33 protein-coding genes are annotated in these 40936 nt (G+C 49.9%); 11 read left to right on the top strand and 22 right to left on the bottom strand.

The window, feature by feature from the left end:
- Positions 1-55: 55 nt before the first annotated feature.
- Together Q0418_RS06695 and Q0418_RS06690 are read right to left on the bottom strand one after the other, a co-directional pair.
- Positions 56-1798 (bottom strand): ABC transporter ATP-binding protein, encoded by a 1743-nt coding sequence (locus tag Q0418_RS06695; RefSeq protein WP_298483375.1) that lies wholly within the window; start codon positions 1796-1798, stop codon positions 56-58.
- 13 nt (positions 1799-1811) lie between these two features.
- Positions 1812-3524, bottom strand: coding sequence for an ABC transporter ATP-binding protein (locus Q0418_RS06690; protein WP_298483374.1), 1713 nt, complete (start codon positions 3522-3524; stop codon positions 1812-1814).
- 130 nt (positions 3525-3654) lie between these two features.
- On the opposite strand from Q0418_RS06690, the gene Q0418_RS06685 reads away from it, so the two are divergent.
- On the top strand, positions 3655-4389 hold the full coding sequence (locus Q0418_RS06685; RefSeq protein ID WP_298483373.1) for a M23 family metallopeptidase: 735 nt from the start codon (positions 3655-3657) through the stop codon (positions 4387-4389).
- A gap of 101 nt (positions 4390-4490) precedes the next feature.
- Here the strand turns inward: Q0418_RS06685 and Q0418_RS06680 are convergent, their stop codons facing one another.
- From Q0418_RS06680 to Q0418_RS06670, 3 genes are read right to left on the bottom strand one after another with little or no spacing between them, the layout of a single operon-like run.
- A complete protein-coding gene (locus tag Q0418_RS06680; protein WP_298483372.1) occupies positions 4491-4703 on the bottom strand; it encodes a hypothetical protein in 213 nt (70 codons plus the stop codon).
- Entirely contained in the window at positions 4703-5299 is a 597-nt protein-coding gene (locus tag Q0418_RS06675) for a DUF3267 domain-containing protein (protein ID WP_298483371.1), read from the bottom strand. Before Q0418_RS06675 ends, Q0418_RS06680 begins: the two co-directional genes overlap by 1 nt.
- Positions 5300-5314: 15 nt before the next feature.
- Positions 5315-6610, bottom strand: coding sequence for a CapA family protein (locus Q0418_RS06670; protein ID WP_298483370.1), 1296 nt, complete (start codon positions 6608-6610; stop codon positions 5315-5317).
- A gap of 233 nt (positions 6611-6843) precedes the next feature.
- Between Q0418_RS06670 and Q0418_RS06665 the strand changes: the two genes are divergently transcribed.
- From Q0418_RS06665 to Q0418_RS06655, 3 genes are read left to right on the top strand one after another with little or no spacing between them, the layout of a single operon-like run.
- A complete protein-coding gene (locus tag Q0418_RS06665) occupies positions 6844-8313 on the top strand; it encodes a spore germination protein (protein WP_298483369.1) in 1470 nt (489 codons plus the stop codon).
- Positions 8306-9307 carry a hypothetical protein gene (locus Q0418_RS06660; protein ID WP_298483368.1) on the top strand — a complete coding sequence of 334 codons (1002 nt, stop codon included), beginning with the start codon at positions 8306-8308 and terminating at the stop codon, positions 9305-9307. The genes Q0418_RS06665 and Q0418_RS06660 overlap by 8 nt, the downstream gene beginning before the upstream one ends.
- Positions 9304-10224, top strand: a complete 921-nt coding sequence (locus tag Q0418_RS06655) for a Ger(x)C family spore germination C-terminal domain-containing protein (protein WP_298483367.1) — start codon at positions 9304-9306, stop codon at positions 10222-10224. The genes Q0418_RS06660 and Q0418_RS06655 overlap by 4 nt, the downstream gene beginning before the upstream one ends.
- Before the next feature lie 88 nt (positions 10225-10312).
- On the opposite strand, the gene Q0418_RS06650 is transcribed toward Q0418_RS06655, so the two are convergent.
- The 5 genes from Q0418_RS06650 to polA all read right to left on the bottom strand — a co-directional run bounded on the left by Q0418_RS06650 (position 10313) and on the right by polA (position 16965).
- Positions 10313-12145, bottom strand: coding sequence for a phosphoenolpyruvate carboxykinase (GTP) (locus tag Q0418_RS06650; RefSeq protein ID WP_298483366.1), 1833 nt, complete (start codon positions 12143-12145; stop codon positions 10313-10315).
- Between the two features lie 244 nt (positions 12146-12389).
- On the bottom strand, positions 12390-13403 hold the full coding sequence (gene tsaD, locus Q0418_RS06645) for a tRNA (adenosine(37)-N6)-threonylcarbamoyltransferase complex transferase subunit TsaD (RefSeq protein ID WP_298483365.1): 1014 nt from the start codon (positions 13401-13403) through the stop codon (positions 12390-12392).
- Position 13404: 1 nt separating this feature from the next.
- Positions 13405-13950 (bottom strand): hypothetical protein, encoded by a 546-nt coding sequence (locus Q0418_RS06640; RefSeq protein ID WP_298483364.1) that lies wholly within the window; start codon positions 13948-13950, stop codon positions 13405-13407.
- Positions 13947-14393 carry a ribosomal protein S18-alanine N-acetyltransferase gene (gene rimI, locus Q0418_RS06635; protein ID WP_298483363.1) on the bottom strand — a complete coding sequence of 149 codons (447 nt, stop codon included), beginning with the start codon at positions 14391-14393 and terminating at the stop codon, positions 13947-13949. The genes Q0418_RS06640 and rimI overlap by 4 nt, the downstream gene beginning before the upstream one ends.
- Positions 14377-16965 carry a DNA polymerase I gene (polA, locus tag Q0418_RS06630; RefSeq protein WP_298483362.1) on the bottom strand — a complete coding sequence of 863 codons (2589 nt, stop codon included), beginning with the start codon at positions 16963-16965 and terminating at the stop codon, positions 14377-14379. Before polA ends, rimI begins: the two co-directional genes overlap by 17 nt.
- Positions 16966-17202: 237 nt before the next feature.
- Between polA and dusB the strand changes: the two genes are divergently transcribed.
- From dusB to Q0418_RS06615, 3 genes are all read left to right on the top strand, one after another.
- Complete coding sequence (dusB, locus tag Q0418_RS06625; protein ID WP_298483361.1) at positions 17203-18210, top strand: tRNA dihydrouridine synthase DusB; 1008 nt, start codon at positions 17203-17205, stop codon at positions 18208-18210.
- A gap of 107 nt (positions 18211-18317) precedes the next feature.
- Positions 18318-18626: a metal-sensing transcriptional repressor gene (locus tag Q0418_RS06620; protein WP_298483360.1), complete on the top strand. Its 309-nt coding sequence runs from the start codon at positions 18318-18320 to the stop codon at positions 18624-18626.
- A 226-nt stretch (positions 18627-18852) separates the two neighbouring features.
- On the top strand, positions 18853-21369 hold the full coding sequence (locus Q0418_RS06615; RefSeq protein WP_298483359.1) for a heavy metal translocating P-type ATPase: 2517 nt from the start codon (positions 18853-18855) through the stop codon (positions 21367-21369).
- Between the two features lie 71 nt (positions 21370-21440).
- Here the strand turns inward: Q0418_RS06615 and Q0418_RS06610 are convergent, their stop codons facing one another.
- The 5 genes from Q0418_RS06610 to cysK all read right to left on the bottom strand — a co-directional run bounded on the left by Q0418_RS06610 (position 21441) and on the right by cysK (position 29837).
- Positions 21441-23087 (bottom strand): CHAP domain-containing protein, encoded by a 1647-nt coding sequence (locus tag Q0418_RS06610; RefSeq protein WP_298483358.1) that lies wholly within the window; start codon positions 23085-23087, stop codon positions 21441-21443.
- A 255-nt stretch (positions 23088-23342) separates the two neighbouring features.
- Entirely contained in the window at positions 23343-24608 is a 1266-nt protein-coding gene (locus Q0418_RS06605) for an ABC transporter substrate-binding protein (protein ID WP_298483357.1), read from the bottom strand.
- Complete coding sequence (locus Q0418_RS06600) at positions 24605-26116, bottom strand: GGDEF domain-containing protein (protein WP_298483356.1); 1512 nt, start codon at positions 26114-26116, stop codon at positions 24605-24607. The genes Q0418_RS06605 and Q0418_RS06600 overlap by 4 nt, the downstream gene beginning before the upstream one ends.
- Positions 26117-26155: 39 nt before the next feature.
- Positions 26156-28660, bottom strand: a complete 2505-nt coding sequence (locus tag Q0418_RS06595) for an EAL domain-containing protein (protein WP_298483355.1) — start codon at positions 28658-28660, stop codon at positions 26156-26158.
- 250 nt (positions 28661-28910) lie between these two features.
- Positions 28911-29837 (bottom strand): cysteine synthase A, encoded by a 927-nt coding sequence (gene cysK / locus Q0418_RS06590; RefSeq protein ID WP_298483354.1) that lies wholly within the window; start codon positions 29835-29837, stop codon positions 28911-28913.
- Between the two features lie 267 nt (positions 29838-30104).
- On the opposite strand from cysK, the gene Q0418_RS06585 reads away from it, so the two are divergent.
- Positions 30105-30806: an AzlC family ABC transporter permease gene (locus Q0418_RS06585; protein ID WP_298483353.1), complete on the top strand. Its 702-nt coding sequence runs from the start codon at positions 30105-30107 to the stop codon at positions 30804-30806.
- Complete coding sequence (locus Q0418_RS06580) at positions 30803-31102, top strand: AzlD domain-containing protein (protein ID WP_298483352.1); 300 nt, start codon at positions 30803-30805, stop codon at positions 31100-31102. The genes Q0418_RS06585 and Q0418_RS06580 overlap by 4 nt, the downstream gene beginning before the upstream one ends.
- Here Q0418_RS06580 and Q0418_RS06575 read toward each other — a convergent pair.
- From Q0418_RS06575 to Q0418_RS06555, 5 genes are all read right to left on the bottom strand, one after another.
- A complete protein-coding gene (locus tag Q0418_RS06575; RefSeq protein ID WP_298483351.1) occupies positions 31083-32135 on the bottom strand; it encodes a sensor histidine kinase KdpD in 1053 nt (350 codons plus the stop codon). The genes Q0418_RS06580 and Q0418_RS06575 overlap by 20 nt on opposite strands.
- Positions 32135-32812 carry a response regulator transcription factor gene (locus Q0418_RS06570; protein WP_298483350.1) on the bottom strand — a complete coding sequence of 226 codons (678 nt, stop codon included), beginning with the start codon at positions 32810-32812 and terminating at the stop codon, positions 32135-32137. Before Q0418_RS06570 ends, Q0418_RS06575 begins: the two co-directional genes overlap by 1 nt.
- Positions 32813-32884: 72 nt before the next feature.
- A complete protein-coding gene (locus Q0418_RS06565; RefSeq protein ID WP_298483349.1) occupies positions 32885-35395 on the bottom strand; it encodes an ABC transporter permease in 2511 nt (836 codons plus the stop codon).
- A gap of 3 nt (positions 35396-35398) precedes the next feature.
- On the bottom strand, positions 35399-36061 hold the full coding sequence (locus tag Q0418_RS06560; RefSeq protein WP_298483348.1) for an ABC transporter ATP-binding protein: 663 nt from the start codon (positions 36059-36061) through the stop codon (positions 35399-35401).
- Between the two features lie 102 nt (positions 36062-36163).
- Positions 36164-36310: a hypothetical protein gene (locus Q0418_RS06555; protein ID WP_298483347.1), complete on the bottom strand. Its 147-nt coding sequence runs from the start codon at positions 36308-36310 to the stop codon at positions 36164-36166.
- 287 nt (positions 36311-36597) lie between these two features.
- On the opposite strand from Q0418_RS06555, the gene Q0418_RS06550 reads away from it, so the two are divergent.
- Complete coding sequence (locus Q0418_RS06550) at positions 36598-37149, top strand: sigma-70 family RNA polymerase sigma factor (protein WP_298483346.1); 552 nt, start codon at positions 36598-36600, stop codon at positions 37147-37149.
- Positions 37124-38506: a hypothetical protein gene (locus Q0418_RS06545; protein ID WP_298483345.1), complete on the top strand. Its 1383-nt coding sequence runs from the start codon at positions 37124-37126 to the stop codon at positions 38504-38506. Before Q0418_RS06550 ends, Q0418_RS06545 begins: the two co-directional genes overlap by 26 nt.
- A gap of 132 nt (positions 38507-38638) precedes the next feature.
- Here Q0418_RS06545 and Q0418_RS06540 read toward each other — a convergent pair whose 3' ends face one another.
- Positions 38639-40273, bottom strand: a complete 1635-nt coding sequence (locus Q0418_RS06540; RefSeq protein ID WP_298483344.1) for an FAD-dependent oxidoreductase — start codon at positions 40271-40273, stop codon at positions 38639-38641.
- A 62-nt stretch (positions 40274-40335) separates the two neighbouring features.
- Positions 40336-40773 carry a CBS domain-containing protein gene (locus Q0418_RS06535; RefSeq protein ID WP_298483343.1) on the bottom strand — a complete coding sequence of 146 codons (438 nt, stop codon included), beginning with the start codon at positions 40771-40773 and terminating at the stop codon, positions 40336-40338.
- Between the last annotated feature and the right edge of the window lie 163 nt (positions 40774-40936).

Below are 40936 nucleotides of genomic sequence, written 5' to 3'. Positions count from 1 at the left end.
ATATGCAAGCATATGATGTGCAAAGCCGTCAGGCGCTCTTTGTGCGGTGTTGCCTTTACTGCGCAAACTGGCTCTGATACAGCTTCGCATAAAATCCATCCTGTGCCATAAGCGTTTCATGCGTCCCCTGCTCCAGTACATTACCCTGATTCATCACCAGAATCCAATCCGCACGCTTAATGGTGGACAGCCGGTGAGCAATAATAAAGCTGGTCTTCCCTGCCATAAGCTTCTCAAATGCCTTCTGAATCCGCTGCTCTGTACGCAGGTCAATGCTGCTGGTTGCTTCGTCCAGAATGAGAAAGGGCGGATCTGTCAGCATGATTCTGGCGATACAAAGGAGCTGCTTCTGCCCCTGAGACAAGCCGCCGCCATCCTCGGTGAGGACTGTGTCATAGCCATCGGGCAGACGCCGGATGAAACCGTCCGCATATGCTGCCTTTGCCGCCGCTTCGATTTCTTCCCGTGTGGCATCGGGACGGCTGTAGGCGATATTTTCCGCCACTGTTCCCGTAAACAGCCACGTCTCCTGCAATACCATTCCATAACACGCCCGGAGGCTATCCCTTGTCACTTCGTTGATATTCTGCCCGGCAATGGAAATGGAACCGCCGTCGACATCATAGAATCGCAGCAGCAGATTGATAAGCGTTGTCTTGCCGCATCCCGTAGGGCCAACAATGGCAATACGCTGCCCCTTATGCACATCCAGATTGAAGTCCGTAATCAGCGGACGCTCCGGCAAATAGGAAAACTTCACGTGAGACAGATTCATGCTGCCGTCGCAGTCTTTCAGTTCTGGGAGATGGCTGTCATCCGACTCTGCCGGTTCGTCAATGACCGCAAAGACACGCTTTGCAGATGCCACTGCATTTTGCAATTCTGCCACAACGCCGCTGATCTCGTTAAAGGGCTTGGTGTACTGATTTGCAAAGGTGAGAAAGCTTGCCAGCTGTCCTACTGTGATAACACCGATGAGCGGTACACTTCCCGTTGCTGCCAACGCACCGCAGACGCCAACTGCCGCATAGATCAGGGAATTGACAAACCGTGTGGCTGGATTGGTGATAGAACCGATGAAAGTCGCTTTCATACCAGTACGCTGTAATTCCTTGTTATATTCCTCAAAGCGTTCTTCCGCCCGTTTTTCGTAGGTGAAGGCTTTTACGACCTTCTGCGAACCGATCATTTCCTCTGTCAGACCGCCCAGCGCACCGCGTGCCTCTGAGGATTTCAGATAAGAGGAACGGGACATCTGGGTAATTTTTGCCGCTACAATCAAAGAAACCGGCGTGAGGATCACCACCAGAATGGTGATTGGCACATTGATGGTCAGCATGAGAACCAGCGTGCCTATGATAGTAAATATACCAGTGACAAACTGGGTGAACGCTTGCAAAAAGCCGTCAGAGATAATTTCCATGTCGGAGACAGCACGTCCGATGAGGTCACCTCTGGATTTGCTGTCGATATACCGCAGGGGTACATGCTGCAAGTGGGAAAACAAATCGCACCGCAGATCCCGGATGGTATTTGCCGCAAGACGGTTGGTACACAGGGACATGAGCCATTGAAAAACAGCGCTGATGATAATCGTCGCAAGCAGTACGATAATCACTTTCCAGAGTGCCGGAAAATCCACCTCGCCGGTGCCTACCACACAGTCTACCGCATCACCAATGAGGATGGGTACAAACAGGGACAGCCCCGTACCAATGAGCGCAAAGAGAAGCATTCCCGCCAGTTCCTTGCGGCAGGGCTTTGTATATGACAAAATACGTTTGATCACTGAAACCATTTTGCATCCCTCCTTACTGCATCTGAGTGTGGTAGATCTCAGCATAGACCGGGCACTGTTCCAGCAGTTCCTCATGCTTGCCATAGCCCACACATCTGCCGTCATCCACAACCAGAATATGGTCTGCATGCTGAATGGAAGTGGCACGCTGGGAAATCACGATCTTTGTGACATCGCTCATTTCTGAAGCAAGTTCCCGGCGCAGTGCCAGGTCGGTGGCATAATCCAACGCACTCATACTGTCATCCAGAATCAGCACCTGCGGATGTCCCACCAGAGCACGGGCAATGGTCAGACGCTGTTTCTGACCGCCGGAAAGACTTCGCCCTCCCTGGGTGACCTGTGTCTCCAGACCCTTTGGCGTCTGGCTGACAAATTCCCATGCCTGTGCAATACGGCATGCGTTTTCCAGTTCCGTATCCGATGCCGAAGCATTGCCCCATCGGAGATTTTCCCCAATGGTACCGCTGACAAGAGAAGCCTTCTGCGGTACAACGCCGATGATCTTCCGAAGTGAATCCAGCGTATAGCTGCGGACATCTTCCCCATAGAGCCGCACAGTTCCCTCAGTGGCATCGTAAAACCGGGGAATCAGTCCGGCAATGGTACTCTTACCGCTGCCGGTACCGCCGATAATGCCCAGGGTCTCCCCTGCTTGCAGGGTGAAGCTGATGTCGTGGAGTGCCGGCTCACCGCCGCCGGGATAGGCAAAAGTCACATGGTCAAAGGCAATCACCGGAACATCCGATTTAACAGTCAGTTCCTGATTGCCGCCAACAATATCCGGTTCTTCCGCCAGAATATCCGAGACACGCTTTGCCGATGCTGCCGCTTTGTTAAAGGATACCAGCAGTTCCGCCATACGCACCATGGACAAAGAGATCTGCGTCATGTAGTTCACAAAGGCAGTCAGTTCTCCCTGGGTCAGATGCCCGGTATCCACACGGACACCGCCAAACCACAGTACCGCAACAATACCCAGGTTCATAATCAGAAACGAAGCCGGGTTCAGGATCGCACCAACACGTCCCACGGCGACGGAACGTTTCGCAAAGACATTGCAATCCTCCCGATAGGAGGCGATTTCCTCCTCCTGACGGGAAAAGGCACGAATGACACGAACACCGTCCAGATTTTCCCGGGTATGACGGGCGATATTGTCCAGCTTTCCCTGATTTTCGCCGTAACGTGGAATCGTCCAGCGAGTGACACTGTACAAAAGTACGCCGATCACGGGAATGGCAATGAGAAAGACAATGGACAACTTCAGATCAATTCGCATTGCCATAACCGCTGCACCGATGATCAGAAAGGGACAGCGTGTGGCAAGGCGAATCATCATATTTAGTCCGCTTTGAACCGTATTGGTATCACTGGTAATCCGGGTGATCAGGGACGCCGTTCCGATGCGGTCTACTGTACTGTGGGACAGGGTATTCACATGACGATACAATGCACTGCGCAACGCCGTCCCGAAGCCATAGGCACATTTGGATGCAAAATACTGACAGGTCAGGGCGAATCCCAACCCGCATGCCGCCAACAGGATCATCACACCGCCCATACGCCAGATATACCCGGCATCGTGGTTGGCAATACCCACATCGATCATCTTCGCCGTGACCAGAGGCACGATCAATTCAAAAATTGCCTCCAGTAGTTTAAACACCGGCCCGAGAATACATTCTTTCCAGTACCCTTTCATATAGGGCAGCAATCGTTTCATACAATTCCTCCTACATACAATTCCTTTTCATTATCTCCAGCAGATATATTATACCTCTTTTTCCCCGAAATTGCAAGATGGATGTATAAATATTTGCCTGCGGTGCAAACTAGCAGCGGAGGTGGTTTCTTTGAAAAACGAAACAGGACACAGCAGTGCAGGAAAATCCCGGTTCCGCGGCTTTTATACGGCATTGGGCATCAGTCTGGTAATGATTGGTGCGGCGTGTGTATTTGCGTATCAGCAGACCAGTAAGACGCTGGAAAATAATCTGGATTCCATTACCGAACAGATTGCTGTACAGACGCCAACAACAGATGCCGCAGAAGCGCCAGTCATCGGTGTGCAGACCAACGTGGAAAAGGAAACTGCGCCAGCCACAGAAGCAGTGACCGAAGCACCCACTGAGCCGGCAACAGAAGCTGAAACAGAGGCAGTCACAGAGGAAACGCCGGTGCATCAGCTTGTGCCGCCGCTGTCGGATTTTTCCATTCTGAATCCTTTCAGCAACGGCGAACTGGTGAAATCGGAGACGACCGGTACATGGCAGACCCACAACGGCGTGGATCTTGCCTGTGAGACCGGCGCAGATGTATTCGCCATCGACACCGGCACAGTCAGCGAAGTCTGCAACGATGCCCTCTGGGGGTATACTATCACCATCGACCACGACAATGGCGTCGTGAGCCGCTACTGCGGTCTGGATGGCTCAGTAGAGGTACGTGAGGGAGATACGGTACAGAGCGGTCAGAAAATCGGCGTCATCGGTAATACACCGGATATCGAAAGTGCACTGGAGACCCATCTGCATCTGGAAGTGCGCAAAAGCGGCGAGTATGTTGACCCTACGGCTTATTTTAGCTGATTGGCTGATAGGAAAAAAAATCCGAACCCGTTTCCAGGTTCGGATACATAGTTATAACAATACCTTGCAAAGCCGGCAGGCAGTCTTTGTACGGTGCTGCCTTATGCAAATTCCAGATAGACAAGCCAAATGGACAGCGGTCCAATCAGCAAGAAAACGCCAAAGCAGACCAGTGAGAACACTTTCTTCCTGCGTTCCTTTCTGCGAGTTCCTTGTATCAAAAAAACAATACCTGTAATCAGTACAGCAAGAATAGAATACAACCACACCAATACAGAAACAATGAACACAACAAACAAAATGATGATATCCATTATGTTTTGTTCCTCTGATCTTCCGGCAGATACCACCAGGAATTGAACCCATACAAATAGGTTCTGGCACCTTTCGGCATCTGGGTCAGAGCGTGAAAGACGTTATAATAATCACCGATTCCCATGCCAATGGACAAGGCACCCAGAGCACCCAGCACTGTCAGAGACGGAAAAATCATACACAGCAAAAAGGGCAGAAATCCGAACACCAGATTCGGGAGCATAGACATAAAAATAAATCTGCTTTTGCTCATGTCCTCTGTCCCCACCACAAAGAGCATTCCGTTTTTGAAATTGGTATAGATCTGTGCTTCTTCTCTGAAACAAATGGCATGGAGAAACTCGTGGGGCACAAGGGATACCAAAGAAAGCACACAGCCCGCGAGAAAGCCCATTTGCCCCATACTCTCGATGCCAGTGCGAAACAGCAGCATTGCAAATATGATCACAAATACCGGAATACACGCCAGATTCAAAAACAGCCCCAGCTTTTTCGGGTCGTCAATTTCCTTGAATTTCACTGCCCCCGGCTTGTGTTCTCCGTGAGGCAGATTTTCAACATTCCCATCGAATTTGCCTTTCCATACGATTTTCATATATTGTCTCCCTCATCAATTCCACTTCCGGAACTCCTCCGGCACAGAAGTCTCAAACATCTCCCGGATCTTGTCCATACTCCATACCTGATAGGACGGTCCTGTGCTGGACGTGCAGTATGGCAAACCATGCTGCGCTGCCAGCTCGTCCGAGTACATGCTGTAGGGATACAGCCGCAGATTGGACAGCCGTCCGTCCTCATAGTGGGTGATTACCGGCGACACCTGTACATTTTCAATGGTCACAGAGCCGTCTGCCTTTGCCACAATATCAAAGTCCGCCAGTTCGCCCACCAGATTCATGTTATCCGTCTGTGCGGAGATAAAATTCCCCAGCGAATAGAACACAAAGCCTTGCGTACCGTCGGGACGGGTCAGATATTCCATGGACTGTGCCACGTGAGAATGGGTACCGATGATCACATCGCCGCCCCAGTCGATGATCTTCTGCGCCAGCGCACGCACACCGTCTGTGACATTAAAGGTATCCTCTGCGCCCCAGTGGCATGTCACCACTACTACATCTGCGATTTGCTTTGCCGCTGCGATCTGCTGCTGGATCAGATCTTCCTGAGAAGTATAGATAATCTCCAGTTCCGAATTGTCGGGCAGGGAGTAACCATTGGTGTTCTCCGTATAGCTGAGGAACGCCACGGTTTTGCCGTTGACCTCCTTAGTGCGGATATTCTGCATGTCCACATAATCCCGGTACACGCCGCAAGTAAGCAGATCCGGGTTTTCTGCCATTTTCGTATCCCAGTAGTTCAGGCAGCCGTGGAGTCCGGCTTCCCCCTTGTCCAACAGGTGGTTGTTGCACATGGTCACCACATTGAAGCCCATATTCAGTACAGCATTTCCCAGTTCCACCGGAGAATTAAAGTTATAGTTAGAACCGCTGATTTCGAAGCCCTCACCGCAGATCAAGGTCTCCTGATTGATGATATTCAGGTCGCCGTTGATCAAGGGCTTAATATTTTCATAGCAATAGTCGAAGTTATAGCTTACACCATCGCCGGAATGCGCCTGAGCACTCTGATATACGCACTGCTGTACCAGATCATCTCCCACAGCCACTACATTGATGACAGTATCTCCCCCGTTTTCGGGCTGTTCGGCTTCGCTTTCTGTATTATCCGCCGGTACTGCTGCATCGTCAACTTCTGATTCCGATACTGGTGCATTTGCCGGAATTGCTGCATCTTCGTCGATCTGATTGGTAGCACTGCATCCGAACACCGGCAAAAGCAGCGAAGTGCTCAGTACAAGCAGTGCCAATCTTTTTGCCGTCATCTGATATTTTTTCTGTTTCATGGGAACATCCTTTCCGTCAAGCTGCATTTTTCGACATACATGTACTCTCAGTATATCATATTGCGCAAAAAAATGCAATGATTTTTGCATCTTTTTTTCCGGAAGTGGGATAATAAGCAGTGAAAAACCATGTTTATCCCTGTAAGGACGCGGCGTGTCGTGTCCTCATATTACAAAACGGGCGGATAATATCCGCCCCTACAAATTCAACAAAAACAGAAAGGGTGAAGCACATGTCACAAAATGAAACGGAACGACTTCTGAACCAGTTCATCCTGCCGGATCTGTCCCAAAATCTCCGCCAGATCCGCACCATTGCAGAGGGTTCTTCTGACCTGCTGGTAAATGAATTTGTCCTGAGCGGCATGCCAGCAGCGCTGCTCTGCTGCGAGGGAATGCTCTCCACGGCAACCATTACGGAACTGATCCTGCATCCCATCACCCACGTGACAGTAGACGAACCAACGGCAGCCAATGTATTCGCCTACATCCGGAATCACCAGCTCTATTCCACTGACCGTGCCGAAGCCAAAACCTATCGCGATCTCTTCCGCTTTCTCAATTCCGGTTTCGCCGTGCTGGTACTGGAAGGGGCAGACAGTGCTCTGGTGTTCGGCGTCCAGGGATATGACAAGCGCTCTGTCAGCGAACCCTCCGGCGAGGACAATGTCATGGGTGCAAAGGACGGCTTCATTGAAGTTGTCCGTGTCAATATGTCCCTCCTGCGACGCCGGATGAAATCGCCGCAGCTGAAACTGGAACTGTTCGTGAAAGGGTCAAAAAGCCAGACAGACCTATGCCTGTGCTATATGGCAGACCGTGTGCCGAAAGCCCTCATTGCCCAGATCAAGGCACGGCTGGACGAAATGGAACTGGAATCCATTCTCTCCTCCGGCTATCTCCAGCCCTTTCTGGAAAACCGCCGGGGCTGTCTCTTTGACACCATAGGCACGACCCAGCGGCCAGATGTGCTCTGCGCCAAACTATTGGAGGGCAGAGTGGGGCTGCTCATTGACGGCACACCCTTTGCCCTGGTGATACCGAAGCTATTCTGCGAAAGCTTCCAGACGATGGACGACTATTGCTACCGCCCATCCTATGCGACCCTTGTACGCTGGATCAAATACGCTGCATTTCTGGTGGCAGTACTGCTGCCGTCCCTGTATCTCGCCATTGCACTGCACCACCCCGAGTTGCTCAACCGGACGCTGCTCCTGATCCTTGCCGATGCAGAACAAAATGCACCCATTTCCTTGACTGCCGAGGCAATCGGCGTGCTCGTGATCTATGAGATCATCCGAGAAGCCGGGCTGCGCCTGCCAAAAGCTGTGGGCGGTGCTGTGAGTATCGTTGCCGGACTCATCATCGGAGATGCCGCTGTCTCCTCCGGTCTCATCAGCACACCCATGCTCACCGTCACGGCAATCGCAGTCATAGCCGGATTTGTGGTGCCGGATCTGGCGCAGAGTGTCACACTTCTGCGGCTGGCATTCATTCTCGCAGGCGGTTTCCTGGGGCTGTTCGGAATCAGTCTACTGGGTGCGGCAGTGCTGTTCAATCTGTGTGCCGGAGAGAGCTTTGGATTTCCCATTATGGCACCCCTTGCACCACTCTATCCCGCCGGTCTCCGGGATACGGCGACACGTGTGGGATTCCGCAAAATGCAATCCGGCAATTTCACTGTGGAGGATTATCATGAATAAACTGCGTTCCGGTCAGCTGTTTGCCATGCTCCTGGTCAGTGCTGCCTTTTCCATTCTGTGCCAGACATCCGCCTATACCATCGAAGGTATCCTGGGTGCCGCCATAGCCGCAGCTGTTCAGATTTTACTCTGTCTGCCTATGCTGCTCCTGTATCGCCGCAGTTTTTCCTTTTCTGCCTATACCAGAAAGCACTGGATCCTACCCCTTTGCTTCGTGGCATATGCACTGATCCGGGGCGGCATTTCCTTTGTCCAGTTACAGGGAACTGCATCCGAACTTTCCCTGCCCATTTCGGGTAAATTTGTGGCAGCAGCACTCATTGCCCTGGTTTGTCTGTACACGGCTTCTCTGGGAATCCACACCCTGGCACGGAGCAGTACCTTGATTTTTGGCATATTGCTGGCAACTCTGGCAGTTATGCTGCTAGGGGCTATTCCAAAGGCAGAACCGCAGAATCTGTCCCTTTCTCCGGAGGATACCATCTGGAACGGCTTTCTGCGGAGTATACGCAATGCCGATGAACTGCCTCTGCTCTTCCTGCTGCTGGATTTCACAAAATCAAAGCAGACACGCAGTATCTTCCAGATTTTTGCCGGAAAATTCCTGCTGGTGACCTATCTTTCTCTTTTGGGTATGGCAGTACTGGGAAATCGCATGGCACAGGCAGAGCATCCTTTTTTTGCTGTGATTTCTGTATCTCAGCCATTGAGCACTCAGCGTGCTGATGCGCTGTACCTGTTGGTTTTTGTCATGCTATGCGTTCTGCGTATCACCTTGTTCACCGTACTGGCAGCCCATTTGTTGAAATTGACTTTCCCGAAACTGCGCTACGCCAGCAGCATCTGCCTGGGACTCATGCTCTGCATTTCCTGGGCTGCGTCCAGACTATCTGTTTCCGGCATCTGGCATATCATCGTCTTATGTATCCTGGTATTGCTCATCCCCATGGGATTTCTGCTGGCGCAAAAACGGCGAGGAGGTGCTGCTGCATGAGAGGAATTCCCCTGCTGCTCAGTTGTACACTGCTGTTCCTGTGCACCGGATGTGCCGCTGTGCAGGTACGTGACCGTGCCTATTTACAGGCATTGGAACTGATCGATCCGACGCAGCCTACCGTACAGCTTCACGATTTTGAAACTGCCGGCACCCTTGCCGAGGGAACAGGCAGTACCTTTGAACAGGCAATCGAAAATGCTGCTGTTCCCATGGGCAAGGAATTATTCCTGGGACATCTGGAGATGATCGCCTATTCTGAGCCGGAATTCGGATCACAGCTGAATCAGCTCATGGAAAAATACCGCCTTTCGCCGTCTTGCAAGGTGCTGGGATTATATGAGGGAATGACGCTGGCGGATACAGATACGGCGCACCTGACAGAACAGCTGGGGCGTGCGGAAAAAATCGGATTCTTGCCCGAAACCGATCTATTCACCATTTTGCGTGAATTTTCCGGTTCTGCAGGAACGGCACTCTTGCCTGTTGTCACGGAAAATAGCTTTTCCGCAGCAGTTATCACAGAAACCGAATCCTACGGTATGCTCTCGCCCGAAGCAGTTGCCGGATTGTGCTGGCTGCGTGGTGATAATCACCCGGAGACACTTTCTCTGCCGGGTGGTGAAACTTATACAGTCGATTCCGCCGCTGTCCGGCTGACCGGAACCATGACCGGCAGCAAGGCAGTGATCACTGTTTCCATTCGCATCAGCGGCGAGGGTAATTTTGCAAAAGCTGCTGCACAGATTCAGAGCCAATGCGAGGCCGCCATCCAGGAAACGGTTGTACAATGCCATGCAGATGTATTCGACTGGGAAGCATGTCTGCAAAGCCAGTGCTATGACGAATTTACCAGCGCAGACTGGACAGATGTTGTATCTCAGGCTGAATATCAGGTGCAAATTTATTCCACATAAATAATCAGAGACACAAAAAAGGACGCTGCCCCATCCGGGGAAACGTCCTTTTTGTCATTCATATCATAGAAAAGTGAAGCAATATTGCTTACTTCGCAGCCTTGATACGAGCCTCCAGAGCATCCAGCTGATCGTACAGCGCCTGCGGAATCTTACCGCCCTTATCAGCGATATCTTCCTTATAGTATCTGCGCATCTCAGCGATTTCCTTCTCCCAGAGATCCATATCCAGCTTCAGCAGGTCAGCAATATCTTCTGTGGTGAACTGCTTGCCCTCATAAACCAGGCCGTCAACATTGATGTCCTCCGGCTTCGGCTCATAGCCGATGGGAGTCTCAACTGCGTCAACAGTGCCTTCGCAGCGCTTGATGATCCAGTCCAGAACACGCATGTTATCGCCAAAGCCCGGCCACAGGAAGTTGCCTTCCTCGTCGGTCTTGAACCAGTTTACGTTGAAGATCTTCGGAGCCTTGTCGCCCAGCTTTTCGCCCATTTCCAGCCAGTGTGCCCAGTAGTCGCCTACATTGTAGCCAATGAACGGCTTCATAGCCATCGGGTCGTGACGGAGAACGCCGACTGCGCCAGCTGCAGCAGCAGTTGTCTCAGAGGAAACAGCAGAACCCATATAGGTGCCGTGTGTCCAATCGAAGCTCTGATATACCAGCGGCGTGGTAGATGCACGACGGCCGCCGAAAATGATTGCAGAGATCGGAACACCCTCCGGATTATTGAATTCCGGAGACAGGCACGGGCAGTTCTTTGCCGGTGCTGTGAATCTGGAGTTCGGGTGAGCCAGCTTGTTGCCCTCAGCGATATACTCCGGACCATTTACCTTAGCGCCCTTCCACTCAGTTGCGTCAACCGGCGGATTCTTATCCAGCTTCTCCCACCAAACGGTGTTATCTGCATTGTTCAGAGCAACGTTAGTGAAGATGGTGTCAGACTTTGTGCAAGCCAGAGCGTTGTAGTTGGAATTCTCGTTGGTACCCGGTGCTACGCCGAAGAAACCGTTCTCCGGGTTGATGGCATACAGTCTGCCGTCCTTGCCCGGCTTCATCCAAGCAATGTCGTCGCCGACAGTGAATACCTTGTAGCCGTCCTTCTGATAGCCCTCCGGCGGAATGAGCATTGCCAGGTTGGTCTTACCGCAAGCAGACGGGAACGCAGCAGTGATATACTTTGTCTCGCCGTCCGGCTTCTGTACGCCCAGGATCAGCATGTGCTCAGCCATCCAGCCTTCGTTCTTACCCTGGAAGGAAGCAATACGCAGAGCGAAGCACTTCTTGCCCAGCAGAACGTTGCCGCCATAAGCGGAGTTGATGGACCAGATGGTGTTCTCCTCCGGGAACTGTACGATATAACGGTTCTCCGGATCAACATCAGCCTTGGAGTGCAGACCGCGAACGAAGTCGTCCGAAGTATCGCCCAGGTTCTTGAAAGCATCTACGCCCATACGAGTCATGATGTTCATGTTCAGAACAACATAGATGGAGTCAGTCAGCTCTACGCCAACCTTTGCCAGCGGAGAACCGATGGGGCCCATGGAGTACGGGATCACGTACATGGTTCTGCCCTTCATCACGCCGTCATACAAGGGAGTCAGCTTTGCCTTCATCTCTTCCGGATCCATCCAGTTATTGGTGGGGCCGGCATCTTCTTTATTCTTAGTGCAAATGAACGTACGATCCTCAACACGAGCCACGTCATTGGGCAGGGTGCGGTGATACAGACAGCCCGGCAGCTTGTCCTCGTTCAGATGATACATCTTGTCACGATCGCCTTCCGGCAGAGAAGTAACCTCCTCTGTCAGAGCGTCCAGCTGTTCCTTAGAGCCGTCGATCCATACAACCTTGTCCGGCTTGGTCAGAGCGACCATTTCGTCCACCCATTGCAGCACATTTTTATTGTTTGTCAATGCCATTGGTACTACCTCCTAAATATTTCGCAGTTTTCCATACACCTGCATTTTCTGGATCGAATTTACAACTGACCCATTACAATTTATTATACCCAAATTCGAGAAGAATGTCAAGGGCTTTCGAAGAAATCCTCACTAATATTCAGACTGTGTTCATGTTTCAGATTCATATGTACGTCAGAAAAAGACACTTCCAGTAAATGTGTTGTGCGGTGTTGCCCATAGTGCTATGTGTGAGCAGAAATTCTCATTTCCAGTCCGTCAGTTCCATCGTTGCACTGGCATTGAGACTGGAATCCCCACGAATCCCGGCATCGAAGGCATAGGAACCAGCGCAGGCAATCATGGCGCCATTGTCACCGCAGAGGGACAGAGGCGGCATATATAAGGTATACCCATACTTGTCACAGGCTTTCTGCAAGGAATCCCGCACGCCGCTGTTGGCGGAAACACCGCCAGCAACGGCAATTTTTGTGTAACCATGTTCCCGGGCAGCCCGGATGGTATGGTCTGTGAGCACCTCCGCAATGGTCGCCTGGACAGATGCCGCCAGATCTTCCCGACAGACCGTTTCTCCCTTTTGCTGGGCATTGTGCAGGAGATTGACTACGGCGGTTTTCAGCCCGGAAAAGCTGAAATCATAGGCATTTTCTGCAATTTTCGGTTTTGGCAGAGAAAACGATTTCGGATCACCCAGTCTGGATGCCTTATCCAGATGTACGCCGCCGGGGTAAGGATAGCCCATGGCACGGGCGCATTTGTCGAAGCACTCCCCTGCAGCATCATCCCGGGTACGTCCCAGAATCCGGAATTCTGTATAGGACAGTACCTCCACAATATGGCTGTGTCCGCCGCTGACTACCAGACAGAGGTAAGGCGGTTTCAGATCGGGATGGGCAATGTAGTTGGATGCGATATGTCCGGCGAGATGATGTACCGGCACAAGGGGCTTTCCGGTGGCAAGTGCCAGTCCTTTGGCGAAGTTCACGCCCACCAGCAGTGCGCCGATGAGTCCGGGATAAGCTGTCACGGCAATACCGTCCAGCTCGTCCAGGGTAACGCCTGCATCCTCCAGGGTTTTCTGCACGACCCATAGAATATTTTCACAGTGCCGCCGGGATGCGATCTCCGGCACAACGCCGCCGTATTGTTTGTGCTCCTCCACCTGTGAAGCGACCACATTGGAGAGTATCTCCGTGTGATCTCTGGCAACGCTCGCTGCGGTTTCGTCGCAGGAGCTTTCGATTCCTAAAATCAGCATGTCATTTCTCCTCTTTCTCTTTATTTCCAGCACCTTTCCGTCTCGGCTCATACCACGCCAGACCGCAGTACCCATCCCATTCCATGACAATTCCAGTGCAGGAGATCTCCAGACAGGCAAAAGCTGTGCCAATGCGTTTCAGACAGGTCTGCAAATCGATATCCAGAAAAAATGTAGTCCGTTCTTTGTCCGCATCAACATAGCCGCCGTGAGAGATCCAGAAATCGTGTTCGGTATGCAAGTGTTCCAGAACCTCTTGCAAATCTTCCTGCGTGAAGCGATATTCCTTCTGTTTCCATTCTTCTGTACCATCCGGCTTTCTCGTCACACTGTCATAGAATTTTCCGCCATTCAGTCTGCCGTTCTGAAACCGCATCCGGAGAAAGTCTGTCTGCATTGCCATCAGATAGGTATTCTGGGAATTGGATGGTTCCACGCAGACGCCCTCCAGCTCCATGATCCAATCGGTTCCCTCCCGATATGTCCGTTTCAGGCAAGCATCATGATAATTAAAGTGTTCCGCCTCATCGACTGATCGGTATTTCATATATGGTCACCCACTCTCGTCATAAGCACAGCACCTTCCTCCGGATTCTGATAATATCGTTTCCGGAATCCCACCTGCGTATATCCCAGGGACTGATACAGCGCCATCGCAGCTGCATTGGACTCCCGTACTTCCAGCCAGAAGTCACACGCTGGATATTGTCCATGTGTCCACTCCAGCAGCAGTTTCCCCACACCCTGCCGCCGGAATGCCGGATGTACGGCAATATCATCCACGCTCATTTCCGTTCCGGCACGGGACAATACCAGATAGCCGCACACCGTCTCACCGGAAACAGCGCACCAGATCTGGTGATTCTCACTTTCCAGTGTCTGCCGGAACAACGTCTCCGACCAGGGATCGGGAAAGGACAGCCCTGCGATCTCTGCAATGACAGGCAGATGCACACTTTCTGCCCCTATCACCTTAACCCTTTGCATCATACCAGCTCTCTCCCATGCTGACATCTGCCGTCAGAGGCACCGGAAATTGCGCCTGTTTTTCCTCTGGCAGCGAGTTCCGGATCACGTTCTGCATCTCTTCTCCCAGTACCTTCGCAGCCGACATCGCATACATCTGCGGCACTTCCACGATCAGTTCATCGTGCACCTGCAAGATCAGTCTGGCACTGGGCACAGTCTTCTGCAGCCGCAGGTACACATGGATCATAGCAAGCTTGATAATATCCGCCGCCGTCCCCTGAATGGGCGTATTCATGGCAATACGCTTACCGCTTGCCTGCACCATTTTGTTGGACGCCAGCAGCTCCGGCACCGGTCTGCGGCGGTTGAAATAGGTGGTCACATAGCCGTTGATCTTCGCCTGTTCCACTGTCTTTTCCATAAATGCCCCAACGCTCGGAAACTGCGCCATATAATTCCGGATATATCGGTTTGCCTCCTGGACGCTGACATGAATATCCTGAGACAGCGAAAATGCTCCCATACCATAGAGGATCCCGAAGTTGACCGCCTTTGCGGCACTTCGCATGGACGGCGTTACCATTTCCGGCGGCATCCCAAATACCTGCGCCGCTGTTGCCGCATGAATATCCGCACCGCTGAGAAATGCCTCCTGCATCTGCTTGTCACCACTGAGATTTGCCAGAAGCCGCAGTTCGATCTGGCTGTAGTCCGCATCCAGCAGGACACAGCCATCCCGTGCCACAAAGAATTTCCGCATGTTCCGTCCCAGTTCTGTCCGCACGGGAATATTCTGTAAATTCGGCTCTGTGGACGAGATACGTCCTGTTCTTGTCTCCGTCTGCTTGAATACTGTGTGGATTCTGCCGTCCTCGCCAACCGTTTTCAGCAGTCCGTCTACATAGGTAGATTTCAGCTTGGAATACTGCCGCCATTTCAGCACATAGTCCACAATGGCATACTCTCCCCGCAGCTTTTCCAGAATATCTGCATTGGTGGAATAACCAGTCTTGGTTTTCTTTCCATGGGGCAGCTGCATCTCTCCAAAGAGTACATCTCCCAGCTGCTTCGGCGAACCGATATTGAATTCGTGCCCTGCCGCATCGTAGACCATCTGCTGCATTTCCTCGATCTGTTCCGACAGATACACCCCGAATTCCCTGACGCCTTTCTGGTCAATGGCTACGCCCGTATGCTCCATTGCCGCCAGCACCACCGTCAGCTGATGCTCATACTCCAGAAGTTCCTTCATGCCCTGTTCATCCACCATACGTCCCATTGCAAGGTACAGTTCCAGCAGCGCCGCCAGATCTGCATTTTCTCCCAAGCTTTTCTGATAGGGCACATGATATGTCACACAGAGCCGTTCGATCTCATAGGACGTCGTGGTGGGATTCAAAAGATATGCTGCAATTTCCCCATCCACCGCTGTAGGCAGTTCACCGTCCGGTACAATGCCCTTTGACAGCAGATAACGATACTGGAGCTTTGCCCCAAAGGTAAGGCGGTTCCTCTGGAACATCCGTTTCAAAAGTGCCTCATCTTCCGTCAGATAGACCACACCTGGCGTATCCGGATGAATCACACGCAGTAATTTTCCATCAAACAGACAGGAAGGAAGCGTGCCCAACATCGCACGATCCCACTGCCCCATGATCTCTTCTGTCAAAGGCTGTTCTTCCAGCGGCTGCACTGGATGCACATCGGATGTTTCAGCTGGTATTTCTTCTCCATCCCCGGACAGATTCAGCTTGTCCAGCAGCTTGACCATTTCCAATTCCAGCAGCAGCTTCCGCACTTCCTCATTCTGTACTGGCTGGGGCTGATATTGCGTCACATCCGTTTCAATGGGTACATCTGTCACAATCGTCGCCAGCCACTTGCTCTGCTTAGCGGCATCCACGCCCTTTTCCAGCTTACCATACACGGATTTCGTCAGCCCTGCCTCATCCAGATGGGCATAGAGGTTCTCCACCGTAGCCCACTCCTGGATCAGCTTGGACGCTGTTTTCTGCCCGATACCTGCAACGCCGGAAATATTATCGGAGCTGTCCCCCATGAGGGCTTTCAGATCAATGAGGGACAAAGGCGCAAAGCCATATTCCTCCCGGAAACGCTGGGGCGTATAGGGAATGGTCTCCTTATTGGTGGCAAGGCGCACGGTGACATGGTCATTCACCAGCTGCAGGCTGTCCCGGTCACCAGTGAGGATGACGCATTCCGCATTCTGCGCCGTACATGCTGCCGCAAGAGTCCCCAGAATATCGTCCGCCTCGTAGCCCTCGCAGGTCACTACACGGATTCCCAGCAGCGTCAGCAGCTGTTTCACATAAGGCAGCTGCATAGCAAGCTCCTCCGGCATTCCCTTGCGGTTTGCCTTATAGGTATCCACCGCCTTGTGCCGGAATGTGGGCTGGCGCAGGTCAAAGGCAACTGCCACAGCGTCAGGCTGCACCTCCGCAATGTTCTTCAGGTAGATATTCATAAATCCAAAAATGGCGTGGGTAAACACACCCTTGGTATTGCTCAAGGGACGAATGCCATAAAACGCCCGGTTCAAGATACTGTTTCCATCAATGGCAAGTAATTTCATGTGTGCCTCCTGTTTTAATATGATTCTGTTTATAGTATAGCACACTTTGTGCAAGAATGCTAGTAGGTTTTTTCGATTTTTTGGTCTGTACATTTTTTCGATTTTATGGTATAATGGATTTCAGCGGTAAACTCCCCTTCCACCATTGCTGCGCAAGGGAAACCGCCGATAGGCGGTGGAGGGGTATTATACCGACATACATAATTTTAAGAAATGAAACAACAAGGAGAAAATTCCATGAATCATACCTTCCGCCTCGGCAAACTGGAACTGCCGAAAACTGCGATGCTGGCACCTATGGCAGGTGTTGCTGACCGTGCCTATCGTATTCTCTGCATGTCCTATGGTGCAGCAGCCTGCGTCAGCGAAATGGTCTCTGTCAAGGGGCTTTGCTACGGAGACAAGGCTTCGGCAGAGCTTTGTACGATCACACCCCAGGAACGCCCCATGGGCTTGCAGCTGTTCGGCAATGACCCGGATTTTGTAGGACGTGCCGTTTCCATGGTACAGCAGTACCAGCCCGATTGGATCGATCTGAACATGGGCTGTCCTGTACATAAAGTTGTAGCCACCGGTGCCGGAAGCGCCCTGATGCGAAGTATTCCTCTGGCGCAGGAAATCGTCCGTGCCGCTGTCCGGGAAAGCAGTGTGCCTGTTACCGTCAAATTCCGTCTTGGCTGGGATGAATCATCCCGGAACGCCGTACCCTTTGCCCAGGCAATGGAGGATGCCGGTGCGGCGGTAATTGCTGTCCACGGCAGAACAAAGGAACAGCTCTACAGCGGCAAGGCAGACTGGAATGCCATTCGTGAAGTAAAGCAGGCTGTGTCCATTCCAGTGATCGGGAACGGCGATGTGTCCACCGCCGCCGACTGTCTCGCCATGTACGAGCAGACTGGCTGTGATATGGTCATGGTGGGACGGGGCAGCTATGGCAATCCCTTTGTATTCCGGGAAATCGCTGCGGCAATGCAGGGACAGCCTGTCATACTGCCCACCCTGGAAGAACGCATGGAGACCATGCTCCGCCATGTCCGGCTCATTCTGGAATGCAATCCCCAGAAGCCGCCGGAGATCGCCATCCGTGATGCACGCAAGCACGCCGCATGGTACATGACGGGAATGTATGGTGCAGCGAAATTCCGGGCACGCTGCTATCAGCTGGATTCCTACGAAGCGGCAGAACAATTGGCGGCAGATTTCCTGGCGTTACAGCAGGAACACGAAAAGAATACAACGCAATAATAATTTTTCATGACGGGATGGCAATTCCGTCATTTTATTTTTACAATTTTCTCTTGATTATATACCCCCAAGGGGTATATAATGTTGACAGGAGAAAGGAGGTACCTATGGAACACGAAAAAGAATGTCCTTGCTGCCATAAGACAAAGGAACGCTCCGAAGAAGAATACACCAGTCTGATCCACCGGCTGAACCGCATTGAGGGACAGATCCGGGGAATCCGGGGTATGGTGGAGAAAAACGCCTACTGCACAGATATTCTGGTGCAGGTTGCTGCTGCAAATGCGGCGCTGAACGCCTTTAACAAGGAGCTTCTCGCCAATCACATCCGCACCTGTGTTGCCGATGATATCCGTGCCGGCAAAGACGAGGTCATTGACGAGTTGGTCGCCACTTTGCAGAAGCTGATGAAATAATCCCGGCATTTCTGCACATATTATAAGGCAATACCGCACAAAGATTGTGCGTCAGATGCGCCGTCAGATTTTTCGTCAGATGAAACAAAAAGCGCAGTGAATACTTTGTGTATTCACGAGCATTTTTGTGAAATATGACGCAAAATATGCAAGCATATGACGTGCAAAGCCGACAGGCGCTCTTTGTGCGGTGTTGCCTTAAGAATGAGAAATGAGGAGGATGTGTATGGAGCAATATCATGTCACCGGCATGAGCTGTGCCGCTTGCAGTGCCCGGGTGGAAAAAGCCGTATCCAAAGTTCCCGGTGTCACCGCCTGCTCTGTCAGTCTCCTGACCAATTCCATGGGCGTAGAGGGAACAGCTTCTGCCGAGGATATTATCCACGCCGTGGAACAGGCTGGCTATGGCGCTTCGCCAAAGCAGGATTCCCGGTCAGCTTCTTCAGCGGACAGCGATCCCCTGGCTGACCACGAGACACCTGCCCTGAAACGAAGGCTCATTGCCTCGGTGGGATTTCTGGTGATTCTCATGTACTTCTCCATGGGGCATATGATGTGGGGCTGGCCGCTGCCGCCGTTCTTTACGGACAACCATGTTGCAATGGGACTGGTACAGCTTTTGCTGACGATCATCATTATGGTCATTAACCGGAAATTCTTCGTCAGCGGCTTTTCCAGCCTATTGCACCGGGCACCCAATATGGATACGCTGGTAGCACTGGGATCCGGTGCGGCTTTTGTCTATAGTACCTATGCCCTGTTTGCCATGACAGATGCGCAAGTCAAGGGAAATATGGATGCAGTTATGGCATATATGCATGAATTTTACTTCGAATCTGCCGCCATGATCCTGACACTGATCACCGTTGGAAAGATGCTGGAGGCACGTTCCAAGGGCAAGACCACAGATGCCCTGAAAGGTCTTATGCGCCTTTCCCCGAAAACGGCAGTGGTACTCCGTAATGGCAAGGAAGTCACCATTCCAGCGGAACAAGTACAGCGTGGAGATCAGTTTGTGGTACGTCCCGGCGAAAGCATTCCAGTGGACGGTGTGATTCTGGAGGGACAAAGCGCCATTAACGAATCGGCACTGACCGGGGAAAGTATCCCCGTGGACAAGGCACAGGGAGACACGGTCTCGGCGGCAACCATGAACCAATCCGGTTTCCTGCGGTGCGAAGCTACTCGTGTGGGCGAGGACACCACCCTATCCCAGATCATCCGCATGGTCAGTGATGCCGCCGCTACAAAGGCACCCATTGCCAAAGTTGCCGACAAGGTCTCTGGCGTATTCGTTCCAGCAGTCATTGCCGTTGCCATCGTCACCATTCTCGTATGGCTCCTTGTGGGACAAACCGTAGGATTTGCACTTGCACGTGGTATTTCTGTGCTGGTTATCAGCTGCCCCTGTGCACTGGGACTTGCCACACCTGTCGCAATTATGGTGGGCAGCGGTATAGGTGCCAAGAATGGCATCCTCTTTAAGACTGCCGTTTCTCTGGAAGAAGCCGGAAAGATACAGATCGTTGCACTGGATAAGACCGGTACCATTACCTGCGGCGAACCAAGGGTAACAGATATCCTGCCGGCTGACGGAACAACGGAAGAAGCGCTGATCTCTCTGGCATATGCACTGGAGCAAAAGAGTGAACATCCTCTGGCAAAGGCAATTTTAGAATACGCCCAATCCCGACAGATAACAGCAGAGGAAGTCACAGCGTTCCAGGCCTTGCCCGGAAATGGCTTGTCTGCAGTACTGGGGAAAAGTACCCTTTACGGTGGTAATCTGAAATTTATCCGTACCAAGGCAGCCATACCACCAGAACTGGAGCGACAGGCGGAACAGCTCAGTGAAGCCGGTAAAACGCCTTTGTTTTTCAGCAAGGACAATGTACTGATTGGCATCATTGCCGTGGCGGATGTCATCAAGGAAGAAAGTCCCGAAGCCATTCGTCAGCTGCAAAACATGGGGATCCAGGTGGTAATGCTCACCGGTGATAATGCGCGCACCGCAAGAGCAATCGGCAGACAGGCAGGCGTCAACGAAGTCATTGCCGGCGTCCTGCCCGACGGAAAAGAAGCCGTGATCCGTCAGCTGGCGCAGCAGGGAAAAGTTGCGATGGTCGGGGATGGTATCAACGATGCACCAGCACTGACACGTGCTGACATCGGCATTGCCATCGGCGCAGGCACAGATGTGGCAATGGATGCGGCGGACATTGTCCTGATGAAAAGTCGTCTTACCGATGTTCCGGCAGCAATCCGGCTGAGCCGGGCAACACTGCGCAATATTCACGAAAATCTGTTCTGGGCATTTATCTACAATGTCATTGGCATTCCCCTTGCCGCCGGAGTCTGGATTCCCCTTTTCGGGTGGAAACTGAATCCCATGTTCGGGGCAGCGGCAATGAGCTTGTCCAGCTTTTGCGTGGTATCCAACGCCCTGCGGCTGAATTTCTTCCAGCTGCACCGCACAGACCGGGACAAAAAAATCAAATCCGCAGTTCAGACACTGCAATTCACAAAACAGGAGGAAACGAAAATGGAACTGGTATTGCATATTCAGGGCATGATGTGCCCGCACTGTGAAGCAACTGTCAAAAAGACACTGGAAGCATTTCCGGAGGTCAGCGAGGCTGTGGTCAGCCACAAGGAGGGTACGGCTGTGGTAACGCTGCATACAGCAGTTGACGAAGCTGCACTGAAACAGGCAGTAACCGATCAGGGGTATGAGGTGCAATAAGCCCATCCCCGGAAAGAAAACAGGAAAGCGGTGCAATGACGATTCCATTGTACCGCTTTTGTGTTATGTTTTCAGTTTTGATTGGAAATTGCCTGCCGCAGCAGTGTCAGGTCGATGCCGTTGATTTTGCTATCTTCGTTCAGATCAGTACGCACGCACAATCCGTGATTTGCAAAATCAGTTTCACCAAGAAGATAACTCTGTAAAATCAATGCATCTTGCTCTGTAAGCTGCCCATCATAATTCAAATCACCTGGCAAATCTGGCTTTAGATTTAATTGAGCAAAAGATATCATTGTATCTCCATCCGGGTTAATTGCAGTCACATCAACAAAAAAACTTCCTTCTTCCAAATAACCAGACCAGGACAGTGCACCGTTTGTCTTTTCATTTACATAGACAATTTTTTTCTCCATTGGTATTCCTGTCGGAAGAGAACCAGGGATGATTACAGGATCAGGATACTCTATGCGATAAATGTTTATCTCATATTCCACTGCATTTTCAGATTCCGTCCAGGAAATTTCCACAGGTTTATCAGAAGTATCAGAATTTATTGTAATTTCTACTTTGGTAGGTCTTGCGTATTCTACATAAAACGTCATCTGATTGGACTTCGTCTCATACTCTCCCCTGACAGCAACCACCTGTGCCCAATAGTTCCCTGCATCCAGCTGCACTTCCCAGGAACGTTCTCCGCCTGTGCTCAGCGTGGATGCAGCTTCTTCCCCGGTATCGGAATTGTAAATGAACACCCGATAATCCTCTGCGCTGACCGATTGTGTCCACGACAGCCTTGTGGGCTCAGCATTTGTGCCGGGGTACACATTTGCCAGAAATGAAAGCGGATAGGGATTGTACTCGACCGTGAATTCCTGCCGAACAGAGGGAGACTTGTTATCACCGTTTTCCGCAGTCACCTGTGCCGCATATGTTCCCGCATCGAGTTGTATCTGATAAGCACGTATACCGTCGGTCTTGGTGTACGACACCACTTCCTCCTCTGTCTCCGTGTTCCAGATCTGCACCGTATAGCACACGGCATATTCCGACTCTGTCCAGGAGATCGCTGTTGCTTCATTGGATGAACCGACATCCACCGTTATCTCCGGGGCATCCGGCACGATGAGATTGGGATAATCCCCATACAGCGGACAGCCATAGCCCACAATTTTCTCTGAATCCAGGTCAAAACTGCGCTCCAGCACCAGATCAGAGACATTTCCCTCAATGGTATACAGGGTTTCATCCGATGTGCCAGTGACAATTCCCACATGAGTGAGATGCTTCACATCTCCCGTTTGGCTGAAATAGACGATATCCCCACGCCTTGGCACATAATCTCCGCCCTGGCTTTCGCTTTTCATCCAACGCTTGTTTTTGTTGAAGAATCCCATACCGCCGGTGACAGATTCCGTTTTCGGTATGATCGTTTCATCGATGCCTGCCTGATTGGCGCACCAGGAAACAAAGGTATGACACCAGGCGTAGTTGTAACTGTCGGCTACTGTACCATTCCAGAAGTTGTATTTCGCCTCGTTTTCCGGACTGTAGCCCAGTTGGGTCTCTGCAACGTGAATCAGATCTTCGATCTGGTCACCGGTGTTAATGTGGGTGTTTTCGTATGCTGCATTTACTGGCAGCTTTGCACATATGCAAAACGCCATGACGATGGATAGGAGCAGCGCAGTCCATTGGCATTTTCTTTTCTGAAGCATTGTTTTTCATCCTTTCTGTTGCATTTTTATGAAAGCATTATCCCCCGAAACGCTGATTCCATTTATATTGATATGATAACATATTCAGAAGCATATGTCAATGGACATAAAAAAACAAACGATTCTTTTGTGCATATCGCCAAAAGCTTTCACAGCAAAAACGGATGGAATTCCGAAAAAACCGAATTCCATCCGCTTCCTTGCAAATATACATGACTTATCCGATTATCACGTGTTAGTTTACGTGATGATCGATCACTTCACATTGTTCAGCACTTCGCCAAACTGCACATAGAGCTCCTGCGCCTGTTCTGCCGCATCAGCCTTTTCAAACAGCACGGCATTGCAGCCCTTCTGAAAGAGATCCAGAAAATCTGTATTTTCTGTATACGGACTGATCTGGGTCAGCTTCTGGCTGCAGGATTCCATTTTCTGTGACGCATCGTATTGAATTCCCGTCAGCAGATTTTCTTCGGCCAAACAAGCCCTTGCGGATTTGCTGAGCGGAATCCCCTTTTCAATTCCCTGCAATACTGCCATTTCCGAACTATTCAACAAATAATCCAGCAACAGTGCAGCTTCTTCCGGGTGCTCTGTATTTTTACTGATGGCATACATGGTTGCCGGCTTTGCGTACCATCCCACACCGCTTTCCTCTGCTGTCATGGCAGTATAATCTGCCACCACCATTTCATAGCCTGCCTCAATGGCACCGCCGCAATATGATGATGCATCACTCACCCATGCCACCACACCGGCATATGTTCCGTTTTCCAGATTGAGCCGTTCAAAATACTCTACCTGAGGGATCACCTTCTCGTTCACAAGACGGCAGTAGAATTCCAGCATCACCTGAATATCCTCCGGTGTAAAATTCAGCTTTCCGTCCTCTGTCAGAAAATGTTTCCCGGTGACCTGTTCTGCATATGCCATAATATAGAGCCATGCCGGCTTTGCGGAAAACCCCAGGGGATATACTTCGCCCTGCATCACTTCTGCTGCTTCAAAGAGATCATCCCATGTCTGGGGCACAGTCAGCCCATAGGACTCATAAATGGTTCGGTTGATATATACTGTTTCTGTATTGAGCGCAATGGGAATCGCGTTCAATTTTCCATTCTGCCTGCCATATTCCAGCATGTCATCTGTGAAATTAGAGAGATCCACAATATCCGAGAGGGTCTCAATGTCATAATAACCTTCTCCATCGGGAGAATACTTTTCCAGCCAGGCAAAGTTGATCTGCATGACATCTGCTTCTGTATCTGAAATCATCCGCACATTGCTCCGTGCTTCATAACCAGACCATTCGGAATAACTGCAATGCACTTTGATGTCCGGATGCAGCTTTTGAAATTGTTCCACCGCAGTGATCGTGTATTCATTTCGCACATCATTTCCCCACCAGGAAAGCGAAATCTCCACCTGTTCATGCTGATCCTTGATCACAGGTTCCTGGCTGCACCCTGTCAGGAACAGTATTCCTGCACAGCCAAGGGAGAGCAACTGTCTGCATCTCATGTTGCCGTCACCTCCTCGTCATGGGATTCCTCATAGATGGTATACGTATCCTTTCCCTTTCGCTTGGATACATAGAGTGCCCGGTCTGCACGTTTATACAGCTTTGCAAAGGTATCCCCATGTACCGGAAACAGTGCAGCACCTACGCTGGCAGATATTTTATACGCCCCGTCATCCCCGGTATAGTTGTGATGAAATGCTTCACAGAGCATCTCACATTTTTCGCATACATAACGCAAAAAGTCTCCTTCTGTTTGCGATGGATTGAGAAGAACACAGAATTCATCTCCGCCGATTCTGCCCAGAAAATCTTCCTTTCCAAAGACATTCCGCAGGATATTTCCAATCTCCGCCAGAACCTGGTCGCCATAGGCATGTCCCAGAGTATCGTTGACGCCTTTGAAATTGTCCACATCCAGCAAGATCAGCGCATGATTTTCCAGCGGCAGTGCCTGGTGCAGAGCATTTTCTGTATATTCCTCAAAAGAACGCTTATTTAGGATGCCAGTCAGCTGGTCAATGTGTGCCTTTGTATCCAGCGTTGTGACAATGTTGCTCACCGGGTCTGTCACCTTTATGGACAGGAGCGTCCCCATGACGATCGCCAGCAATGCCGCTGCAATGGCAGCCACATAAATGTACAAGCGCATTTCGTTTTTCTCATTCAGGATGATCTGCGTAGGAATAGAACAGATCACATACCAGCTGTCGCCGCAGCTGTTGACCGTCACCAGATATGCATCATCCATCACCGTGGCAGAGTTCCGGTTTTCCACTCTCTCATAGATCATTTCCGGCAGTTCCGTACCGGTTTCACCTTCTACCGAGGAATAGATGATCTTATGACTCTGTTCAGTCAGACGGATCTCCATATCTTTGAGCGTTTCCGGATTGTCGAATACATTTTCCAGTTCTGTTGCATAAAAGGAAATGACAAGCAGGGCATTTTCATGAACACGCTTCACATAATAGATCCGCTTGAAATTCTCATGATATCCTGTAAACCAACCGTCATTGGTACGTTTTCGTGTGATTTTCTCTTCCAGATCTGTATAAAGCCGATCACCGAACAGATCAATGGTACCGTTGGAAATTTTCCCTACAATATGGTTGTTTCTGTAGACAATACCATAGTCAACAAAGTTCTCCATAATGCAGAGACTATACAATTCGTCTGAAATGATTTTTTCTGTATTCAGCGCCTCATATTCATCCATTCCCTCTTCTGTGGCATCATAAGTATATGCTTCTTCCGATGCAAAAACAAGGGTGCCGATGGTCTCCATCCGGGTGAGATAACTATCCATATTCAATTTCATCTGTACATTCAATGAAGACGCCATTGTACTGACCTTATTTTTCAGTACTTCATCTGTTTTCTGCACAGCAAGCAGCGAAACAAACAGAATTGCTGCAACCACAATGGCAGCATATCCCAGAATCATAGACAATTTCAGCCGCTTGATATTTTCTGCATGATGCTCTTTTTTCTTTTCTTTTCCAGCCATGAACTACCTCCTCCTTCTTTAGGGCACGTCATTGCCCTGTCAATTATGCTCAAACAACCTTGCCGGCTTGGAATAGAGATAGCCCTGGGAATAGCGAATGTGGTTCCGTTCAATATAATTCTGGATCTCCTCATTTTCCACAAATTCCGCAACAATGGCTTTCTGGTGTTTGTGTGCCCAGCCGGAGATCATCTCCAGAAATTCCAGAGCATATGTATCCGTACAGATATTACGGATAATATCGCCGTCAATTTTGATGTAATCCGACTGTACCTTGAACAGATGCACAATATTCGAGAAACCGCTTCCAAAGTCATCTATGGCGACCTGACCGCCTGCCTGATGCACTTTTTCTGCAAATTCCGAAATCACCTGGTAATCCTCGATTTCCTCCGTCTCCGTCAATTCGAAGATATAATTTTCAGGATGGGGTGCAGAACGAAGATATTTCAGAATCGAATGAACGATCTTATAATTATACACATCACTAATATTCATGTTAATGGTAACACGAGCCTTTTTATCCCGGAAAATACGCATCACTTTATGGATCATCATATAGGAAATATCCGGATAATAGCCATATTCTCTGGCGATGTCCATAAACTGATACGGCGTATAGATATTACCGTCCGCATCCTCCAACCGCATCAGAGACTCGTACATGTTGATCTCCCCAGCCGCATTGTCCCGGATTCCCTGGAAAAATGGAATCACCCGGTTGTTGGTAATGGCGTCATTCAGGATCATGATCATTTTCATTTTCTGGACGTTCAGCTGTTCCAGCCCCAGATCCGGCGTATAGGTCATGAAACAGTTCTTCCGGCTGCGCATCCGTGCCAGGGTCAACTCTGCCTTTTTAATGGGATTTTCCTCGTGGAGCACCAGAGAGAACTCGCACACCGGCACATAAGTATGAAACTTGAATTCTGCCAGAAATGCCTGGAGTTCTACCATTTTTTCAGAAAACGCTGTATCCTCTATTTCATCTGACGCTGTCAGGATCAGAGAGGTTTCCTTGTACACATAGCATTCAAACTGTTCGCTGTTCAAAAACTCCATAATTGCCTTATGGTAGCGATTGAAATATGCCAGGAATTTCGAAGCACTTAAAAATGCTTTCAGCAGACCCTCATTCCGAATGGTAATCATGCAGATCTTGTCAAATTTCTGGAGATTATAATCAAACTGAAACTTTGTGATATTTCCCAGCCCTGTCTCATGATCCATGAACAGCCGATTTTTGATTTCCATTTGCTGGCGAGAGACATCCTCATCCTCTGCGCCGGCATTCCGCAGGAGATAATCAATAACAGTTTCCTGGTTGTTGACCAAATCCCCTGCGTGATCCTTCAGCGCCGCCATATCCAGCCGGATCCGGCTGTTGCTCTCCGAAAGTGCCACAATGGCAAAGGAATAGTTGCAGAAGCAGTTGACATTTTCATGGTTGCCGATCTCTCCGGCAACCAGTGCGCCGCACAGGTTTGTCTTGCGAAACGGCAACAGTTCCCACTTAGCGCAGTTGCGGAACATATCCTGACGAGACACACAGCTATAACCAAACAGCACCTCAGAGGGATACTGGTGAATTCGTTCACAGACCGCCTCACAGGTCTCAATGGTTTTTTGTACACTAGAGTAAGAGATCCGGATTTTATCCCCCACTCTCGCTTCACTGGGAACAAACATCACGGGTTCCGGTTCTTCCGGAAAAACACAGTTCGGCTGATTCGGCGAAGAATATGAAATTGCCCAGGGGAAATTGCCCCGGGATGTTTTTACCAGAGGGAACACAATGGGAATATCCATAGAACCGCTTCCGGCATTCAGATCGACACCCAGCATTCTCTGATACCAGTCCACAGCATTTTCTCCGTCAATGGCACGAATAATGGTGCCATCTGCATCCGTGATCGTGTGCTCGTTTCCCACCGGCTCTGTCACATAGATAATATCACCGTATACCGAAAGCTTCTCCGCATTGACAACAGCGTAGGCTATTGCCTGATTGGAAACCCCCGTTTCATTAAAGACAAAGCTTTTCAGTTCTTTCATATCATAAGCGCGGATCTCCGGTGTATTGGCAACGCCGCCGATCATTTTCAAATGTGGCGCAGTCTCGTTCATGCGGTCTACAAATTCATCAATTTTCAGAAAGCGTCCGGAACTGAACACAAGCATAAATTGTGAATCTTCAGATACCATTCCGTCTGACACCTGGTCCGCAAGTGCCGTACCGCTCATTTCATCTGCCAGCACTGTGAGCCGCGTCTGCACGGAAGCATGTTCAAATGCAGTAATGGAGATCATACAACAGTCCGTCATGATCTCTCCGCCATAGATAATGCCGGAAGTGCTGCTGCCAATGATCTTTGCATGAGGAAGCAGCGAACGGATCCGCCGTACAAATGGCTGGATCGTCACTGGGGTATGAACGCATGTATGAATGCGCACCAGATACTCCCGCTCTGGGGATAGCGTTTTTAATTCAATCAAATCTGTCAACTGTTCATCCGATTGATAGATAAAAGCAATATTTTTCATAGCATTACACCTGTCCCAGACCTGCATTCTTTCGTTGCTGTCATGTGTTCCCCGGCGTGTTCCGGATACGGTATTGCAGGTCTCATGTTCTCTATTGTTCTATTATATCACTTTTTATATGATTTGTCCAGTATTTTTTTATAAGTTGATACTTATTTGACAAAAAAGACGGAATCAGCAAAAAAAGACCGCCGCAAAAACAGTTTGCAGTAGTCTTTTTCAGGTGTATGATAATGGAAACAAACAATAATCAGGAGAACATGGGTGTAGAAAGATATCTTTCGCCTGTATCCGGCAGCAGAGCCACAATGGTCTTGCCCTTGTTCTCCGGACGCTTTGCCAGTTCCATGGCTGCCCAGACAGCAGCGCCGGAAGAAATGCCCACCAGGACGCCCTCCGTTCTGGCAATCTTTCTGCCTGTCTCAAAGGCATCTTCGTTCTCTACGGTAATTACCTCGTCATAAACATCGGTATCCAGCGTTTCCGGCACAAAACCTGCGCCGATACCCTGAATCTTATGGGGACCGGACACGCCCTCAGACAGCACCGGTGAACTCTTCGGCTCTACAGCTACAACTTTTACATTGGGATTCTGGGATTTCAGATACTTGCCCACACCTGTAACCGTACCGCCTGTGCCTACGCCGGCAACGAAAATATCTACTGTGCCTTCTGTATCTTCCCAGATCTCCACGCCAGTCGTCTTTTCGTGTACTGCCGGATTCGCCGGATTGGTGAACTGAGAGGGAATAAAGCTGTTGGGGATCTCCGCCGCCAGTTCCTTTGCCTTTGCAATGGCACCGCTCATGCCCTTTGCACCCTCTGTCAGCACCAGTTCTGCGCCGTATGCCTTCATCAGATTGCGGCGCTCCACGCTCATAGTCTCCGGCATTGCAATGATGAGCCGATAGCCTCTTGCCGCTGCAATCGCCGCCAGACCAATACCTGTATTGCCGCTGGTAGGCTCAATGATTACGCTGCCTGGTTTCAGCAGTCCCTTTGCCTCTGCATCATCGATCATTCCCTTTGCGATTCTGTCCTTGACGCTTCCTGCCGGATTGAAATATTCCAGCTTTCCATAGATTTTCGCAGGAATGGATTCTGCGGCTTCCAGATTTGCCAGTTCCAGCAGCGGTGTACCGCCGATCAGATCCGTGATTTTCTGATATACTTTCATAATGCAATACTCCTTTTCCGGTAATCGCTTACATCACCTATATGTTTGATATGAATTATAGCACAATTCACCGTATCTGTCAATAGGCAAGGGCACATTTTTCTGTTTTTATCCCTTTTGCACAATCCAGACAAGGTGAATCCATAAATATTGCACAAATGTAAAAAGTTACTTGCTGAAATATGCCTACTGCTCCTGGTTGCATTTTCCCACAGAATGTGATAAAATAAGACATGACATTTCACGATGACGAAAGGACTGGATTATTTGAACGCATCATTCAGAAAGGGGATGTTTCACGGCATCCCCATTGCACTGGGCTATCTCTCCGTCTCCTTCGGCTTTGGCATTCTTGCCGTCCGGTCGGGACTTTCTGTATGGGCAGCGGTTGCCATTTCCATGACCAATCTGACCTCTGCCGGACAAGCCGCCGGGGTAGGTATCATCGCCGCCGGCGGTTCCTATCTGGAAATGGCGTTGACACAGCTTGTTATCAATATCCGCTACGCCCTCATGGGGCTTTCTCTTTCCCAGAAGCTGGACAGCAAATTCCATCTTCCCCAGCGGCTTCTCACCGCATTTGGCATCACAGACGAAATCTTCGCCGTTGCATCCGCCCAGCCGGAAAAGCTCACGCCGTCATATCTCTACGGCATGATACTCGTTGCCTTTGCCGGGTGGACATCCGGGACACTGCTGGGTGCCGCAGCCGGACAGATCCTGCCAAAAGCCATTACCGATGCCATGGGCATTGTCCTCTACGGCATGTTTCTGGCAATCATCATTCCGCCGGCGAGAAAAAGCCGCAGTGTTCTGGCAGTGGTATGCATTGCCGCACTGTGCAGCATTCTGTTCCGGTATCTTTTCACCGCCGTTTCCGGCGGATTTGCCGTGATTCTCTGTGCAGTGATCGCTGCCGCTGTCGGTGCGCTGCTGTTTCCCGTACCGGATGAGGAGGCGCAGTCATGAGTATTGTCATTTATATTGCCGTCATGGCAGGCGTTACCTATCTGATACGCATGATTCCCATGACTGTTTTCCGTAAAAAAATCCGTTCCCGGTTTTTCCGCAGCTTTCTCTATTATATTCCCTATGCAGTGCTCAGCGCCATGACCATTCCCGCCATTTTTTACTCCACGGGAAACATGTTCACTGCGGCAGTGGGAACAGCCGTTGCCGTGATTCTAGCCTATTGGAATCTGCCCTTGATCGTGGTTGCCCTTGCTGCATCCGCAGCCGCCCTGCTCACGGAATTTTTTGCGTAGAACAAACATCTTTTGTGCCAGGCAGAAAAATCGAGAATACATTGCCATTTTCCAGGCAAGACAGATTCAGATAGCCTTTCTGCTTCACGGCAATTTCACGCGCCAGGTACAGCCCTACGCCAATTCCCTCTGTATTCCGGCTGTTCTGTCCCCGATAAAATCTGCTGAAGATTTTTGTCCGTTCTATTTCCGGGATGGGCAATGCCATGTCTGCAACTTCCACTGCGGAAAACATTCCCAGCCGACGAATGGTCACTGCGACCACGCTGCCGGGCGGCGAATATTTCACCGCATTGTCCAGCAGGTTAAAAATTGCCTCCGCCGTCCAGCTTTTGTCGTGGCAGACAAGAACCGATTCCTCTCCGGCATAGGTGATCTCCACGCCCTTGTCCCTCGCCTTAACAAATACATCCTTAATGGCTTTCAGCACTGTTTCATTCAGACTCTGTACCTCCGGGTGCAGATGGATCAGACCGCTTTCCAACCGGGACAGCTTGATCATACTCTCGGACAAAAAGATCAGCCGTTCCACGGACATCTGAATGATTTCCACATATTCCCTGCGTTTCTGTTCCGTGAGACTGTCGTCCGCCAGAAATTCCGAATACATTTTCAGATTTGCAATGGGTGTTTTCAGCTGATGGGAAATATCCGAAACCAACGCCTTGATGTTCTCCTGCTCCTGGAATGCATCGGCGTTTTTCTTTTTCAGGATCTTCACAAGCTTCATCACCTTGCTCTGGAGTTTCGACAAAATGCTGTCTTCATTTTCCGGAAACAGCTGCCGTTCCTCCAGAGTCACCAGGCTGTCGCACAGTTCCGACAGATCTGCTGCAATACTGACCATATATCGGTCATCCAACCGCCGCTGTACTTCTGTCAGAACAGAGCCAAGTCCAAGCATGACAGCCGCTGCCAAGGCTGCACCCATATTTTTTGTCAGCAAAGCCATCAGCATTGCCCCCGAAAGAGGCAGCAGAATCTCCGCCCCAATGACCCATTTCCGGTATTGCCGAAATTTTTCTGTATCCATCACGATTCTCCAAAGGTATAGCCGATCCCGAAAACTGTAATGATATACCGGGGATTTTTCGGGTCGGTCTCGATTTTCTGCCGCAGGCGCCGGATGTGGACGCTCAGAGTATTTTCATCAATGTAATTTTCGTTGCAGTCCCAGATGCGTTCCAGGATCACATTTCTTGTGAGCACCTGCCCCTTGTTGCGGACAAGTAGTTCCAGCAGCTTGAATTCTGTGGCAGACAGCTTTACAGGGCTGCCGTCTTTGTACAGCTGCATCCTGCTGAAATCTACAGTCAGGTCTCCATAGGAAACCGTTTCGTTTTCCACAGCAGACTGACTGCGCCGCAGCACTGCCAGAATCCGCTGGTACAGCAATTCCACCGAAAAGGGCTTCGCAATATAGTCGTCACAGCCCTGCCGAAACCCGGCGATCATGTTTTCCTCTGTGTCATTGGCAGTGAGAAAAATCACCGGTGTGTTTCCTTTTTGCCTTATCTCCCGGCACAGTTCCATACCATCCCCATCAGGCAGGTTGATGTCCAGCAGGACAAGGCTGTATCTGGACTGCAATGCGGTTTTAGCCTGGGCAGCAGAATAGGCACAGTCCGCCGTGAATCCTTTGCTTTCCAGATAGACTTTGATTCCGCCGCAGATGATCACATCATCTTCTACGATCAATATTTTCTGCATGACCTCACCTCTTACGCTCCATTATACCACAAAAACTGCGCACCGTAAAGTACGCAGTTTTTTTCGGTGTTATTATTCGCCGCTTCTCAGCCGTTCCGTCACGCTGTCCTTTGAGATCGTTCGATAAACTGCTGCCGGCACCACAATGCAGATCAGAAGAATTACCACTGCGATCCAAAGCATCAATGTCCATGGATAGTGGAATACAGCATAGTCTGCAACTCTCTGCGCCAGCTTCGCAACTGCATAAACGATCACATTTCCAACAGTAAGAATCAGAACGATGGTAATCAGTCCGTAATACACGCCCTCAAACATGAGCATTTTCCGCACCTGCTTCTTGGTCATGCCCACACTCTCCATCACTGCAAGCTCTTTTCGTCTCGTAAATACACCTGTGAGCATCACATTGATAAAGTTGATCACGCCAATGAGAATCAGCACAATGGAAATGCCGGCGGTGAGAATATGCATTGCCGTCATAGAGGACTGAAAATCCTCTATCATTTCCGATTTGATCTCTAAATACCGTGCAGCCGGATTGACTTTGGTCAGTTCCTTGATCCGGGCAGTCACATAACTTTCCGCTTTTGGGTCGCAGTCAATGATGATATCATCTACCGAAGGAGAATCTGTCAGCTGTTCCATTGCTGCATCACTGACCAGCACACAGGACGGTGCACCTGCCATCTGCCAGTAATATCCCACGTTAATGCCGTGATCATCCCCATTAGTGAGACAGCTGCCCACTTCCAGTGCAACCGATTTTCCGCTGTCGGGATCTGTGAGGGTAATGGTCTTGCCCTTCACCCATTCCGCCTGCTCCTGGGAATTCACATATCCCACAAGACAGATCTCACCCTTTTCAAACCGTTTGATGTCGATTTTTTGTTTTGCCTTCTGATTATACAGCTCCATCATTTCTGTGCTGACGCTGATCACCGGTGCAGAATAGGCATTTTCCTGATAATACTCGATCATGTACTGGATCTGCGCTTCATCTGCACCTTGATTTTCCAGAAACGGGCGGAACAATTCCTTGTCAAAGGTAATATCTGCATCCAACGAACGATTTACGCTGACATTCTTAATGCCGTCGATTACAGCGATTTCCTCTGCCATTTTCAGCGCTGCATCCACATTTTTCTGTATCTCATCTTCCGACAGTGTATCATCGCCGCAGTTCGTATAAATCGTATAGTCATTTGGCAGGTAGTAGTCCACATAGTTTTCCAGCTTCATACTTCCAATAAAGGCATTTGTGGAGAGAAACGCCATAGTTCCCATAAACAGGGAGGCAAACACCAAAACTGCACGCTTCTTTTCCCGGAACACATTGCGGTATGCCATTTTGTGTAGTTTTCCACCATCCGTGGATTTTTTCGGCTTGATTTTTTCTGCATTCTGCCCGTTGTACTTCAAAGCTTCTACAGGAGAGACCCGGCTCGCCAGCTTCGCCGGTTTCCGGCAGCTGACAGCAACAGTGAAAATACCGAACAAAATCGTTCCAATGTAAATAAAGGGATTGAAGCTGATATCCGTCGGCATAACGCCATTTGTGCCGAACAGCTTCATCGCATAGGGAACAGCGACAAAGGAAACCAGCGTTCCCAGCAGAATTCCCACAGGGATCCCCACCACAGACAGCCGGAACGCCTGTATCCGCACCATTTTCCGAATCTGCCTCGGCGATGTACCGATGGTTTTGAGCATACCGTAAAAGCGGATGTCCTTTGTCACCGAAATATACATGACATTGTAGATCAGCAGATAGCCGCTGAATACAATGATCAGTCCCACGATCGCCATGGAAACCACAGCCACCAGAACATTAGAACCGTTTTCGTCCTGTACATCATAGGTGGAGTCGATCATCTGTCCTTTTTCGAGCGTCACCTGCCTATCTAGTTCTTCCAGCAGTACACCCTGTGCACCCACCTTTGCCGACATGGAAAGAGTGCCGTTTTCTTCTTCCGTAAGTCCCAGACTGTCGGCATATGCCTTGGAAACAAAGCCTTGAAATCCTCCGGCGGTAAAACAGTAATCCGTGAACCATCCGCAAAGCTGGAAAGTCTGCGGTTCTCCGTCCACAGTGACAGTGATGTCCATCTGGCTTTTCGGCTGAGAAATGCCCAGCGCATCCAGCGCCGCCCTGGACAGCATGATCTCCATTTTGTTCGTGGGATAATTCCCGGCCACATCAGTGACAGCCGGAAGGAGGTTTTCTTCCCATTCGGTCTGATCATAATACCGCAGAGCAATTCCCGTTTCCGGATTTCCGGGTTTCTGTGCAATGCCGGCGTCGATCCGAAGCCCGGCAGCGTTCAGGTGTTCACATTGCTTCGCCTGTGCGATCTGCGCTTCTGTGGGAGCATCCAGAAACACCGCAGCCTTTGTTCCCTGCTCCCGGAGCATCATGGTATTGAGATTTTTGCCCAGACTGAACCCGATGCTGAACACCGTGGTAAACATGAAAGTTGTCAGAATAATCGCCAGCACAGCAAACAGATTCCGCATCCGGTTCTGCTGCATGGAACGGGCTGCAATGCGTTTCACTGCACCTTGATTGTTATTTTTCAGCATGGCTCACACCACCTTGCCGTCTTCAATGCGGATCATCCGATTTGCCATCAGTGCGATTTCTTCATTGTGGGTGATCATGACAATGGTCTGGCTGAATTCCCGGCTGGTGACTTTCAGCAGAGAGATCACGTCCATGCCTGTTTTGCTGTCCAGGTTTCCGGTGGGCTCGTCTGCCAGAATCAGAGCAGGCTTCGCAGACAGTGCCCGGGCAATGGCAACACGCTGCTGCTGTCCCCCGGAAAGCTGGTTGGGCATGGCTTTCAGTTTCTTCTCCAGTCCCAGCGTTTCCACAATGGTATGGACATAGTCTTTGTCCACCTCTGCCCCGTCCAGTTCAATGGGCAGAACGATATTTTCATACACATTCAACACCGGCACCAGATTGTAATTCTGGAACACAAAACCGATATTCCGGCGGCGGAAGATGGTCAGTTCCTCGTCATTCATCCGGGAAAGCTGTTTCCCCGAAACCATAACTTCCCCGGAAGTGGGTCTGTCCAGCCCGCCCAGCATATTCAGCAGCGTAGACTTGCCGCTGCCCGAAGTACCAATGATGGAGACAAATTCTCCGTCCTCTATGGCAATGGAAACATGATCCAGTGCTTTGACCATATTCTCGCCTGTCCCATAGTATTTGCACAGATCCTGTGATGTCACGATATTCATTGCAGTCACTCCTTTTGAATTGATGCTTCTATTATAGAACAATTTTCTTACAATCTGGTGACAGATTTTCTAAAAGCTTTTCTGTATGATTTTTATACGATATTACTGAAAAATCATCTCATGGTTCACATCTCCACGATAGCCCACCAGTGCCAGCTCTGCATTTGCCTGCAAACTGAAACACATACAAGATACCGCCGCAATCAATGCCCCGGCGAACGCACCAGCCATTTTCTTTCTGTTTTTCATCCTTCCATTTCTCCAGTTCCCTGGAAAATTGATGTTTCTATTATAACATATTTTCTGTAGATGTGTGTAAAAGCATTCCTCAATTTTTAATTTACCATCCACATAAAAAAGTGCGGATGTCACAAAAAGCTGTTACAAATGGTTATGATAACCGGACGTCCGAATGACACAAATCATCTGTATACCGCAAGTTCCTGTCATTTCACAAAATTCTTTGAATGTTATGTCACAAATTTATCTGCAAATCTGTTATAATAGACAGGACGTCCGAGAAAAGAGGTGAGCATATGACAACACCAGAAGAACAAGAGAAACTCGACCAGCTTTACCAGATCTACGAACAGCCCATGTACCGCATTGCCTATGCCATCCTGCATCACACACAGCAGGCAGAGGACGCTGTATCAGACGCTTTTCTGCGTATCATACAGAACCTGCGCAAGATTGGTGACGTGGACAGTGAACAGACAAAACGCTACATCATTCGTATCATACGCAGCACTGCCATCAACCAATACCGCAGGAATCAGAAGGAATCCGCACGATGGACAGCATGGGATGACAAGATCATGCAGATTCCGGACAAGAGTGATGACATCGAACAGCTCCTGGCAAATGTGGTACAGGAAGAAGCCATTGCAGCACTCCTGGAGCCTTTGGGAGAAACAGATCGGCACATCGTTCTGATGCGCTGTCAGGAGGAGTTATCCTTCCGGGAAATCGCATCCCAATTGTCCATACAGGAGGCAGCTGCCCGAAAACGATTCGAACGAGCCAAGAAAACCATCCGAAAACAAAAGGGGGACATGTATTATGAAACACAACTCTTTTCCCTATAACGACAAAGAATGGGAACAGATCGTGGAGGATGCTTTCGCACCGGAAGCAGAGCCCCATGTCTTTTCCAGACAGTATCAGCAGAAAAAAAGCCAGATGCACACCCAGATGGAGGTCACAAAGATGAAAAAGCACAATTTCCGTATGAAAAAGCCCATTACCGCAGCTGTTGCCATTGCCGCTGCTGTGGTACTCGTTCCATCCACTGCCTTTGCCATCAGCCATTTCAGCGCATATTTCCAGAAAACAGGCGCTTATCAGCAGAATGTGGTCATCGAAAACGGCAGTGAAACAAGCACACCCACGCAGCCCATGGCGCTGTCTGTGGGCTGGATGCCTGAGGGCATGGAGTATGTGGAACAAGATGGCAAGTACGGGGACGCACAGGGTCGGGGCGTTACCATGCTATACTGGAAGATGAGCAGTGAAAGTGAAGCCCTCACCCATCAGATCTCCTACACCATTTCCCAGGAGACCTATACCTGTGGTGAAAATACTGTCCTCTGCGCCAAGCGTGACACCACCGGCAAAAGCGGCACGGTGTTCGACCGTGAGATCTGGGTGGCTTTCCCGGATTCGCCCTATGCCGTTGAAATGTACGTCACTTCAGATATCACAGAAGACGAAGTAAAGCAAATCGCCGCTCAGCTAACCCTGACGCCGGCAGACACAGAAACTGCCACAATATGGAGAGAGGAAACCGAGAAACAAGAAGCCGGCAATATCGAAGACGACACTCTTGACACGGAACAGCTCCAGATTTTCCATATCGGAGATACCATTACAAACAGCGATTTTTATGAAACAGAAAGTGCCGTTTCTGTCTCTGTGGACAGCGTCAGCATACAGGACACCTTCGACGGCATCACCACAGACGGCTGCGGCAATCCAGCAAACTATGCGGATTACACCAAAGCTGACGGCACTGTGGCTGACAGTGTCCGCAAATGGTATACCATGGGTGACGGTGTCAATACTCTGGATGAACAGACACAGGAGGAAACCGTTCCCCAGAAGGTTCTGGTAATGCACCTGACCTATACCAACATCGGCTCTGAAACAGTAGAGGAATGCGTGTGCCCGTCTCTCTTCTGGATCGAAAACGGAAAGGTTCTCTATGACTGGGACGCTGCCGGCACATACTCCATCGACAGCAACCTCGAACTGAAATATGACAACATGGCATTCAGCTTCTCCACCGATCACAGCTTTCATAAGAACAATCTGACAGATCTTGCGCCAGGCGAATCCGCCGAGGTCACCCTTGCTTTCCTGGTAGATGCATACAAAATGGACAATCTGTATTTGAATATACTGAATATCGGCTCCCCGGCAATTGCACTGAGTGATTTGCAGTAAATTCTTTTTGCCAGCTTCTGCGGAATTCCCTTGATATATAACAAACCGGACGTATCACAACTGTGGTGCGTCCGGTTTCTGATATTGTATACTTGCAATCAAAAAAAAGTGCTCACTTTATATGAGTCAGGGTCATTCCTGATTTTGAATCAGTTGCAACAATTCCCGTTCCGAGCGTTTCCCAAAACCAATGACCTTTCCCTGACATAAAATGCACGGTACGCTGAGGATACCATGCTGTTTCCGGAATTTTTCATGCCACTGGAGCACATAAATATCCGTCTGCACTCGTGGATTCAGCAGAGCAAGCCGGCTTGCGGCAATGACCGTATCCGGACACATGGTACAGGACAATGTCACTGCAATTTCCAGATGCAATGCCGGAAGCGCAGCAATTGCCGCCTGTGTCTCCCCATCCAATGGCAGCCCTTTGCCAGCACAATTGTAGATCATCATGGCAAAGGACTGAATCTCATGACCGCCCGGAATGCCATGGAAAAACAGTCCATAAGAAGTTCCATCCCCTTGACAAAATTCTAGTACAGGACATGGATTCTCTTGTCCTTTTGGCAGAGAAACTGTTTCCCATTGCAAAAAATCGGACAGGTCACAGACTTCACGGACAAAACGAAATGCCTTTTGAGAAAGTGCACTGCTGCTCATATGCAACCGGATACGCAAGGGCTTTTTCAGCGCACGAAACAATTGCTTCAGCTGCGCCTTTGTCTCAGTGGGTAAAAAGTCCGAAGAATCTGTCTTTTTCCCGGGAACTGGATGATCTTTCGCATTGATTTTCTTTTGCGGCATAGGAAATGCTGGAATATGATACATTTCATGTCGTGCAGTGAGCACATGTTCCAGTGCATTCGCCGCAACTGCACCATCTGAAACCGCTGTGACGATCTGCCGCAGGCTTTTCTCACAGACATCACCTGCACCATAAACGCCGTCACAGCTGGTTTTCTGATGGATATCCGTTTTCAGATATCCACCCTCTGACAATTCCAATTGTTCCCGGAAGAGCGATGTTTCCGGCATATACCCGATAAACACAAATACACCAAAAGAATTCCCATCCGCCGGCATATACTCCACTGTCTCACCAGTGGCACGATCACGTAGCAGTGCAGAGCGTAACATCTGGTCACCCTGCACAGCCACCAGTTCCGTCTGAAACCGCACTTCAATTCCCGGATGGGCAAGCACCTGTTCCGCAAGGGATTTTGCACAGGAAAACACATCCCGGCGAATGCACATAATCACCTTTCTAGCATATTTGGCAAGAAATAACGCCTCCTGTGCCGCCGCATAGCCGCCGCCAATGACAAAAACATCCATGTCCTGGAACAATGCGCCATCGCATGTGGCACAATAGGAAACGCCACGTCCCCGAAATTCCGCTTCGCCCTGGAAGCCAGCCATTCGCGGTGCAGCTCCAGTTGCCAAAATAAGACCCAGAGAATGAAATATCCCCTGGTTAGACACAATTTCCTTGAAAAGTCCACCGCACGACAACCGGGTTACATGCGCTGTCCGGATTTCTGCGCCGAATTGTATCGCCTGCTGCCGCATATTCTGCATAAGCTGTGAACCGCTGGTTTCTAAAATGCCCGGATAATTTTCTACATCCGAAGTAATGGCAATCTGTCCGCCGATCTGTTCCTTTTCCAGCACAAGAGTCCGGTACTTGGCACGTGTCAGGTATATTGCCGCCGTAAGTCCGGCAGGACCGCCGCCCACAATAATGACATCATACAAATGTTCCACTTTTCCATGCCTCCTTCCAGAATACCATTAGAATTCCAAAAAATGCAGGTTTTATGCAATAATCATTCGACAGAATCAACAGATTTGTCCACTCCAGAGAAATATCCGATTACATCTTTTCGAGTAATGATCCCCACAAAGACGCCCCGATCATCCACGACAGGAACAAAATTTTGTTCCATGACCCTTTGCAACAGATCATCCATAGTCGCATAAATATTCACCGGCGGATTAAACGATGGACGCAGCAAATCTGCAACAAAGTCATGCTCTGTGGTGCGAATGTCACAGGACAAAGATGCCTCCTGAATATTACGCCCCAGAATATGCCACAAAAAATCCCCTTCTGTAATGGTACCATGGTATATGCCCTCATGGTCGATCACCGGAATTGCTGTGTATTTGTGATAATGCATCTTTTCCAATCCCTGCCGAATGGAATCATCTGTATATAAAAAAGCAGTATTACATTTTGGCTTTATTAAAAAAACAATATTCATTGGATATCCTTCCTTTTTAAATCTTTGATGCTTAACATTATAGCATAATTCCCTACGCATTGCAAGCCCCAGAATAAAAAAAGATCTCCCCATACCGGAGAGATCTCAAAAAACAAAAGGCGCAATCCAAAAGATTGCGCCCAGTAGAAAGAGCCGGCATTGA

The sequence above is a fragment of the uncultured Ruminococcus sp. genome, from assembly GCF_937915125.1.
Lineage (GTDB): Bacteria > Bacillota > Clostridia > Oscillospirales > Ruminococcaceae > Ruminococcus_C.
This window is presented reverse-complemented; position numbering and strand designations above follow the sequence as displayed.

Bases quoted from the DNA above. Each gene is read 5' to 3' on its own strand.
- Q0418_RS06655 (WP_298483367.1), top strand. From the start codon at position 9,304: ATGAGAGGAATTCCCCTGCTGCTCAGTTGTACACTGCTGTTCCTGTGC.
- Q0418_RS06605 (WP_298483357.1), bottom strand. From the start codon at position 24,608: ATGAGATGCAGACAGTTGCTCTCCCTTGGCTGTGCAGGAATACTGTTC.
- Q0418_RS06545 (WP_298483345.1), top strand. From the start codon at position 37,124: ATGAAACACAACTCTTTTCCCTATAACGACAAAGAATGGGAACAGATC.
- Q0418_RS06650 (WP_298483366.1), bottom strand. From the start codon at position 12,145: ATGGCATTGACAAACAATAAAAATGTGCTGCAATGGGTGGACGAAATG.
- Q0418_RS06580 (WP_298483352.1), top strand. From the start codon at position 30,803: ATGAGTATTGTCATTTATATTGCCGTCATGGCAGGCGTTACCTATCTG.
- Q0418_RS06575 (WP_298483351.1), bottom strand. From the start codon at position 32,135: ATGGATACAGAAAAATTTCGGCAATACCGGAAATGGGTCATTGGGGCG.
- Q0418_RS06555 (WP_298483347.1), bottom strand. From the start codon at position 36,310: ATGAAAAACAGAAAGAAAATGGCTGGTGCGTTCGCCGGGGCATTGATT.
- Q0418_RS06535 (WP_298483343.1), bottom strand. From the start codon at position 40,773: ATGAATATTGTTTTTTTAATAAAGCCAAAATGTAATACTGCTTTTTTA.
- Q0418_RS06670 (WP_298483370.1), bottom strand. From the start codon at position 6,610: ATGAAACAGAAAAAATATCAGATGACGGCAAAAAGATTGGCACTGCTT.
- Q0418_RS06565 (WP_298483349.1), bottom strand. From the start codon at position 35,395: ATGCTGAAAAATAACAATCAAGGTGCAGTGAAACGCATTGCAGCCCGT.
- Q0418_RS06675 (WP_298483371.1), bottom strand. From the start codon at position 5,299: ATGAAAATCGTATGGAAAGGCAAATTCGATGGGAATGTTGAAAATCTG.
- polA (WP_298483362.1), bottom strand. From the start codon at position 16,965: ATGAAATTACTTGCCATTGATGGAAACAGTATCTTGAACCGGGCGTTT.
- cysK (WP_298483354.1), bottom strand. From the start codon at position 29,837: ATGAAAGTATATCAGAAAATCACGGATCTGATCGGCGGTACACCGCTG.
- dusB (WP_298483361.1), top strand. From the start codon at position 17,203: ATGAATCATACCTTCCGCCTCGGCAAACTGGAACTGCCGAAAACTGCG.
- rimI (WP_298483363.1), bottom strand. From the start codon at position 14,393: ATGATGCAAAGGGTTAAGGTGATAGGGGCAGAAAGTGTGCATCTGCCT.
- Q0418_RS06665 (WP_298483369.1), top strand. From the start codon at position 6,844: ATGTCACAAAATGAAACGGAACGACTTCTGAACCAGTTCATCCTGCCG.
- Q0418_RS06595 (WP_298483355.1), bottom strand. From the start codon at position 28,660: ATGAAAAATATTGCTTTTATCTATCAATCGGATGAACAGTTGACAGAT.
- Q0418_RS06600 (WP_298483356.1), bottom strand. From the start codon at position 26,116: ATGGCTGGAAAAGAAAAGAAAAAAGAGCATCATGCAGAAAATATCAAG.
- Q0418_RS06550 (WP_298483346.1), top strand. From the start codon at position 36,598: ATGACAACACCAGAAGAACAAGAGAAACTCGACCAGCTTTACCAGATC.
- Q0418_RS06570 (WP_298483350.1), bottom strand. From the start codon at position 32,812: ATGCAGAAAATATTGATCGTAGAAGATGATGTGATCATCTGCGGCGGA.
- tsaD (WP_298483365.1), bottom strand. From the start codon at position 13,403: ATGCTGATTTTAGGAATCGAAAGCTCCTGCGACGAAACCGCAGCGAGC.
- Q0418_RS06695 (WP_298483375.1), bottom strand. From the start codon at position 1,798: ATGGTTTCAGTGATCAAACGTATTTTGTCATATACAAAGCCCTGCCGC.
- Q0418_RS06615 (WP_298483359.1), top strand. From the start codon at position 18,853: ATGGAGCAATATCATGTCACCGGCATGAGCTGTGCCGCTTGCAGTGCC.
- Q0418_RS06660 (WP_298483368.1), top strand. From the start codon at position 8,306: ATGAATAAACTGCGTTCCGGTCAGCTGTTTGCCATGCTCCTGGTCAGT.
- Q0418_RS06560 (WP_298483348.1), bottom strand. From the start codon at position 36,061: ATGAATATCGTGACATCACAGGATCTGTGCAAATACTATGGGACAGGC.
- Q0418_RS06690 (WP_298483374.1), bottom strand. From the start codon at position 3,524: ATGAAACGATTGCTGCCCTATATGAAAGGGTACTGGAAAGAATGTATT.
- Q0418_RS06640 (WP_298483364.1), bottom strand. From the start codon at position 13,950: ATGAAATACCGATCAGTCGATGAGGCGGAACACTTTAATTATCATGAT.
- Q0418_RS06610 (WP_298483358.1), bottom strand. From the start codon at position 23,087: ATGCTTCAGAAAAGAAAATGCCAATGGACTGCGCTGCTCCTATCCATC.
- Q0418_RS06620 (WP_298483360.1), top strand. From the start codon at position 18,318: ATGGAACACGAAAAAGAATGTCCTTGCTGCCATAAGACAAAGGAACGC.
- Q0418_RS06680 (WP_298483372.1), bottom strand. From the start codon at position 4,703: ATGGATATCATCATTTTGTTTGTTGTGTTCATTGTTTCTGTATTGGTG.